The organism is Streptomyces sp. BR123 (assembly GCF_013401435.1).
In the GTDB taxonomy this organism is placed as follows: Bacteria; Actinomycetota; Actinomycetes; order Streptomycetales; family Streptomycetaceae; genus Streptomyces.
The window spans coordinates 1-56,112 of sequence record NZ_JACBGN010000011.1 but is presented as its reverse complement, the minus strand read 5'-3'; the positions used below and the strand labels follow the sequence as shown (position 1 = coordinate 56,112).

Below are 56,112 nucleotides of genomic sequence, written 5' to 3'. Positions count from 1 at the left end.
GTCCGTGCCCGTGCACGTGCAACGCGGACGTGCACGTGCAGTGAACGGAACACGTACGGCTTCACCCCTGGCTGCTCCGGAGCGGAACTCCGGCGCAGCGGCCTACCTGGTTCCCCCGCTCCTGCCGCGCGAGTTCGGTCGAGTGCTGTTTCCGGACGGCGGCAGGATTGGGCGGTCCATCCGGATCGGTCGCGAAGGTAATCCAGCGGGACCGCACGGAACAAGCCGCGAATTTCCTGACGGATTCACAGGGGCGGGAGTTCGGCGGAATTCCGGTCACCCTGCGTCCATTCCCCGCCGCCAACGACCGCTCCCCCGGCACCATTCGCCTTTGACGATCAGGCACTCAACGTCACCGTATGATCTGGCTCACGGGGCTGTGCCCGATCTCGCTTCCGGCACCGGCAAGTTGGCCCCAAGCAGAGCAATTCGGACACTCGATGACGATGCGGGGGATTCACCGTGACCCAGCAGATACCGCCCTCTTCACCCGGCATTCCACTCCGGGAGTCCGATCTGTCCGGTGTGCGCAACTTCCGCGACGTGGGCGGCCTGCCGACGGCGGACGGCCGGAGGGTCAAGGCGGGACGACTCTTCCGAAGCGGACATCTGGCGCATGCCACCGAAACCGATGCAGAGTTTCTCGTATCGCTCGGCCTGCACACCGTCTTCGACTTCCGCAACGCCGCCGACCAGGCCCTCGAAGGTCCCGACGTCGAACTCCCGGGGGTGCGCAACGTCAACATTCCGCTGTCCGATCCGGCCGACGGCAAGGAATTCTGGACCATGGTCCGCGACGGGAACGTGGACCGGCTCCGCGGAATCCTGGGCGACGGAAAGGGCTCCGCCCGGATGGTGGACTCGTACCGCTCGATGGTCCTGGACCGCACCGCCGAGCACAGCAGGGTCCTCCACGCCCTCGCCGAGGAGAGCCTCCCGGCACTCATGCACTGCGCCGCCGGCAAGGACCGGGCCGGCCTGTCGGTCGCCGTCACCCTCCTCGCGCTGGACGTGGAGCGCGATGCCATCCTCGCGGACTACCTGGAGTCCAACGCGCCGCACCGCCGCTACCGGGTCCGCCGCGGCAGCGATGCGCCCGAGGCCCGCTCTCCGGAGGTGATGGAGCTGCTCGCCCCGCTCTTCGACGCCCGCGCCGCCTACCTGACCGCGGCCTTCGACACCATCGACGAGCACTGGGGCGGTGTCGACCGCTACCTCGCCGAGGGCCTCGGACTGACCGCCGGGACCCTCGGCCGGCTGCGCGAACGGCTGCTCGACTAGGCCGCCGACAGCCGGGCGGTGCGGGCCGTCGACATCCCGCAGGCGGGCGGGGCGGGCCGTCAGCCGCCCGCGACGGCCTGCTTCACCAGCGTCCGCCCGAAGTCCCACAGGAGGCCGCCGCCCGCGTGCGCCTCGTCCATGACCGCCCGGAAGGCGCCGACGAACCGGTCGACGTCCGCCTCGTCCACGATCAGCGGCGGGATCAGCTTGATCACCTCCAGGTGGTCCCCGGAGACCTGCGTCAGGATCCGGTGCCGCTGCAGCAGCGGCACCACCACCATCTGCGCGAACAGCCCCTTGCGGGCCGCCTGCAGCACGGTCCACCGGCTGCGCAGCCGCAGCGAGGACGGCCGGCCGAACTCGATGCCGATCATCAGGCCCCGGCCGCGGACCTCGTGCAGCAGCTCGTACGCGTCCACCAGCGCGGCGAGGCGCCCGCGCAGCAGGTCGCCCATCGCGCGGGCGTTCGCGACGACCGACTCGTCCTCCATGACGGAGAGCACCGCCAGCCCGGCCGCCATCGCCTGGGCATTGGACCCGAAGCTGGCGGAGTGCACCAGGACCCGGTCCATGGACGAGTAGACCTTCTTGAAGATCCAGTCGCGGCCCAGGGTGGCACCGACCGGGACGTAGCCGCCCGACAGCGCCTTGGCCACGCAGACCAGGTCCGGCTCCACGCCCGGCTCGTGCTGGTACGCGTAGAAGTCACCGGTCCGTCCGAGGCCGGTCTGCACCTCGTCGGCGATCAGCAGCGCCTTGTGCCGGCGCAGCAGCTCCTGCGCCGCGGGCAGGAAACCCGGCGGGGCCGCGTGCACGCCCTTGCCCTGGATCGGCTCCACGACGAACCCGGCGACGTCTCCGCGCTTCAGCTCCCGCTCCAAGGCGGCCAGGTCGCCGAGCGCGATCCGGGTGTCGGGCAGCAGCGGCGCGAAGCCGTCCCGGAAGCCGGCCTCCCCGTTCACCGAGAGCGAGCCGGTGGTCAGCCCGTGGAAGGCGTGGTCGCAGTAGAGCATCCTGGGCCGCCCGGTGGCGTACCGGGCGAACTTCAGGGCGGTCTCCACGGCCTCGGTGCCGCTGTTGCCGAAGAAGACCCGGTCCAGGTGCGGGCTGTACGCCAGCAGCTTCTCGGCCAGCAGCCCGGGCAGCGGCTGGCAGTCGAAGCGGGTCAGGTCGGCGAGCCCTGCGTCGAGCACGTCGTGCAGGGCCCGGCGGACGACCGGGTGGTGCCGGCCCAGACCCATCACCCCGAACCCGGACAGCATGTCCAGGTAGTCATTGCCCTCGGCGTCCCAGAAGTGCGCGCCCTCGGCCCGCTCGTAGACCTTGTCGAAGCCGATGGTGTGCAGCATGCGGGGCAGTTGCGGGTTCAGGTGCCGGGTGTGCAGCTCGTACCGCTCCGCGCCGCGCTCGGCCAGCAGCGCCTTGAGGTCGAAGCCTGGGGACGCGGTGGTCATGCCGAGCCGCCCCGGTTGCCGCTGACCGTGTCCCGGGCCGCACGCAGGGACTCCTTGAGGGAGCCCATGGTGGCGAGGACGGCGGTGGGCTCGTAGCCGCAGTGCGCCATGCAGTTGGCGCAGCGCGGGTCCTTGCCGCGGCCGTACGCGCTCCAGTCGGTCTCCTCGACGAGTTCGCGGTACGTCGTCACGTACCCGTCGCTCATCAGGTAGCAGGGGCGCTGCCAGCCGAAGAGGGAGTAATTCGGAATGGCCCAGGCGGTGCACGGGAAATCGGCCTTGCCTTCCAGGAAGTCCAGGAAGAGCGGGGAGTGGTTGAGCCGCCAGCGGTTCCGGTTGCCGCCCGAGAACGCCTTCCGGAAGAGTTCCCGGGTCTGTTCGACACCGAGGAAGTGTTCCTGGTCGGGTGCCTTTTCGTAGGCATAGGCGGGCGAGATCATCATTTCGTCGACCTTCAGGTCGTCATTGAGGTAGTTGAGCACCTCGATGACGGTCTGCGGGGTGTCGGTGTTGAAGAAGGTGGAGTTCGTGGTCACCCGGAATCCGCGCTTCTTCGCCTCCCTGATGGCGGCGACCGCCTCGTCGAAGACGCCTTCCTTGGCGACGGATTCGTCATGGCGTTGGCGCAGTCCGTCGATGTGCACGGCGAAGGCGAAATAGGGCGAGGGGGTGAACTTCTCGATCTTCTTGCGCAGCAGCAGGGCGTTGGTGCACAGGAACACGTACTTCCGTCTCGCGACCAGCTGGCGCACGATCTCGTCGATCTGCGGGTGCATCAGGGGCTCACCGCCCGCGATGGACACCATGGGGGCGCCGGACTCCAGCACGGCGCCGACCGCCTGGGCCACCGGCATGCGCTGCTTGAGCACCCCGGCGGGGTGCTGGATCTTCCCGCAGCCCTCACAGGCCAGGTTGCAGGCGTAGAGCGGCTCCAGCTCGACGATCAGGGGGAACTTCTCGCGCTTGCGGAGCTTCTGTTCGAGCAGATAGGTCCCGACCCTGATGGACTGTCGCAGCGGCATGGCCATCTGGCTCACCTCCTGGGGAGCGGCAAAGAACGGTGCCAGTCATAGAACGCGGGCAGTACGGCACGCAGTACACGGAAGGCCGATATTCCACCGCGGACCGTGCCGATTCGGACGAGCTCGTGCTCCGGGGCGTCCACGACCACCCGGACGGCGGCAACCGGGCGGTGTGTGACGCCCGCGGCGGCGGTTCGGGCGGCGCCACGGGCGGCGGTCCACAGGGTGGCCGCCGACTCCATGTCGACGGCGATGGCTCCGGTGGCGCGCAGCCGGGCGCGCTCCTGGCCCCGTACGACCCGGTCGGAGCCGGTGAGCGCGCCGGTGTGCACGGTCCGGCCGGGGGCGGCCCGGGCCAGTGCCTCGGCGAGCAGGGACGTTCCCGCACAGGTGACGGTGCCGCGGGGGTCGCGGGTCTCCTCGGCGACCACCAGGTCGCCGGGGTGCATGCCGGGTACGAGTCCGGCGCAGAACCCGGTGGCGAGGACGGCGGCTCCCGCCAGGCCCGGTGCGGCAAGGGCCCGGGTGACGGCCCGCTCGGCGGCGCGCGGCCCCATGCCGGTGCGCAGGACCGTGCACCCGAAGGGGGCGCCGCGGTCGCCGCCGCTGCGCAGGGCCGCCTGCTCGATGCGCAGGGCGCAGGCGACCAGCAGCGGCCGGGGACCGGGGCCGCCGGGCCGGGCGGCGGCCATCAGGGCGTCCCGGGCGCGAAGGGTTCCCCGTGCAGGTAGCGGCCGAGCGCGGTGAGCGGGAACACCTGCCGGTACAGGTGGTAGTTGATGGAGAAGTCCCAGGGGAATCCGGTGCCCGTGAAGTGCGGCTCGTCCCAGGAGCCGTCCGCCAGCTGGGTGCCGGTCAGGTAGGAGATGCCCCGTTCGACGGCCTTCCCGTCGCGCTCCCCCGCCGCGAGGAGGGCCATCAGCGCCCATGCGGTCTGCGAGGCGGTGGAGTCGCCGCGTCCCGCCCAGGCGGCCGGGTCCCGGTAGGAGCGCTGGTCCTCGCCCCAGCCCCCGTCGTCGTTCTGTACGGATTCCAGCCAGGCCACGGCCCGCCGGACCGCCGGATGGGCGGGGGCGATGCCCGCCGCGACCAGCGCCGGCACCACCGACCCGGTCCCGTAGACGTAGTTGGTGCCCCAACGGCCGAACCAGCTTCCGTTCGGCTCCTGTTCGGCGAGGAGCCAGGCGATGCCGCGCCGGGTCCGCGGGTCGGCGGCCCGGCCCTCGGCGGCGAGCATCTCCACCACATGGGCGGTGACGTCGGCCGAGGGCGGGTCGACGACCTCGCCGAAGTCGCAGAACGGCAGCCGGTTGGGCAGGGTGCTGGTGTTGTCGGCGTCGAAGGCGCCCCAGGCTCCGTTCCTCGACTGCATACCGAGGGTCCAGGAGACGGCCCGGGCGATGGCGGCCTCGGCCCGGGCCGGGTCGGAGTGCCTGACCCGGCGCAGTGCGAGGACGACCTCCGCGGTGTCGTCGATATCGGGGTAGGTGTCGTTGTGGAACTCGAACGCCCAGCCGCCGGGGGCGAGTCCGGGCCTGCGCACGGCCCAGTCGCCGCGCCGGGTGATCTCCTCGTCCAGCATCCAGTCGGCCGCCTTGACCAGGGCCGGATGATCGGGCGGCAGCCCCGCGTCGGCCAGGGCGATGGCGGCGAGACAGGTGTCCCAGACCGGGGACTGGCAGGCCTCGACCATGCGGACGGGCCCGGTGTCGCCCGGCCGGCCGTCGGGGCCGGGGGCGGTGTCCTCGCGCCAGACGGCGAAGCGGTCCAGGGATTCCAGGCCGGCCCGCATCACGGGGTGCCCCAGGTCGTAGCCGAGCAGGTGGAGGGCGATCAGCGAGTACACGGCGGGCGGCTGGATCCCGCCCCAGCAGCCGTCGTTCTCCTGCCGCTCGATGATCCAGCGGGCGGCGGTGGCCACGGCCGCGGCGCGCAGCGGGCGGGGGGCGAACCGGCGGTAGACGTGCAGGACCTTGTCCATGCGCTGGAAGAGACCGTTCCAGGTGCCGAGCGGGGCGAGCCGGGCGGCGGGCACGGGGCGGCGGGCGTCGGTGTGCAGCTCGTCCAGGGCGAAGGGAGCGGGGCGGACGGGGCGGTGAGCGGAGACCACGGTCAGCGGGACGATGGTCTGGCGGGCCCAGCAGCCGAAGTCGTAGATGTTCAGCGGTACCCAGGGCGGCAGGAAGACCAGCTCCGGGGGGAGTTCGGGGAGGTGGTCCCAGCTCCACCAGCCGAAGAGGGCGAGCCAGATCCGGGTGAAGACCCGGGCCCGGGCGATCCCGCCGTGGGCGCGGATCCAGGCCGAGGCCCGGGTCATGTGCGGGGCGTCGGGGGCGTCCCCGGCCAGGCGCAGGGCGACGTACGCCTCGACGGTGGCGGAGAGTTCGGGGGGGCCGCCGTGGAAGGTGGCCCAGGTGCCGTCGGCGCGCTGTTCGCGGCGGATGTGCCGGGCCGCGGCCCGGGTGGTGGCCTCGTCGCGGACGCCGAGGAACTGGCGCAGCAGCAGGTCCTCGGCGTCCATGGTGACGTTGGTCTCCAGGTCGCCCTTCCACCAGCCGGCCGGGTCCTGCTGCCGGAGCAGGTGCCGTGTGGCACGCTCGACGGCCTCGCGGACCCCGGGCGGTGCCACGGCCGCGACCGCTCCCGCACCCGTGGTCGCACCCACGCCCTTGGCCACGCCCGTGGCTGCGGCTGCGGCTGCCGCGAGGGTCGCGGCACCGTCCGCCGGGGCGGTGGTCTCATCCGGATCGGCGCCGCGGGGGCCGGCGCCGTCGGTCGTCGCTGTCATGGCTTCCCCTTAACGTGCAGTGGCTTGTTGCTTCTGCTGTGCTGGGGTCTGCCGTCGGCCGGCGCTACGGGCTGGTGGCGCCGGCCGGCGACTCGCGCGTCATATCCGTCCCCGGGTGACGAAGGCGATGATCACCTCTTGCGTACGACGACGAAGTCGGCGAGGGCGACGAGCTGTTCGCGCACCCGCTGGGGCATGTCGATGTCGTCGAGGGCGCGGACGGCGATGGCGTGCTGGCGGCGCGCCTCCTCGGCGGTCCACTCCCGGCCGCCCGCCTCCTCGATGAGGGCGGCGCGGGCCGCGAACTCCTCCTCGGAGAAGTTCTCGAAGTCGTTGCTCTTGGCGTCGGCGGCGAGCAGCTTGCCGAGCTTCTCGGCGGCGGGGCCCCCCGCCGCGAGGGCGGCGACGACCGGCAGGGACTTCTTGCGCTGGCGCAGGTCGCTCCAGGTCTGCTTGCCGGTGGTCTCCGGGTCGCCCCAGATGCCGAGGAGGTCGTCGACGGCCTGGAAGGCGAGGCCGAGGTGGTAGCCGTACTCCTCCAGCTTGTCGGCCGTGCGGTCGTCCGCGCCCCCGAGGACGGCTCCGATGGAGATCGCGCAGGCGAGCAGGGCGCCGGTCTTGTTGCCCTCCATCTCCAGGCACTCCTCGACGCTGACGCGCTCGCGGTGCTCGTAGGAGATGTCCTGGGCCTGGCCGTCGATGAGCTTGCGGCTGGCGGTGGTGAGGCGGCGGGTGGCCCGGCCCGCCTCGACGGTGCCGAGTTCGAGGAGCACCTCGTTGGCGAGGGCGAAGAGCGCGTCGCCGACGAGGATGGCCTGGGCGGGGCCGTGGGCCTTCCACACCGTGTCGCGGTGGCGGCGCTGCTCGTCGCCGTCCATCAGGTCGTCGTGCAGCAGCGAGAAGTTGTGGACGAGCTCGACGGCGACGGCGCCGGGGATGCCCACCTCGGCGGGGGCCCCGGCGGCCTCGGCGGACAGCAGGGCGAGGGCGGGGCGGACGGCCTTGCCGCCGTCGCCGTCCGCGGGGTTGCCCTGGACGTCGATCCAGCCGAAGTGGTAGGCGGCGACGGTGTCCATGGGCGCGGCGAGCCGCTCCACCGCGGCGCGCAGTGCAGGAGTGGACAGGGTGCGGCCGCGCTCCAGGAGGGCGAGGGTGTCCGCGACCTCCGTCTGCGCCGCTTCCGCCGCTCTGTTACCGGCTTTGGTGTTCTCGACGGCCGGGTTCCCCGGGTTCACTGGCTCTCCTCTGTTCTCCGTGTGTGCTGCGCCGGTGGTGTTGGTGATCGTCATGCCGCCTCCTGCAACGGGTGGGCCCGGTGGCGGCCGAGCGCGGCGAGCGCGGCGTGTGCCGCGCTCAGGCCGCTCCGGACGGCACTCTCCATGGTCGCGGGCCAGCCGGTGGCGGTCCACGCACCGGCGAGATAGAGACCCGGCGTGTCGGTGCACGCCCCGTGGCGCAGCCGGCCGACGCCGGGGGTGGGGGCGAACGTGGCGGTGCGCTCCCGGGTGACGAAGAAGTCGCGTACCTTGGCGCCGCGCGCGGCGGGCAGCAGCCGCTCCAGTTCGGGCAGGTACTTGCGGCGCAGGACGGTCACGGGCTCGTCGATGTCGTTGTGGGCGACGGACTGGGACAGGGCCAGGTACTGGCCGCCGTCGGCCAGCCCGGAGGACTCGGTGCGGTCGAAGACCCACTGGACGGGGGTGCCGAGCGCGGCGAAGAAGGGGCGGCGCAGGACCTTGCGGTCGTAGACGACGTGGACGTTGAGGATCGGCGCGGTGCCGATGTCCAGGAGTTTGTCGGGGTCGGCGAGCGCGCCGGCCGGGAGCAGCCCGTGGGCCTCGCGCTGCGGGACGGCGAGCACGACGGTGTCGGCGTCGAGGGTTTCGGACTCGGTGGCGACCTGCCAGTTCCCGTCCTGTGCACGACTGACGGAGGTGACCCGGGTGCGCAGGGCGGTCCGTACGCCGGCGGCGTCGAGCGCCCTGCGGGCGAGGGCGTCGTGGAGGTCGCCGAGGGGGACCCGGGCCCAGCCGATGTCGGCGGCGCCGTTCTCGGAGAGCAGGCCGGTCTTGAAGACCATGGCGGCCAGTCCGAGGGAGGACTGTCCGGCGGTGGCGTTGAGCGTGGCGATGCCGACGAGGTCCCACAGGGCCTCGACGGTGCGCGGGCTCTGGCCGTGGCGGCCGAGCCAGGTCGCGAAGTCGAGCCCGTCGAGGGCCGGGTCGGCGGGGTCCAGGGCGCGCAGGGCGAGGGCGGCGCGTCCGACGGCGGCCCGCTCGGCGAGCGAGAGGTGCGGGTAGCGGGCCAGCGATCCGGCGAGGTGCAGGGGGACGGGCAGGGCGCTGCGGCGCAGCCGGCCCAGGCGCGGCCCGCGGGGGTGGCCGACGTCGAGCACGGGGACGTCGAGCCGGTCCTGCAGCGGTGCGAGGGCGGCTCCGTCGATGCGGTCGAGGAACCACCGGTAGGCGGTGCAGCAGCGCAGGTAGACGTGCTGGCCGTTGTCGACGGTGAGGTCGCCGCGCTTGAAGGAGAACGCGAGGCCGCCCAGCCGGGGGCGGCCCTCCAGGAGGGTGACGCGCACCCCCGCGTCGGCGAGTTCCAGGGCGGCGGTGACGCCGGCGAGGCCGCCTCCGACGACCACCGCGCGGTGTGCGGCTGCGGTCACGCGGTCCTCCTGGTGCGCCGGCGCGCAACGGTGCGTGCGTCGAGGCCGGACAGGCCGCGCACGGCGACGTACGCCTTCTCGTGCGGGGGCAGGGTGACCCGGCCCCGGAGCACCGCCTCGGGTTCGCGTTCGATGCGGTCGAGGAGGCGGCGGTAGATGCCGGCCATGGCCGCGACGCAGGCGCCGCTGCGCCGGTCGAGCATGGGCAGCAGCCGGTAGCCTTCGGCGAACAGGGCCCGGGCGCGCCGGACTTCGTGGTGGACGAGGCCGGCGAAGTCGGCTCCGGCGGGGAGCCTGCCGTCGGCGAAGCCCTCGTCGCAGCCGAACTTGGCGAGGTCCTCGGTGGGCAGGTAGGTGCGCCCGTTGCCGGCGTCCTCGCGGACGTCGCGCAGGATGTTGGTGAGCTGGAGGGCGAGGCCGAGGGTGTCGGCGTGGTCGCTCGCGCGCTCGGCGCCGGCCGCGCCGGCCGCGGTGCCGAACACGCCGAGGGAGAGCCGTCCGATGGCCCCGGCGACGCAGCGGCAGTAGGCCTCCAGCTCCTCCCAGGTCTCGTAGGTCTCGCCGCGGACGTCCATCAGCACGCCGTCGATGAGCTCGTCGAGGCCGCCGAGCGGGATGGGGAAGCGGCGCGCGGCGTGGGTGAGGGCGACGGCGACGGGGTCGGTGTCGTCCTCGTCGACCTGGCCGTCACGGACCCGGCCGAGCAGGGCCCGGGTCTCCTCCAGGCGGGCGAGCTTGGCGTCGGCGGGGAGCGTGCCGTCGCCGATGTCGTCGACGCGCCGGGAGAAGGCGTACAGGGCGGACATGGCCTGCCGCTTGTCGGTGGGCAGCAGCCGGATGCCGTACGCGAAGTTGCGGGCCTGCGCCCCGGTGATGGCCTCGCAGTAGCTGTAGGCCGCCAGGACCGGCGCGGACGGCGCGGTGGTGTGTGCGGAACCCTCCACGGTCGGGCTCACCCCTTTCTCGGCGCGGTGCGCAGGACGGCGGCCACCTCGCGGAGCAGGCCGCTCCGGGTGGGCCGCGGCGGGCCGGGCAGTACGTCGAAGCCGGCGCCGCAGACGGCGCGCAGGGCGGCGCGGCCGCCGCCGGTGAAGCCGGCGAGCAGCAGCCGGAGCCGGCCGTGGACGCTGCCCACGAGGGGGGTGCCCTCGTCCAGGAGGTCCCGGGCGCGGGCGGCCTCGAAGGCGATGAGGGAGCGGACGGATGCGCCGGCGGTGGGGGCCTTGAGGTCGGCTTCGGCCACGTGGAAGCGGCGCAGGTCCTCGGCGGGGAGGTAGATCCGGTCCCGCTGGAGGTCCTCGGCGACGTCCTGGATGTGTTCGACGATCTGCAGGGCGGTGCAGATGGCGTCGGAGCGGCGGATCCGCTCGGGGGTGGCGGTGCCGGTGAGGGCGAGGACGAGGCGGCCCACGGGGTTCGCGGAGAGCTCGCAGTAGGCGAGGAGGTCCCCGTACGTCTCGTAGCGGCTGACCTGCTGGTCCTGGCGGTTGGCGGCGATGAGGCCGAGGAACGGCTCGGGGGTGAGGCCGTGGGCGCGGACCACCGGCCGGAGGGCCTGGAGGAGGGGATGGCGCGGGCCGCCGCCGGCGGAGCCGAAGACACGCGCGAGGTCGGCTTCGAGGGCGTCGAGCAGGGCGGGCCGGTCGTCGGCGGCTTCGGGGCCGAGGCCGAGGAGGACGGCGTCGCGGCCGCCGGGTGCGAGGTCGCCGTCGCCGATGTCGTCGACGAGGCGGGCGTAGCCGTACACCGCCATCAGCCCCTCGCGCCAGGCGCGGGGCAGGAAGGCGGGGGCGACGGGGAAGTTCTCCGTCCGGGCCTTGCCGAGGGTGGCGCGCGCGTGGGCGTCGGGGGCCGGGGTCTGCCGGGGACGGATGCCGTGCGCCGGGGTCACCGCCCGCCGCCCGCGGCGCGGACGGCCGTAATGCCTGGGGGCCGGAGAATTCCCGTAGCCATTGCCGTCACATCTCCCGTTCTACACTGCCGACGCAATACATCCTATTTCGGACACGCCGCCGGACTTTCTCCAGGCTGTCCCAGGCCGTTCACCTGCGGTGAATCGTCCCCTCCTGCCGCGCTTCAGGACCGCCCCAGCTTACGCTGTACAACCTCGCGGAACCTTCCGGGGTATTCGCACCGCTACCGAATGTCGGCCCGAATTGCCCCGGACGCTCCCCGGAAGACACGCCGGGACACACCCGGGACGCCTGGGGAACATACCGAGGCCCCCGCCGCACGGGGCGGCGGGGGCCTGCGGTGCCGGCGGTCAGTGACCGGTCGCCTTCTCGTAGGCCGAGACGACCTCTTCGGTGGGTCCGTCCATCACCAGCTCGCCCTTTTCCAGCCACAGGACGCGGCTGCAGGTGTCGCGGATGGACTTGTTGTTGTGGCTCACCAGGAAGACGGTGCCCGCCTGCTGGCGCAGCTCGCGGATGCGGTCCTCGGAGCGCACCTGGAACTTGCGGTCACCGGTGGCCAGCGCCTCGTCGATCATCAGCACGTCGTGGTCCTTGGCGGCCGCGATGGAGAAGCGCAGGCGCGCGGCCATGCCGGAGGAGTACGTACGCATCGGCAGGGAGATGAAGTCGCCCTTCTCGTTGATGCCGGAGAAGTCGACGATGTCCTGGTAGCGCTCCTGGATCTGCTCGCGCGTCATGCCCATGGCCAGACCGCCGAGGACCACGTTGCGCTCGCCGGTGAGGTCGTTCATCAGCGCCGCGTTCACACCCAGCAGCGAGGGCTGCCCGTCGGTGTACACCTTGCCCGCCTCGCAGGGCAGCAGGCCCGCGATGGCACGCAGCAGGGTGGACTTGCCGGAGCCGTTGGAGCCGATCAGGCCGATGGCCTCGCCGCGGTAGGCGGTGAACGAGACACCGCGCACGGCGTGGACCCGCCGGACACCCGGCGCGTCGCCCTTGCCCCTGCGGAGTATCTTGCTCAGCGCCGCGGTGGCGCTGCCCTTGCCGGAGCTGCCGGTGTTGACGCGGTAGACGATGTGGACGTCGTCGGCGATGACGGTGGGGATGCGCCCCCGGTTGGTCTCAGCCACGGCCGTAACGCTCCTCAGCCTTCCAGAAGTACACGAATCCGCCGAGGCCGATCAGGACGGCCCAGCCGACGGCGAAGGCCCAGACGTGCGGCGGCAGGTTCTCGCGGCCGTAGCCGTCGATCAGGGCGAAGCGGATCAGGTCCATGTAGATCGCCGCCGGGTTCCACTGGAGCACGTCCGCGATCCACGCGGGCCTGTCCTTGAGCATCTCGTTGATCGAGAACATGACGCCGGAGGCGTACATCCAGGTACGCGTCAGGAACGGCATCAGCTGCGCGAGGTCCGGGGTCTTGGAACCCATGCGCGCGAAGATCAGGGCGAGGCCGGTGTTGAAGACGAACTGCAGCACCAGCACCGGCAGGACCAGCAGCCAGGACAGCCGCGGGTGGTTGCCGAACGCCACCACGGTGACGAACACCACGATCATCGAGTACAGCAGCTGCTGGAGCTGCTGCATCGAGAAGGAGATCGGCAGGGAGGCGCGCGGGAAGTGCAGGGCGCGGACCAGTCCGAGGTTGGACGGGATCGCGCGCACGCCGGCCATCAGCGAGCTCTGGGTGAAGGTGAAGACGAAGATGCCGATCACCAGGAAGGGGATGTAGATGTCCTTCCCCATCCCGCGGCCCGCGTCCATGATCAGGCCGAAGACCAGGTAGTAGACCAGCGCGTTGAGCAGCGGGGTCGCCACCTGCCAGATCTGGCCGAGCTTGGCCTGGCTGTACTGAGCGACCAGCTTGGCCCGGGAGAACGCCAGGATGAAGTGGCGCCGGTCCCACAGCTGCCGCACGTATCCGGCGAGGCTGGGCCGGGCGCCGCTGACGGACAGGCCGTACTTCCTGGCGAGCTCGGCGGGGCTCAGCCCCGCGTCTTCGGACGGCGGCTTGCTCGTGGCGAGGGCGCCATCCTGGGTTGTGTCACTCACAAGTTGAAACTTTCCGTCTTCAAGATGCGGCAGTAGGTGGCATCGGGCGTGGGACGCACGGACCGTGACCGCGCCATGTTCTCAGACGCCGACGCGTCAGATGACAGGCGGTCGCCCCAGCCGGGTCAGCCGCCAGACCGTGCGCCACCTCATGGGGCGCCGGGGACCGCAGGGGGTGGTCCATCCCTCCTTGAAACCGCCGAACCAGGCCTTGAGGGCCGGGACCGAGGGCCTGCGCAGGAGCGTCAGCAGCAGCCAGACGCCCACGTAGACCGGCACCAGCGGGGCGGGCAGGTTGCGGCGGGCGAGCCACACCCGGTTACGCGCCACCATACGGTGGTAGACCGCGTGCCGGGAGGGGGCGGTCTTCGGGTGCAGCAGCACCATGTCCGCACGGTAGTCGATCGACCACCCTGCGTCGAGGGCCCGCCAGGCCAGGTCGGTCTCCTCGTGCGCGTAGAAGAACTCCGCCGGCAGGGCTCCGACCTGCGCGAGCACCGAGGTGCGCACGGCGTTGGCGCCGCCCAGGAAGGTCGTCACGCGGGAGGAGCGCATCGGGTCCGAGGCGCGCAGCCGGGGCACGTGCCGGCGCTGGGTCTCACCGGACTCGGGGTCGGCGATCCGGAAGCTGATGATCCCGAGGCGGGGGTCCTCGGTGAAGGCCTGCCGGCACAGCTCGGCGGTGTCGGTGCGCTCCAGCAGCCCGTCGTCGTCGAGGAAGAGCAGGACGTCCACGTCGCCCCCGCCGGGGCCGAAGGCCTCGATGCCGACGTTGCGGCCGCCGGGGATGCCCAGGTTCTCGGGCAGGGTGACGGAGCGCACGCCCTCGGGGAGCCCGGTGACCTCGACGCCCTGGCCCACGACGACGACCTCGACGGGGTCGCCCTGCTGGCGGGCCACGGAGTCGATCAGCGCCTTCAGCTCGTCGGGGCGGTTGCCCATGGTGATGACCACCGCGCCGACGCGCAGCGGGGCGCTCACCGCAGCCTGCTGGAGGCGAGGACGGACACCAGGTGCAGCACCGTCTGGAGGAGGGCGATGCCGGCCAGGACGGCCACGCCGACCCGGGTGAGGAACAGGTCGCCCCGCATCTGGTCCGCGACGGCCAGCACCAGGACGAGCAGCGATGCCTCGATGCCGAGGATCAGCCGGTGGAACTTCAGCGCGGACGCCGCCCGGCGGGCGAGCGCCATGCCGGAGGAGCGGGGCTCGGCCGCGGCCTCCTTGACGGGGGCCATGCCGGCCTGGTGGCGGGCGACGCCGACCAGGTCGGTCTCGGCCTTGATCAGGATTGCGCCGAGCGCCGCGAGGGTGCCGAGGAAGGCCCACAGCCAGTCGATCCGGCCGCCGCCCCACAGGTCGGCGGCGCGCAGGCCGAGGCCGACGAGCACGGCCGCGTCGCACAGGTAGGCGCCGACCCGGTCCAGGTACACGCCCGAGAGCGAGTACTGCTTCTTCCAGCGGGCGAGCTCGCCGTCGACGCAGTCGAGCAGCAGGTAGAGCTGGACGAAGACGACGCCGAGGACGGCCCCCCAGATGCCGGGGACCAGCAGGGCCGGAGCGGCGAGCACGCCGCACAGGGTCATCAGGTAGGTCAGCTGATTGGGCGTGACCTTGGTGTTCGCCAGCAGGCGGGTGATGCGCAGGGAGATCTCGCGCATGTACAGGCGGCCGCCCCAGTGCTCACCGCTGCGCCGGTCCTTCACGCCCTCCGGGTGAACGACAGGCCGGAGTTCAGCTACGGATGGTCTTGGCATAGTCGGCGTACGCGTCCCTGATATCGGCGGCGGACAGGTTGAGGTGCTCCAGGATCGTGAAGCGTCCCGGGCGGGTCTGGGGGGCGTACTCCACGGCGGCGACGAACTCGTCCACGCTGAACCCGATCTCCGCGGGGAGCACGGGCATCCCGTGGCGGCGCAGCACCTCGACGAACAGCCCGGACTGCTCGGCCGCCCCCCGCAGGTGCATCGCGAAGGCGGCGCCGAGTCCCACCTGCTCGCCGTGGAGCGCGGAGCGCCCGGGGTGGAGCAGGTCGAAGGCGTGGCTGATCTCGTGGCAGGCGCCGGAGGCGGGCCGGGTGTCCCCGCTGATCGACATGGCGATGCCGGTGAGGACGAGGGCCTCGGCGAGTACGGTCAGGAACTCGTCGTCCCCGCAGCCGCCGGGGTGGCGCAGGACCGACTCTCCGGCGGTGCGGGCCATGGCGGCGGCCAGGCCGTCGACGTGCTCGCCGTTGATCCGGTGCGACAGCTCCCAGTCGGCGATCGAGGAGATGTTGGACAGGGCGTCGCCGATGCCCGCGCGGACGAACCGCACCGGGGCTTCCCGGATGACGTCGAGGTCGATGACCATCGCGATCGGCGTGGGCACTCCGTAGGAGCCGCGGCCGTTGTCGTTGTCGAGGGTCGCGACGGGCGAGCAGATCCCGTCGTGCGAGAGGTTGGTGGCGATCGCCACCATCGGCAGCCCGACCCGCGCCGCGGCGTACTTCGCCACGTCGATGATCTTGCCACCGCCCAGGCCCACCACGGCGTCGTAGCGGCGGCCCTTTATGTCGTCGGCGAGCTTGACCGCCGAGTCGATGGTGCCGTCCGTGACCGGGAACCAGTCGGCGTACGGCAGGACCGGCGCCAACCGGGCGCGCAGCGCCCGGCCGGAGCCGCCGCTGATCGCGATCGCCAGCTTGCCGGAGGCGGAGATCCGCTGGTCGGCGAGGATGCCGTCCAGCTTGTCCATCGCCCCGTTGCTGATGTCGACGACGACCGGGGAGGGAATGAGCCTCGTCAGTACTGGCATGCGATGGACCGGCCCTTGGCGAGGTCGTCGTGGTTGTCGATCTCGACCCACTTGACGTCGCCGATGGGGGCCACGTCGACGGTGAAGCCGCGGTTGACCAGCTCCTGGTAGCCGTCCTCGTAGTAGAGGTCGGGGTCGCGCTCGAAGGTCGCCTTGAGGGCGTCGGCCAGCTCCTCGGCCGCCTCGGGCTCGATCAGGGTGACGCCGATGTACTCGCCGGTCGCGGTGGCCGGGTCCATCAGCTTGGTGATCTTCCGGACGCCCTGGCCGTCGGCCGTGATGACCTTCATCTCCTCGTCGGCCAGCTGCTTGACCGTGTCGAGGGCGAGGATGATCTTCTGGCCGTTGCCGCGGGCGGCGAGCAGGGTCTGCTCGACGGAGACCGGGTGGACGGTGTCGCCGTTGGCGAGGATCACGCCCTGCTTCAGGACCTCGCGGGCGCACCACAGGGAGTAGGCGTTGTTCCACTCCTCGGCCTTGTCGTTGTCGATCAGCGTGATCTTCAGCCCGTACTCGGCCTCCAGCGCGGCCTGGCGCGCGTAGACGGCCTCCTTGCGGTAGCCGACGACGATCGCGACCTCGGTCAGGCCGACCGCGGCGAAGTTGCCGAGGGTCAGGTCGAGGACCGTCAGGCTTTCCTCGTCGCCTTCGGGGCCGACGGGCACGAGGGCCTTGGGCAGGGTGTCGGTGTAGGGACGCAGGCGGCGTCCGGCACCGGCAGCGAGGACAAGGCCGATCATGCTGGTTCTCCTTCGTCGTGTACGGCGGGTGCCCCGGAGGAGACCCAGAAGCGGATGCTCTCCACGAGCACCACGAGTGCCACGAACACGGCGAGGACCGTGAGCGCGACGGGGAGCGCGTCCCGGGCGAGGACCGCGGCCAGGACCACGGCCAGCAGGACCCGGCCGTCATGGCCGCCGATGGTCCACACCAGCCACCGCGGGGGCGCGCCGGAGCCTCCGCGGATGCGGTAGACCGTGTCGTAGTGATGGTAGGCGACCGCCGCGACCAGTCCGAATGCGGCCGGGAGGGCCCCGGGGACGTCCGCCTTGACGGCGAGCGCGAGGACGGTGGTGTACTCGGCGAACCGGAACAGCGGCGGAAGAAGCCAGTCCAGGGCTCCCTTGAGCGGGGTGGCGACGGCGCTGCCGCTGAACACGATGTACACCCCCGCGCAGATGACCACCATCCAGCTGCCCCACGGCAGGCTCCACGCGGCCCCGACCACCAGGGCGGCGCCGACCGCGGCGAAGAGCAGGCGGAGCGGCTGGCGGACGGCGGACCGGGCGACGAGCTCCGCCAGCGGGCCCGAGTCGGCCAGGTCGGCCAGCGCCCCGGCGGCCCGGTCGGTGCGCACGGCCTTGCGGGTCAGCGAGCGCAGGACGCGGCCGGCGGTGGTGTACAGCGCGCCGAAGGCGCAGCCGACGAGCAGGGCGTAGAACACGATCCGCGGTGTGGTGGCCGCGGTCAGGACCGCGATCATCGCCCAGCGCTCGCCGATCGGGAGGATGATCATGCGCCGGGCCCAGACCGTCCAGCCGACGCTGTCGAGCCGGTCGGAGAGGGCGGCGGTGGGGCTCGTGTTGGCCGTGGCGTCGTGGTTGGCCTCGTTGAAGGAGAAGTCCACGACGTGCCGGCAGGTCATGAGGATCATGGCGCCGAGGGCGAGGGCCCAGACGTCGTCCCCGGTCCGGGCGGCGCCGAGAGCGAGGCCCGCGTAGAAGGAGTACTCCTTCGCCCGGTCGAAGGTCGCGTCGAGCCACGCGCCCATGGTCGAGTACTGCAGGGAGTAGCGGGCGAGCTGCCCGTCGGTGCAGTCCAGGACGAAGGAGAGCAGCAGCAGCACGCCCGCGGTGACGTAGCCCCAGCGCTCGCCGGTGGCGGCGCAGCCGGCCGCGATGAGCGCGGTGACCAGCGAGGCGGTGGTGACCTGGTTCGGGGTCAGGCCGCGGCGCGCGCACCAGCGGGCGATGTAGCGCGAGTACGGGCTGATGAAGAAGGTGGTGAAGAACCCGTCGCGGGACTTCACGGCGGAGCGCAGCCGCACGGCCTCCTCGTCCACCGCGTCGACCGCGGCGGCGGCCGCCTCGCGCTCCGCCCCGGCGGCGGGGACGGCGGCGACCAGGCTGCCGAGCTCGGGCCGCTGGACGGCGGTCCCGCCGGCCTCGACGGCGGCGGCGAGCCGGTCGGCGTACGGGCCGCTGCCGTTCACCGGGAGCGCGACGGCCTCGTCCAGTGCCGCGCGGGCGGCGGGCTGGACGGTGAAGGCGCCGGTCACGGCACAGGCGTCGAAGCGGGGATCGGTCAGCGCGAGCCGCAGCGCGTGGACGTGCCCGACGAAGGCGCTGTCCACCACGGCCACCCGCTGGCCGGCCGGTACGCCGGCCAGCACCGCGGCGGCGTCCTCGGGCGCGGCGGCGGGGCGGACGTCGAAGCCGAGGGAGCGCAGATCGTCGTTAAGCGGTGATCCGGGGACCGGCAGGCCGGTGAGGATGACGGTCGACAGACGAACTCACTCCTTGCAGCGATCACGGCGGCGGCGCCGCAGGGGGCGGCGACACGTCGGCAGAGGCTATCGGATGGACGGAAGCCGGGGTTCACCACCCGTTTGCTCCCCGACGGGCCGGGAAACCCGGGGTCCGGGACCCGGTGGGGTCATCATCATCCGTGATCGCGCCGAGGTCCGACAAACCGTCCGGGTGTTAAAGTGGGGCGGCTCACGCAGAATGCGTGTGGCATGAGCGGCACGAGTGATCTGAGTGACAGGAGGTGGGTTGATGACCGTCGCAGCGGTCGCTGCCGAGCGCAGCGCACTCCGGTTCGTCCCCACCTTCCTCCGGGCTGCCGGCCGGGCCTGATCACCACGATCCGGCCCGTCGGCCGGTGCCCTCTCACCAAGGGTTCACAGTGACCGACCACACCGGTTCCGATTCTGGTTCCGTCTCCTCTTCCGACCTCACCTCAGCGTTCTTCGCCCTGCACCGCGGGCTGCCCCGGCAGGCCCCCGGCTCCGCCGCGACCACCCGACACCTGCTCTCCCTGTGCGGACCGCTGCCCGAGCGGCCGCGCGCCCTCGACCTCGGCTGCGGTCCCGGCCGCAGTGCCCTGCTGCTGGCCGCGGAGGCCGGCGCGCACGGCGCCCGGGTGACCGCCGTCGACCTGCACGAGGACTTCCTCGACGAGCTGGGCGCCGCAGCCGCGGACCGCGGGCTCGACGGCCGCGTCCACCCCGTCCGCGCCGACATGGGCGCGCTCCCCCACCCCGACGGGGCCTTCGACCTCGTCTGGGCGGAGGGCTCCGCGTACCTCATCGGTTTCGACACCGCCCTCGCCCGGTGGAAGCGGCTGCTCGCGCCGGGCGGCACCCTCGTGCTCACCGAGTGCGAGTGGACCGTCGACGAGCCGTCGGCCGGGGCCCGCGCCTTCTGGGACCGGCACGGCGGCCTGCGCTCCACCGCCCGCAACATCGCCGCCGCCCAGGCGGCCGGCTACCGCGTGCTGGGCGTCCACCGCCTGCCCGACTCCGACTGGGACGCGTACTACGGCCCGCTCGGCGCGCGGGCCGACGCGGTCGAGGCCGGGGCCGCCCCGGATCCGGCGACGGCCGCCGCGCTGGCCGGCGCCCGCGAGGAGATCGCCGTACGGGCCCGGCACGGCCACGAGTACGGGTACACCGGCTACGTCCTGCGCCCGGTGACCGCCGGGGACGGCGGTGCCTGGTGGGCCCGGCCGGAGACCGCCGCGGACCGGGCCGCCGTGCGGGCCGTCAACCTCGCCGCCTTCGGCAGGCCGCTCGAAGCGGATCTCGTGGACGCGCTGCGCACCGACCCTGCCTGGCTGCCGGGCCTGTCGTACGTGGTCGGGGCCCCCGACGGCCCGGTCGCCGCGCACGCCCTGCTGACCCGCTGCGAGGTCGAGGGGGTGCCGGCGCTCGCGCTCGCCCCGGTGGCCGCCGATCCTGCGGTCCGGCGCTCGGGCGCGGGCAGCTCCGTCGTACGGGCGCTGCTGGCGGCCGCGAAGGAGCAGGGGGAGGCACTGGTCCTCGTCCTCGGGCACCCGGCGTACTGTCCGCGGTTCGGCTTCGTGCCGGCCTCCCGGTTCGGGATCCGGGCGCCCTTCGAGGTCCCGGACGAGGCGCTGATGGCACTGGTGCTCGACGATTCCGTCCCCGTACCGCGGGGAACGATCACGTATCCGGCCCCCTTCGGGGTCTGATCCCGCAGGTGGTCCGCGTGCACACCGCACGCGGACCACCACCGCCCGGCGCCTGTCACGCGCCCGGGGGCAGACATGCGCGGATCGCCGAAGTGGGGACAAGACTCCCTTGTACGGCAGACTGAGGGCCAGAGTCCGAAGCGAAGGATGGGTATGCCGACCACACCAGCCACCGCCGCGAAGAGCGCGCCCCACGGCACCGGCACTCAAGAACCGATCATGCTCGAACTGGTCGACGAGTCCGGCAACACCATCGGCACGGCGGAGAAGCTCTCCGCCCACCAGGCGCCCGGTCTGCTGCACCGGGCCTTCTCCGTGTTCCTCTTCGACGAGCAGGGCCGCCTGCTGCTCCAGCAGCGGGCCCTCGGGAAGTACCACTCCCCCGGCGTCTGGTCGAACACCTGCTGCGGCCACCCGTACCCCGGCGAGTCGCCGTTCGCGGCGGCGGCCCGGCGGACCCACGAGGAGCTGGGCCTGTCGCCCTCGCTGCTCGCGGAGGCGGGGACGGTGCGCTACAACCACCCGGACCCGGAGTCGGGCCTGGTGGAGCAGGAGTACAACCACCTGTTCGTGGGACTTGCGCAGGCCGCGGTCCGGCCGGACCCGGCCGAGGTCGCCGACACCGCCTTCGTCACGTCCGAGGAGCTGGCCCAGCGGCATGCGGCCGTGCCGTTCTCGGCCTGGTTCATGACCGTGCTGGACGCGGCGCGGCCCGCGATCCGCGAGCTGACGGGCGACGCGGCCGGCTGGTAGGCCGCACGCCCGCCGGCACGCCGGTACGCGGTACCCCGGTACCCCGCAGGCCGCTGACCGGTACGCCGGTCAGCGCGCCGGACGCGGGAAGGGCCGGTACGGGCCGGGGCCCGGGGCGGTGATCGGCAGGGCTGCCCAGATGACCTTGCCGCCGGTCGAGGTGTGCTCGACATCGCACACCCCGCCGGCCTCCCGCGTCGTCTCGCGCACCAGGAGCAGGCCCCTGCCGCCGGTCTGGCCGAAATCGGCCTCCAGCGCCTTGGGCCGGTACGGGTGGTTGTCCTCGACCGCCACTCGCACCCAGGCCCGGCCGATCGCGACCTCCACCGCGACCTCCGGCGAGAGCAGGGCCGCGTGCCGGACCGAGTTCGTCACCAGCTCGGAGACGATCAGCAGCAGGGTGTACACCAGATCCCGGTCCGCGGGTACGCCCTGGCGGCCCAGGAGGTCGCGGACGGCCCGTCGGGCCTGCGGAACGGATTCTTCAACAGCGGGGACGGTGAACCGCCACACTCCTTCGTACGCGAGTGGGCCGGCCGGGGACTCCGGCTCACCCACCTCGGCCGGCGGGACACTCCCGCTGAGATCCATCTTCCGGCCCCGTCCTTCGCACTCGATCGTCGCCACGCGTCCAGGGTGGGGACCCGACCGGTCCGGACCGGACCGCTGACAACAAGTCGGCGCCTATAGGGCATCTTTTGACCGCAGGCTTATGCCAGTGTCAGCCGTCCGACTCTTCCTGATCTCCCGTGGGACGCTTTCCGGCCGCACCACGTGTCCCGCCCGCCGCGTCCCCCGACCCGGACTCCTCGTCCTGCCTGACCACGCCCAGAATGCGGCGCCCTCCCAGGCCCAGGGCCAGCAGACTCAGTCCGTCGAACAACAGGGCGACGGAGAAGAAGGTTCCGATCACGTAGAGGCTGTTGCCCGGCCAGTCCGCCAGGATCAGCAGCCCCAGCAGGATCCCGAACGCGCCCTGGACCAGCATCAGCCCGAACTGCGTACCGCGTACCACCAGCGCTCCGACCAGCCGGAACACCCCGGCGGTGAGGAACAGCAGCGCGGCGAACATCGTCAGCGCCTCGGCGCTCGCCTCGGGGCGGCGCAGGATCACGAAGCCGGCGGCGATGTTGATCGCGGCGACGATGACCGCGAGCCAGAAGGAGTCGGTCCTGCGGGATTGGACGGCATGGAGCAGCCCCACCGCCCCGCCGATCAGCAGCAGCCAGCCGAACAGGAACATCGAGGTGAGGGCGGCCACATTGGCGTACACGAGGCCCAGCAGGCCGGCCAGCACCAGGATCGCGCCGAGCACGGCCAGCCAGCCGAGGCTGCGGCGCAGCCGCCCGGCTTCCCCGGTCCCGGCACGGCCCGCCCGCTCCGGGCCGTGCGCGTGTGCCGATCCGCCTGCCCGGTCTGCTCCGCCGGCCCGGTTTGCCCGGTCTGATCTGTCTGCTCGGTCTGTCCGGTCTGCGCCCATGGGGGTCGCACCTTTCCGCAGCCCCCCGTAACGGACTCCCTTGATCATAGGATCGACGGCCCGGGATAGCATCCGGCGCATGGAAGCAGCCCAGGAAGCAGCAGGCGAAGCGGCCCTGCTGCACACCGTCGCCGACGGGGTCGCCACGGTCGTCATCGCGCATCCCGCCAAGCGCAACGCCATGACCGCCGGAATGTGGCGGGCCCTGCCCGGGCTGCTGGCGGGCTTCGCCGCCGACCCGGACGTACGGGTGCTCGTCCTGACCGGGGCCGGGCCCACCTTCTGCGCCGGCGCCGACATCTCCTCCCTCACCGGCGACGAGGACCCGCAGGCGCTGTCCGTCGCCGCCGAGGAGGCGCTGGCCGCCTTCCCCAAGCCGACGATCGCCGCCATCCGCGGATTCTGCGTCGGCGGGGGCAGCCAGCTGGCCGCTGCCTGCGACCTCCGCTTCGCGGAGGAAGGGGCCTCCTTCGGGGTGACCCCGGCACGCCTGGGCCTCGTCTACCCGGCCTCCTCCACGCGCCGGCTCGCCGGCCTCGTCGGTCCCTCCACCGCCAAGTACCTGCTCTTCTCCGCCGAGCTGATCGACGCGGAGCACGCCCTGCGCGCGGGCTTCCTCAACGAACTCCTGCCCGCCGGCCGGCTGGACGAGCGGATCGCGGATTTCGCCCGCATCCTGACGAGCCGGTCGCAGCTGACGCAGGCCGCCGCGAAGGAGTTCGCCGACGGGCGGACGGACCGGGACGGCCACTGGGCCGGGCAGCAGGCCGGAAGCGGCGACCCCGCCGAGGGGGTCGCCGCGTTCCTGGAGCGCCGTGTGCCGAAGTTCAGCTGGACTGCGTGAGCGGGTTGAACTCGCGCAGCCGCGCGACCAACCCGGCCGGGGCCTTCTCCGGGGAACCGGCGTCGTACGGCGGCTGAGGGTCGTACTCGATCATCAACTGCACGGTCTGGGCGAACTCGTCGCCCGCGATGCGTCCCAGCAGCGTCAACCCCATGTCGATGCCGGAGGACACCCCGGCAGCGGTCACGTACTTGCCGTCGAAGACCACGCGCTCGCCGGTGGGCTGCGCGCCGAAGGCGGGCAGCCGGTCGAGGTAGAGCCAGTGGCAGGCGGCGCGGCGGCCGTCGAGCAGGCCGGCCGCCGCCAGTATGAGCGAGCCGCTGCACACGGACGTGGTCCAGGTGGTGGTGGCGTCGACCGAGCGGAGCCAGTCGACGACCGCGGGGTTGTCCATCTCCGTCTCCGGGTGGGGCCCGCCCGGTACGACGACGATGTCGGGGCGGGTCACCTCGTCGAGGCCCTTCTCCGCGACGAGGGAGAGGCGGCCGCTGTCGCAGCGCACGGGGCCGGGGCGCTCCGCGACGAACACGGTCTCGCTGTCGGGGAGCTGGACGAGCGTTTCGTAGGGGCCGATGGCGTCGAGGGCGGTGAAGCCGTTGTAGAGCAGGACGGCTGTCTGCATGTCTCCTCCGGAGTTTGCGGTGGGTGTGGCCGGGTGGTGCGGGTGGTGCGGGTGGTGCCGCCTGTGCCGGCCGAGGCCGAGTGCGCAGTTCCCCACGCGCCTGGTGTGGGGGCGTGCCGATGCCCTGCCGGGTGCGGGCCTTCCCGGGTTGAGCGCGCAGTTCCCCGCGCCCCCGGCAGGGACGTTTGCCGGGGTTGAGCGCGCAGTTCCCCGCCCCTGGCGGGGCTCGGTCAGGGGTGGCCGAAGCGGCGGCGGTATTCGGCGGGGGGTTGGCCGAGGGTTTTGACGAAGGCGCGGCGGAGGGCCTCGGGGGTGCCGTAGCCGCAGGCCCGGGCGATCTGGGCGACCCCTTTCCCGCCGTCCTCCAGCAGTCGCCGGGCATGCTCCACGCGGACCCGCTCCACGTACCGCCCCGGCGTCACGCCGGTCTCTGCCTGGAAGGCCCGGGCGAAGTGCCGGGGCGAGAGCCGGGCGCGGGCGGCGAGCGCCGGCACGCTCAGGTCCTCGGACGGGTGCTCGGTGATCCAGTGCTGGACCTCGCGCAGCGGCTCCCGCTGTGCCGTCTGGGCGGCCAGCTGGGCGCTGAACTGTGCCTGGTTGCCCGGCCGGCGCAGGAAGACCACCAGCTGGCGGGCGATCTGCAGTGCGATGTCCCGACCGTGGTCCTCCTCCACCAGGGCGAGGGCCAGGTCGATCCCCGCCGTGACCCCGGCCGAGGTGGCGACCTGCCCGTCCCGCACGTAGATCGGGTCCGGTTCGACCGCCACCCGCGGGTAGTCGCGTGCCATCTGCTCGCACACGGACCAGTGCGTGGTGGCCCGCCGGCCGTCCAGCAGACCGGCCTCCGCGAGGAGCAGCCCGCCCGTGCACACGGACACCAGTCGCTGCGCTCCACCCCCGTGGGTGCGCAGCCAGTCGGTGAGCCGGGCGTCGAAGTCCCCCGAGTACCGGCCGCCGGGCACCAGCAGCGTGGTGCCCGGACCCGGCCGCTCGTCCGCCAGGTCCCCGTCCGGCAGCAGCACGAGCCCGCTGCCGGTCCGTACCGGGACCCCGCCCACGGAGGCGGTCCGGATCGTGTAGCCGACCTCCCCGGGGAAGTGGGCGACGCCGGCGAAGACCTCCACCGGACCGCTCACGTCCAGGCTCTGCAGCCCGTCGTAGAGGAGGACGAGCACGTTGTGCGACGTCATGACCCCATGGTGTGAGACCGCGGGGATGGCCGCAATGACGGACCTCCCACCTATCCGGCCACCCCTGCCGGCCGCCCCGGCAGCCGGCAGGGCGCGGATAGGATCGGGGGACCATGACTGCAACCCTCGTCGCCAAGAACCTCAGCGCCGCACACGGTGAGCGCACGCTCTTCGCCGGACTCGACCTCGTCGTCGCGCCCGGCGACGTCATCGGCCTCGTCGGCGTCAACGGCGCGGGGAAGTCGACCCTGCTGCGGCTGCTCGCCGGCCTGGACACCCCCGAGTCCGGCGAGCTGCGGCTGTCCCCGCCCACCGCCGCCGTGGGCCACCTCCCGCAGGAGCCCGAGCGCCGCGCCGGGGAGTCCGTACGCGAGTTCCTGACCCGGCGCACCGGTGTCGCCGCCGCCCAGGCGGAGCTGGACGCGGCGACGCAGGGCCTGGTGGACGGGGCGCCCGGCGCGGACGACGCGTACGCGACGGCGCTGGACCGGTGGCTGAACCTCGGCGGCGCGGACCTCGACGAGCGGGCCCGGGAGACCGCCGACGAACTCGGCCTCGCCGTGAGCCTGGACCTGCCGATGACCGCCCTGTCCGGCGGGCAGGCCGCCCGCGCGGGCCTGGCCTCGCTGCTGCTGTCCCGCTACGACGTGTTCCTGCTCGACGAGCCGACCAACGACCTCGACCTGGAGGGCCTGGAGCGGCTGGAGCGGTTCGTCACGGGCCTGCGCGCCGGCACGGTCGTCATCAGCCACGACCGCGAGTTCCTGACCCGGACCGTCACCAAGGTCCTCGAACTCGACCTGGCCCAGCAGCAGATCAACCTCTACGGCGGCGGCTACGACGCCTACCTGGAGGAGCGGGCCCGGGCGCGCACGCACGCACGCGAGGAGTACGACGAGTACGCCGACAAGCGCGCCGCACTGGAGGGCCGGGCCCTGATGCAGCGCAACTGGATGGACAAGGGCGTCCGCAACGCCCGCCGCAAGGCCACCGACAACGACAAGATCGGCCGGAAGCTGCGCGGCGAGGCGAGCGAGAAGCAGGCCGCCAAGGCCCGGCAGACGCAGCGCGCCATCGAGCGGCTGGACGTGGTCGAGGAGCCGCGCAAGGAATGGGAGCTGCGCATGGAGATCGCGGCGGCCCCGCGCTCCGGGTCGGTGGTCGCGACCCTGCGCGAGGCAGCCGTGCAGCGCGGCGACTTCTCCTTCGGCCCGGCCAGCCTCCAGCTCGACTGGGCGGACCGGGTGGCGATCACCGGCGCGAACGGCGCGGGCAAGTCGACGCTGCTGGCGGTGCTGCTGGGCCGGCTGGCCCCGGATTCCGGCGCGGCCTCGCTCGGCTCGGGCGTGCTGACCGGCGAGGTGGACCAGGCGCGCGGCCTGTTCCTCGGCGAGGAGTCGCTGCTGGAGGCGTTCTGCGCGGCGGTCCCGGACACCGAGCCGGCAGACGTGCGGACCCTGCTGGCCAAGTTCGGGCTGAAGGCGGCGCACGTGCTGCGCCCGGCGTCGACGCTGTCCCCCGGTGAGCGGACCCGGGCGGCCCTGGCGCTGCTCCAGGGCCGCGGGGTGAACCTGCTGGTGCTGGACGAGCCGACGAACCACCTGGACCTGCCGGCGATCGAGCAGTTGGAGGCGGCGCTGGAGGCGTACGAGGGCACGCTGCTGCTCGTCACGCACGACCGGCGGATGCTGGACGCGGTGCGCGTCACCCGTCGCCTGCAGGTCGTGGACGGCAGGGTCGTCGAACTCTGAGCGCTCCGCGGGCGGTGCCGCGATGGTCCGGCGGTCGTGCGGCCCGGTGGTGGCCGACCGCGCAGTTCCCGTGCACCCTTCGGGGCGCGGCGGCCGCCCGGCCCGCTGCCGGCTACCGGTCTGCGGGCGCGCGGCGGGTGCGGGCCATCCTGCGGGCCACGAAGCCGCGGGGGAGGTGCCTGGCGGCCAGCGCGTACGCCCGGTAGCGGCGGCCGGTGATGCTGACCGGCCGGCGCAGGGCGAGGTCCCGCAGGGCCCTGGCCACCACGGCCTCCGGTTCCAGCCAGACCGCCTCGCGCAGGGAGCTCACGTCCATGCCGGCGCGCGCCTGGAACTCGGTGCGGGTGAACCCGGGGAGCACGGCCAGCACCCGGACGCCGTACGGCTCCATGTCGACCCGCAGGGACTCGCTGAACGCGGTCACCCAGGCCTTGGCGGCCCCGTACGTGCCGGTCGGCAGCAGTCCGGCCACCGAGGACACGTTCAGCACGGCTCCCCGGCGGCGCTCGCGCAGCCCGGGGAGCACGGCGTGGGTGAGCCGCAGCGGGACCTTCACGAGCAGGTCGAGCATCCGCTCCTCGTCCTCGACGGGACCGTACGGAAAGGGGGCGGCGAGCCCGAACCCGGCGTTGTTGACGAGGATGTCGACGGGCCGGGCGGGGTCGGCGAGCCGCTCGGCCACGGCCGCGCAGCCGGCGTCGTCCAGCAGGTCGGCGGGCAGCACCTCGCACTTCGTGCCGAACTCGCGGCCGAGTTCGCGGGCGACGGCGTGCAGGCGGTCCTCGTCGCGGGCGACGAGGACGAGGTCGCAGCCCTTGGCGGCGAAGCCGCGGGCGAAGGCGGCACCGAGCCCGGCACTGGCTCCGGTGATCACTACGGTGGTCAAGACGGCGTCACTTCCTGCGGTCGTACGGGTGGTTCAGGGTGCGAAGTCGGCGGTGGCGGGCGAGCCGTAGGCCTGGGCCACGTCGACGAGGAAGCGCGCCTCGTCCTCCAGGCCGGCCTCACTGCCTGCGGAGTGCTGCATGACGGCCGGGAGCACCCAGTAGGCGGCCTGCCAGGCCTTCCCGGGCTCCCCGGCGAGCTTCGCGCCGCGTGCCTCCTTCAGGACGCAGGCCAGCGCGGCCGCCGTGCGCCGCGGCTCGGGGACCCCGCGGAGCGTGACGTGGCTGCGGGCGAGCTCCGGGATGCCGGGGGCGACGTACTCGCCGAGGATGAGGATGGCGTCGCGGGTCTCGATGACCTTGCGGTACACGAGCATGTTGCGCGGGACGGGCGGCCACAGGAGTTCCAGGAGCCGGCCCGCCCGCGGCCTGGTGAGCACGACGTGCGGGACGGCATGCACGAGGTCGTGCCACAGCGGCCACAGCCGCCAGGCGGTGGCGGTGTCGGCGGCGGTGCGGCGCAGCGCGAACACGGTCGGCACGAGGATGGCGGCGGCGCGCAGCAGCCCGTGCAGGTTCATCATCAGCGGCAGGGCGGGCATCGGCCAGGCGGTGCCGAACAGGGCCTTGAGGAGGTAGCAGAACCAGAAGACGCCGGCGAGGGCGGTGCCCAGGCCGAACAGGCGCAGCCCGAGCGCCAGTCCCCTGCTCTCGGTGCGGCGGCTGTAGCGCCAGCACAGCGCGACGCAGGTGGTGTTGGCGATCAGGTGCGCGGCAATGAGGATCAGCCAGTACGCGAGGGAGGGCACGGGGCCGCCCCGCGGCGGGATGGTGTGCGCGCCGTGCCCGGGCGCGGTCGCGTCGAGGACGACGAGGAGGGTCAGCCAGGCCGCCGTGCCCGCCCAGGCGGCGTGTTGCAGGATGCGGCCGCGGGTGGTGGACGCCACGAAAAAGACGACGGCGCCGGCGGACAGCACGCCGGTGAGGTTGCGGACGAGCCCGACGGCGTGGGCGCAGCCGGGGTCGCGCGTCGCGTACGCGACGACGTCGGGGAGGTTCAGCGTCATCGCGGCGGCGGCGGTGGCGACGGCGAGCCACAGTCCGCGCTGCTGCGGGGAGCGCAGGGCGGCGGGGGCGCGCAGCAGGACCGCGATCCACAGGCAGGCCGCGCTGGGCACGGCGAGCCAGTCGCCGAGCGCGGTGAGCTCAGTGGCCACGGCGGCGCCGCTCGTATCCCATGGCGGACTCCAGCCGGGCCAGGGTGCCGCGGAGTTCGGCGGCCGGCTGCGGGCAGGGGACGGTGGTGCGGATGCGGATCATGCTGGCGAGCATCTCCGCCTCCTGCTCCTGGCGGGTGGTGTAGTCGGCGCGGCCGAGGACGACCGGGGCCCGCCCGTCGTGCTCCTCGCCCTCCAGGGAGTGGTGGCCGAAGAGGATGTGGCCGAGCTCGTGGAGGACGATGTGCTCGCGGTGGAGCGGGGTGGTCTTCTCCTCGTAGAAGACGTAGTCGACGCGGGCGGTGCCCACCCACAGCCCGCAGACGCCGGTCTGTGCCGCCTCCTCGGGGAGCGGGTGGAGGCGGATGGGACGGCCCCGCTGCTCGGCTATCCGTCCGCACAGCCCTTCCAGCGAGAAGGGGTGCGGCAGATCCAAATGGCCGAGAATCTTCTCGCACCGTTTGCGGAGGCCGAGTTGAGAGTGGGACATGTGATCCCTCTTCGGACCCTTTCGCGGGCAGCGTCGGTAGGCATGGGCAGGCATGGGCATGGCGTCCTGTGCCGTCAAGGGGGGCCTCGGGGAGTGCGGTCCTGAGGGAAACGGAACGCCCGTCCGCCTGACGACGAACGGGCGTTCCACCATGCCTACAGATCACGTGCGGGAGTTCGCAAGACGCGTCCCCCCGCGGGGTTCCGTTTCGGCCACCTCCGCGCCACCTCCCGTACCGCTCGGCGACGCGTGCGGCCGCTAGCTAGCGCCGACGGCGGTCGTCGGAGCCGGGGCCCGCGAGCCCGGCCCGGCGCAGCGCGTCGGCCATGGCGCTGTTCGCGGGGGCCTGGGCGCCGCCGCCCTGGCCGCCCTGCCGCCGGCCCTCGCCGCCGCCGGACCGGCCACCGCCGCGCCGGCCGTCCTGGCCGCCGCGCTGCTGCGGGGGACGGTTGCCGCCGCGCCGGTCCTGGTGGTCCTCGCGCCGGCGGTCCTCGCGCTGGCGGGGCGTGCCCGCGGCGGAACCGGCCTCGTCGTCCAGCCGGAGGGTGAGCGAGATCCGCTTGCGCGGGATGTCCACGTCCAGGACCTTCACGCGGACGATGTCGCCCGGCTTGACCACGTCGCGGGGGTCCTTGACGAAGTTCTTCGACAGGGCCGAGACGTGCGCCAGACCGTCCTGGTGGACGCCGATGTCGATGAAGGCGCCGAAGGCGGCCACATTGGTGACGACGCCCTCCAGGACCATGCCGGGGGCCAGGTCGCCGATCTTCTCGACGCCCTCCTTGAAGGCGGCCGTGCGGAACGCCGGGCGCGGGTCGCGGCCCGGCTTCTCCAGCTCGCCGAGGATGTCGCTGACGGTCGGCAGGCCGAACGCCTCGGTGACGAACTGCTCGGGCTTCAGCGAGCGCAGTACCGACGTGTTGCCGATGAGGGCGGCCACCTCGCTGCCGGCGGTCTTCGCCATGGCCCGGACGACCGGGTACGCCTCGGGGTGCACGCTGGAGAAGTCCAGCGGGTCGTCGCCGCCGCGGATCCTCAGGAAGCCCGCGCACTGCTCGTACGCCTTCGGGCCGAGCCGGGGCACGTCCTTGAGGGCCTTGCGGCTGCGGAAGGGGCCGTTGGCGTCGCGATGGGCGACGATGTTCTCGGCGAGTCCGCCGCTGATGCCCGACACGCGGGCGAGCAGCGGCGCGGAGGCCGTGTTGACGTCCACGCCGACGCCGTTCACGCAGTCCTCCACGACCGCGTCGAGGGAGCGGGACAGCTTCACCTCGGACAGGTCGTGCTGGTACTGGCCGACACCGATCGACTTGGGGTCGATCTTGACGAGCTCGGCGAGGGGGTCCTGCAGGCGGCGGGCGATGGACACCGCGCCGCGCAGGGACACGTCCATGTCCGGGAGCTCCTGTGAGGCGAAGGCGGAGGCCGAATACACGGAGGCGCCCGCCTCGGAGACCATCACCTTGGTCAGCTTCAGCTCGGGGTGGCGGGAGATCAGCTCGCCCGCCAGGCGGTCGGTCTCGCGGGAGGCGGTGCCGTTGCCGATGGCGATCAGCTCGACCTCGTGCTGCTCGGCGAGGCGGGCGAGCTTGGCCAGGGCCTCGTCCCAGCGGTTCGCGGGAACGTGCGGGTGGATCACATCGGTGGCCACGACCTTGCCGGTGGCGTCCACGACGGCGACCTTCACGCCGGTGCGGAAGCCCGGGTCGAGGCCGAGGGTGGCCCGGGTGCCGGCGGGGGCCGCGAGGAGCAGGTCGCGCAGGTTGGCGGCGAAGACGCGGACTGCCTCGTCCTCGGCGGCGGAGCGCAGCCGCATCCGCAGATCGATGCCGAGGTGCACCTGGATCTTCGTACGCCAGGCCCAGCGGACCGTGTCGGCGAGCCACTTGTCGCCGGGGCGGCCCCGGTCGACCACACCGAAGCGGCGGGCGATCGTGCCCTCGTACGAGGACGGGCCGGGGACCGCTGCGGTGTCGCGGTCCTCCGGCTCCAGGACGAGGTCGAGGACGTCCTCCTTCTCGCCGCGCAGCATGGCCAGGACGCGGTGCGAGGGCAGCGCGGTGAACGGCTCGGCGAAGTCGAAGTAGTCGGCGAACTTCGCCCCCGACTCCTCCTTGCCCTCGCGGACCTTCGCGGCGAGCCGGCCGCGGCCCCACATGCGCTCGCGCAGCTCGCCGATCAGGTCGGCGTCCTCGGCGAACCGCTCGGTGAGGATGGCGCGGGCGCCCTCCAGGGCCGCGGCCGGGTCGGCGACGCCCCTGTCGGCGTCGACGAACGCGGCCGCGGCGGCGGCCGGTTCCACCGACGGGTCGGCGAGCAGGCCGTCGGCGAGCGGCTCCAGGCCCGCCTCGCGCGCGATCTGGGCCTTGGTCCGCCGCTTCGGCTTGAACGGCAGGTAGATGTCCTCCAGCCGGGCCTTGGTGTCGGCCGCGTGGATCCGGGCCTCCAGCTCGACGTCGAGCTTGCCCTGCTCCCGGACGGAGTCCAGGATCGCCGCCCGCCGGTCCTCCAGCTCCCGCAGGTAGCGCAGCCTCTCCTCGAGGGTGCGCAGCTGGGCGTCGTCGAGCATCTCGGTCGCTTCCTTGCGGTAGCGCGCGATGAACGGCACGGTGGAGCCGCCGTCGAGCAGCTCGACGGCGGCCTTGACCTGCCGTTCCCGTACGCCGAGTTCCTCGGCGATCCTGCCTTCGATGGACGTCGTCACGATCGGGTCCCGCCTGCCTTCGTTGTGCGTTGGACGGCTGCCCATTGTGGCAGGTGGCGGTGGCGGCGGCCGGGAGGCCCGCGTCAGGCGGCCTTGCCGAAGGCGTTGGAGGGGAAGGCTCCGGCGCTGACGGCCGTCGCGGCGAAACCACCGCCGAGTTCGGCGAGGCGGGCCAGGCCTTCGGCGCCCAGGTGCTCGTACGGGGCGGCGTCGAGGCGGTCGGTCTCGTCCTCCAGGTGCTCGCGGACGGCCGTGCCCTCGGCGGTGAGGTCGCCCTCGGCGTCGAGGAGGCCGCGGGCGCGCAGCCGGGCGGCGGCGGCGTCGATGTCCTCCTGCTCCCAGCCGCGGACCGCCTTGATCCACTTGGCGTTCATGCCGCGGCCGGTCGCGCTGTGGGTGACCAGGGCTTCGAGCGGGTCCAGGCCTGCGAGGAGCAGCGCGGCGACGTGGCCGTCGCCGCGGTGCTCGCGCAGCAGGGTGGTAGCGTGCCACAGCCGCAGGTGCGGTTCCTCGGGGACGGGGAGGTCGGCGTGGGCGGCGTAGAGGGGGCGGGCGTGCCGGGTGCAGGCCTCGGTGGCGCGCAGGGCCAGCTCCGCGGCCTCGGCCATCCCGGGGGAGGCGACGGTGTCGTCCCCGAGCAGGCGGCGCAGGGTGCGGTCGGCGGCGCGCAGGCGGGCGGCGAGGGCCTGCTCGGGGGTGATCGTGTCCCACACGGCGGGCAGGTGCCGGGCGAGGTGGTCGTAGCGGTAGTTGTAGAAGGTGGCGGCGACGGTGCCGGTGCCGACGGCGCCCATCGCGGCGGCCCGGGAGGACAGCGTGGCCCGGGTGTGGTCGTCGACGCCGAGGGCGGCGTACTCGGCGGTCAGGTCGGGCGAGAAGTAGATGGTCGCGTGGAGCGGGTTGATCGCGCCGTGCCAGGCGCGACGTGCGGCGTGCTCGGGAAGCGTCATGGAGGCAGGTTACCGACTGCTCGGTATGCCGGTCCGCCGGGCCCCCGGCAGGACCGATTCCGCCTCCCTGCGGCGTCGGACCGGCCGAAAGGAGTCGGCTGCGGCGCAGCGTGCCGGGGTGTGGCCGTACCGGCACTTGACCGCCCTGCGCGGGGCCGGGGCGTCGGCGTAGCCGCTGCGGCGGCGCTCCTGCCGGGCACGACGGCCCTCAGCGTTCCCGGGCCCGGCCACGACGTCCGCCCCGAACACCCGGACACGCTCCACTCCCTGCTGTCCGGATTCCTCCGCTCCGAGGAGCACTGACGCGGGTGACGCAGCCTGCCCGGGATCGTTTTCGGCCGTCTTGCGCGGCCGTCCGGTCCTGGTCGGGCGCGGCATCGGCGCAGATGCCGCTTCAGTGGCGCCGCTCGAACGCGGTCCTGCCCTCCGACGTGTGACGGCCGAATGGCGATCGTGTGACAGCAGGGGCCATGGACACGACGCGGGCGGCACGGCGTGAATACGGTCGGACAAAGCCATCCCCCTCACCACTTGGAGCTGCCCTCGTGCACCGCAAAGTGATCGCCCCGAGCGTGCTCGCCGCCTCCCTGCTGCTGGTGATCCCGGCATCGGCCGCGGGTTCCGCCGCGGGCGCCCCGGGTATCGGCGACCCCTACTACCCGGCCAGCGGCAACGGCGGGTACGACGTGTCCCACTACGACCTGCGCCTGAAGTACCAGCCGAAGACGGACCTCCTGGAGGGCACGGCCACCCTGCTGGCCACCGCCACCCAGGACCTGTCCCGCTTCAACCTCGACTTCGGGCTCAAGGTCAGCGAGGTCCGCGTCAACGGCGCCAAGGCCGGCTTCGCCGCCTCCGGTGCGCACGAGCTGGAGGTCACTCCCGCCCAGGCGCTGCCGAAGGGCCGCCAGGCAACCGTCGTCGTCAAGTACGCGGGCAAGCCCTCGGAGTTCAAGGTCGACGGCTGGTCCGCCTGGCAGCGCACCCCGGACGGCGGTGTCGCCGCGCAGGAGCCGGACGCGGCCGCCTGGTGGTTCCCGAGCAACGACCACCCGCTCGACAAGGCCACCTTCGACATCTCCGTGAACGTCCCCGACGGCACGCAGGCCATCAGCAACGGCGTCCTGCAGTCCCAGAGTTCACGGCTCGGCTGGACGCGCTACAACTGGCGCTCGAACAAGCCGCAGGCCACGTACCTGGCCACCCTCGCCGTCGGCAAGTTCGACATCACCACCGACAAGACCGCGAGCGGCCTGCCCGTCCTCAACGCCTACAGCAAGGACCTCGGCGACAACGCGGGCGCGGCGCGCGCCAGCGTGGAGCGGACCGCCGAGGTCACCGAATGGCTGGAGGGGGTCTTCGGCCCGTACCCCTTCAACGCGCTGGGCGGCTACGTGCCCAACGTGCCGTCCGGCTTCGCACTGGAGACCCAGACCCGCCCGTTCTACAGCCCCCGCCAGTTCGCGAACGGCGCCAACGTGTCGGTCGTGGTGCACGAGCTGGCCCACCAGTGGTACGGCGACAGCGTCTCCGTCGACGGCTGGAAGGACATCTGGATCAACGAGGGCTTCGCCCGCTACAGCCAGTGGCTGTGGTCGGAGAAGGAGGGCGAGGGCACCGCGCAGGAGCTGGCCGACTGGGCGTACGGACTGCGCGCCGCGGACGACCCGTTCTGGCAGGTCAAGCCGGGCGACCCGGGCCCGGACAACCAGTTCCACCTCGCCGTGTACGACCGCGGGGCGATCGCCCTGCAGGCGCTGCGCAACGAGATCGGCGACGAGAAGTTCTTCGCGATCCTCAAGGGCTGGCCGACGGAGCGGGCCTACGGCAACGCCAAGGTCGGCGACTTCGTCCGGTACGCGGAGAAGGTGTCCGGCAAGCCGCTCGCCCAGCTGTTCGAGACCTGGCTGTACACCCCGGGCAAGCCGGCGTTCGCCCCGCCGGCCGCCGCGTCGAAGGACTCCCGCTCGCTGCGATCGCCGTCCGCGGAGCCGGTGGAGCCGAAGTCGTGGAAGAAGATCGCCGCCACGGACGCGGTCCACGACCGCGACCACGGCAGCGGCAGCGGCAGCGGTCACGGCAGGGGCCACGGCCACTGACCCGTACGGACGAGCGCGCGCCGGCCTCCCTCAGCGGGCGCCGGCGCGCCACTCCGCGCGCGCCCGGTAGGCGAGGGGCAGGTACCGCACCCGCTCCGGCAGGAGCGGCACCAGCAGGCGTACGGCCGTGCTGAACCGCCGGAGCTTCCGCTCCTGGGCCGCGGTCCACTCCAGCCCGATGGCGGCCCGGGCGTCGGGCGGCATGTACCCGACGGTGACGAAGGCCCGCAAGCGCAGGAACGCCGCCCGCAGCACCGGCCAGAAGACCCGCAGCAGCAGCCGCACGGGCAGCGGGCCGCCCGTGGGGCGCGGCAGGGGCACGTCGGTGGCCACCAGCTCCCGGGCGACCTTGGTCGGCTCGATCTCCTCGGCCAGCATCCGCCGGTAGTACGGCCAGTACTCCTCGACGGTCCGGGGCATGTCCCGGTCCCGCAGGCCCAGGATCCGCCCCACCTGGAGCCACTCCCGGTACAGCTGCCGCTCCTGCGCCGGGGTGAAGCGGCGCAGCAGGTAGCGCCCGGCGTACAGGTAGATCGGGAACCCGGTGGCGTGCACCCACGCGTAGCAGGCGGGGTCGAGGGAGTGGTAGCGCCGGCCCCGGGTGTCCGTGCCCTGGATCTCCTTGTGCAGGCGGCGCACCCGGCGGCCCTCCTCGGCGGCCTGCTCCCCGCCGTACACCCACAGCTGGACGGAGCGCAGCGAGCGCTCGCCGCGCCCCCAGGGGTCGGTGCGGAAGACCGAGTGCTCGTCGACGCCGGCGCCGATGGCGGGGTGGGCGACCTGCATGGTGAAGGCGGCGGGCAGCATCAGCAGCGCCCGGATGTCCCCCGAGATGGTCCACAGCACCCCTCCGGGGGCCGGCGGCTCCGGGTCGGCCCGGCGGGCGCCGGCCGGGCGCGGGCCGGGGCCCGGTGCGGCGGGCTGCTGTGCGGTGGTCATGTGCGTCCCCCTGGTTCGGTGCTCCGTACGTCCAGTATGGCCCGCGCGGGGGCCATACCCCCAGGTCGGCGGCCCTGGGCGGCACAGCCGGCCGGCGGCGCCGGACCCGGTGGTGTGAGGGGCCGACGAGCGACGACATCCCGGCGGTTGTGGACCGGGGCGGCTACCCGGAGGCGGTGACGCCCTGGGACGAAGCGCCTTGGCGGGCCGCGGTGTTCGCGTGGGTGGAGCGTGAACCCGCCGCCCGCGGGCTGCGCGCGACGGGCCGTCGCGAGGCGCGTCCGCGACCGTGGTCGGCCTGGCACGCCTGACCGCCGACGAGACTGCGGCACCCGCGGGCACCGCCGCAGCCGGCGGCCGGATCCCCCGCCACCCCCTGCGGTTCAAGGCCGATCCGCCGGCCGGCGCCTTCGCGGCGGGGCCGGCCGAGGCCCTCGCCCGCCGGGTGCCCGGACACGTGCCCGCACCGCTCGCGGTACGCCGCCGGCTGCTGTCCGAGCCCGCACTGTAGGACAACCGCCAGAAAGTGTTGTCACGGGTGTTACCCAGAGGTAACTGCGGCTGCTTGGATTGCGGGCGTCGATCTCCCCCACAGCCATGCTGGAGAGTTCATGCCGCACTCCGAGCACACCCGTCGTCACCGCGCCGCCGCGGCTGCCGTCGCGGCGGTCGCCGCCGGCGCCCTGACCGTCGCCACCGCTCCCGCCGCCGGCGCGGCGGAGGGCGGCACGGCCCCCCGGCTCAGCGTCCTGACGTACAACGTGTTCCTGATGAGCAAGAACCTGTACCCCAACTGGGGCCAGGACCACCGGGCTTCGGCGATACCCCGGACCTCCTTCTACCAGGGCCACGACGTGGTCGTGCTCCAGGAGGCCTTCGACAACGGGGCCTCGGACGCGCTGAAGGCCAACTCGGCGGCGCAGTACCCGTACCAGACCCCGGTCGTCGGCCGCAGCAAGACCGGCTGGGACGCGACGGGCGGCGCCTACTCCTCCACCACCCCGGAGGACGGCGGAGTCACGATCCTCAGCAAGTGGCCGATCGTCCGCAAGGAGCAGTTCGTCTACAAGGACGCCTGCGGCGCCGACTGGTGGTCCAACAAGGGCTTCGCGTACGTCGTGCTGGACGTGGGCGGCGCGAAGGTGCACGTGGTCGGCACGCACGCGCAGTCCACCGACCCGGGCTGCGGCGCGGGTGAGGCGGCGCAGATGCGCGCCCGCCAGTTCCAGGCGATCGACGCCTTCCTGGACGGCAAGAACATCCCGGCGAACGAGCAGGTCATCGTCGCCGGCGACATGAACGTCGACTCGCGCACCCCGGAATACGCCTCCATGCTCGCGGGCGCCGACCTGGCGGACTCCGACACGCGCACGGGGCACCCGTACTCCTTCGACACGGGCCTGAACTCGATCGCGAACTACCGCTACCCCACGGACCCGCGCGAGGACCTGGACTACGTCCTGTACCGCAAGGGCAACGCCCGCCCGGCCGGCTGGGAGAACAACGTGGTCAAGGAGGAGTCCGCCCCGTGGACGGTCTCCAGCTGGGGCACGTCCTACACGTACACCAACCTCTCGGACCACTACCCGGTCATCGGCCGCTGACCCCGCACGACCGATCCCGCCGGTGGCGGGCCCGCCCCCTCTCCGCCCAACGGGCCGCGGGAGGGGGCGTCTTCGTGCGCTCAGGCCCCGTGTACCGGCACCATGCCGTCCACGGCGTCCAGGGCGGGCCCCCACGGGTACGGCTTCTTCTCGCCCGGCTGGTTCGGCACGAACCCGCCCTCGCCGTACAGCACCCGGACGCCGGCCGACCGGAGCGTTTCCAGCGACAGCGGGAACTGGGGGTGCTGCGCATATGCGGCATTCACGCACGGCATGACGGCCATCGGGACGCCCTTGCCGATGCCCTCCGCCACGACCCCGACGGCCCACGTATCGGTGATCCCCAGCGCCCACCGGTTGACGGTGTTCATGGTCGCCGGGGCGAACAGCACGGCGTCCGCGGGTGGCCACACGTCCGGCCCTCCGGGCCGCTTGTACCGCGTGCGCACCGGGTGCCCGGTCAGAGCGGCCAACCCCGGGAGGCTGTCCTCCAGCCAGTCCGCAGCCGTCGGGGTCAGGCCCAGGCAGACGTCCCAGCCGCGACGCTGCGCCTCTTCCACCACCCCCGCGATCTCGAAAACGGGCGGGGCAGCCGAGCAGAGCAGGTACAAGGTCCTCGTCGTCATGGCTCCCGAGCCTATGCAACCGCCCCCAACCCCCAAGGAGCCGGGAGCGACGACGCACCCAGCGCCGCGGGACGGGTACCGTCCTTGAGACGAGTCTTGGACGGAGACCAGCATGCCTCTACCCGACGATGGCCACACTGGTTCTCGGATCAGGGAGCAGCGTCGCTTACGACGTCTTTCGCAGCGCGAGTTGGCCGACCGAATTCCGTACAGCCTCAGCCTGCTGACCCAGGTCGAGTGCGGCGCTCGGTCCGCAACTCCCGGTTTCGTGGCGGCAGTGGCGCGAGCACTGGGGGTGGACACATCCAAGCTGACAGGGCCGCCGGCCATGGCACTGCTGCCCTCCGAGCGACTGCTCGGCCTTGTCGCCCCGATCCGGGAGGCGCTCGACCGGTTCGACCTCGGACCGAACCCGGACCTGACCGCTGTCCGGCCGGTGCCCAAGCTGATCGCCGAGGCGGACGCGCTGTGCCGGCAGGTACGTGCCGCGCACCTGCGTGCGGCGGCCGATGCGCTGCCAGGCCTGATCGTGGAACTGACCCACACGGTGTGGACCGCCCCGTCGACGCCGCTGTGGCGGGCCCTCGCCTCGGCGTACCGGACCGCCCACGATGTGGCGCTGAAGCTTGACCACCCTGACCTCGCCCGCGTCGCCCTGGACCGGATGGGATGGGCCGCGGGTCGGGCCTCGGACCCGTGCACCGAGGCGGTGCAGCGGTACAAGCGGGCGATCCTCTGGCGCTGTGCGACGAGCCTGCCGCTGATCTCGTCGGGGCACAGCCTGCTGGCCGAGGAGACGAGCCGTGAGGCCCTCGCCGTGGCCGGGCAGCTGCACCTCGGGGCGGCCACGGTGGCCGCGAAGAACGAGGACGCCACGGCTGTGGCAACGCATCTGGCCGCCGCCCGCGACCTGGCGGACCGCGTTGGCGGCGAAGCCAGGGAAGTGCACTGGCTGTCGTTCGGGCAGGTCAACATCGAGCTGCACGAGCTTGGTGCATCGATCGCGATGCGCCGCTTCGATGATGCTCTCGGTCAGGCCCGCGCGCTGAAACTGCCGGAGTCGATGTTGATGTCACGCCGGGCCCGCTATTTGGTGGATCGGGCGCTTGTCGAGATGGAGGCCGGCTCCGCCAAGACGTCACTGCGGTACTTGGCGGAGGCCAGGAAGTTGGCGCCCGAACAGACACGGCATCTGCCCGGCACCCGGACCACCATCCGCGGACTGGTGCACATGTCGCGGCGAGCCCCGGACAGCCTCGGGGGGATGGCCCGCTGGGTCGGCATGTAGCACTCACAATTCTGTGAGTGTTCATCCCTCGCCCGGCCGTCACGCTGGTGTCTCCACCTCCGCACGACGACAGGGAGCACCGGCATGGCCGTGCCGCAGGATCACGTGGACGCGACCGAACTGGTCGCCCGGGCGCTCGCCCCGTACGGGGAACGCCCCGGTCCGGAAGGTGTCGCGGCGCTCACCGATGGCCTGATCACCTGCGGGCAGAAGCTGCACGACGCCCTCTGCGAGATGCCTTCGCAGCAGCGCCCCGTCGGGGCGTTCGAGGCCCTCGCCGAATGGGAGTACTTCGCGGCGGTCGGCCCGCTGGGGTCCGGCCCCCACGCGAACTGGAACCACGCCCGGGGCTTGGCCAGGATCATCCGGCAGCTGATGCGCGCACTGGAGCACGCAGTCGAGGCAAGCGCTTCGTGACCCGGTGCGTTCTCGAAGGCCTGTACGTCGTGGTCCTGCTCGCGGCGTTCGGCCTGCTCGTCGCCGGTATCGCACATGCCTGAGACCCCGGCCCGCTCCTCGCCCGCGCGAGGCTGGGTCGGGCCCGCCTAGGCTGCGCGCATGACGATTCGCGCTGTCGTGTTCGATGTCGCTGAGTGTCTGGTCGACGAGACTCGTGAGTACGGCACCGCGGACTGGCTCGGCGTCCCCCGCCACACCTTCGCCGCGCCTTCGGTGCGGTCATCGCCCGAGGCCAGGACTACCGCGAGTCCTTCCAGGTCTTCCGACCCGGCTTCGACCTCACCGAGCAGCGCGAGGCCCGCGCTGCCGCGGGGAAGCCGGAGTGGTTCGGTGAGGGCGACCTCTACCCGGACGTCCGGCCCGCCCTCGCCCAACTCCGCGCCGACGGCCTGTGGCTCGGCATCGCCGGAAACCAGACCGTTCGCGCCGGCGGCCTGCTGCGCGAGCTGTTCACGAAGGACGTGGACCTGATCGGCACCTCGGACGACTGGGGCGCCGGCAAGCCCGACCCCGAGTTCTTCGAGCGGGTGGCCGCGGTCGTCCCGGCCGCCGCGTCGGAGATTCTCTATGTCGGTGACCGCGTCGACAACGACCTGCGCCCCGGTAAGCAGGCGGGTATGCACACCGCGCTGATCCGCCGGGGCCCCTGGGCCACGATCCAGTGGGACACCGCCGAGGCACGCGAGCTCCCGACGTTCCGCATCGAGAGCCTCGCCGATCTGTCCCCCCGGATGGCCGAGTTCAACGAGCAAGAGCACTGACCACGGCGTCCCAGCCGTAAAGCCGGCCATCGAGGTCGCGGACGTACTGCTCGTGCTCCCACGGCCCGAGGGCGCGCCGCACCTCGCGGACCCGCTCCAGCCTGGTTGCGTACCAGTGGGTTTCCAGCAGGAGGAGCGCGCTGAGCGCGTACCGGGCAGCGTCCTCGGGCCGCTCGGCAGCGACCTCGACGGCGGCCAGGTCACCAGGAGCTCGGTGAGGACCTGACGGATGGCGTCGCCGACTCCCCGGCGGCGTGCTAGTACCCACTCCGCGGTTGGTTCTGGAGCGGCGCAGGTCAACGCTGACCGCCTCATGACCGGCGGCGGCCCGACACCCGGCAGGCGTCTCGCTGTTCTGCCGGCAGTGCGTGTGGAGCTGCTTCATCTGTGCCACATGTCAGAATCCGGCCATGACGTGCGATGTGTGTGGACACGAGATGCGGCAGGCGCCGGTAACGGAACCGCGAATGGCGTGGGACTTGCCGGTGAAGGAGCGGTGGTTCTGCTCCTGGTGTTACGCGTGGACCGAGCTGGGACACGATCCCCGTGAGGTCTCACGGCCGCAGTACGAGCCCATGTACGGGCGCTGGGAGCGGGCAGAATCGCCGGAGTTGCCCGAGGACGTGGCCCATGCCTACGACACGGCCTATGCCTATACGGATTCCGGCGCGACCCTGTGCGGCATAGAACACGTCAGCCTCTCTGTCTCTCCGTACTTGTGGGTGCCGGATTGGAACAACGCCTGCGGCGCCTGCAAGAAGGCCGCGGCCGTCATCGACCAGCGCTGGCCGCTGAACATGCGCGGCGGGAAGCGTGTCAACCCGACGCCTCCCCCCGGTTCCAGCTGGCCCCCCTTCTAGGACTGCCGACGCGTGGAGCCGGTCGTCGAGGTCGCGTCGCGCGGTGGGGTGGCCCCCGGCCGTCGCGGGCCGGGGGCAGCCCGTGTCGGGTTACGGGGTTTCGTGCGGGGCCGCGTACAGGGTCTCGATCAGGTCCGCGTACTTTTCGCGGACCACACGGCGGCGGAGTTTGAGCGAGGGGGTCAGTTCTCCCGACTCCGGGCCCCATTCCGTGGTCAGCAGGCGGTAGCGCTTGATCTGTTCGGTGCGGTTGAGGCGGGCGTTGGCCGCCTCGACCGCGCGGGCGACCTCCTCGCGGACCGCCGGGTGGCTGGCGAGTTCCGCGAGGGAGTCGGCACCGATGCCGCGGGATGCGGCCCAGGCCGGGGCCAGCTCCGGGTCCAGGACCAGCAGGGCGACCAGGTAGGAGCGGCCGTCGCCGTGCACCATGGCCTGGCCGATCAGGGGGTGTTCCTTGACGGTGTTCTCGACCAGGGCGGGCGAGACGTTCTTGCCGGTCGAGGTGACGATGAGCTCCTTCTTGCGGTCCGTCAGCCACAGGAAGCCGTCCTCGTCGAGCCGGCCCACGTCCCCGGTCGGGAACCAGCCGTCGGCGTCGTGCGCCGGCTCCAGCGAGCCGTCGGGCCGCAGGTAGCCGCCGAAGACGGTCTCGCCGCGGGCGAGGATCTCCCCGTCCTCGGCCAGCCGCAGCTCCAGGCCGTCGATCGGGCGGCCGACGGAGCCGAGCCGGAAGGCGTCGGGGCTGTTGACGGTGCAGACGCCCGAGGTCTCGGTCAGGCCCCAGGCATCCATGATCGTGATCCCCCAGCCGGCCCAGAAGCGGACCACGTCGATCGGCATCGGCGCGGTGGCGCTGGCCGTCCACAGCAGGCGGTCCAGGCCGGCCAGGCCGAGCAGCGGGTCGAGGACCTGCTCCTTGGCCCGGGCGTACGAGGCTTCGAGCGCGGCCGGGACCGTCTCGCCGCGCTCGCGGTGCCCGGCCCGGGTGCGGGCGAGGTCGCCCGCCGCCTCGATGGCCTCCCGCTGCCCGGCCGGCAGCTGTGCGAGCACCGCCCGTACGGACGCGGCGAGCTTCTCCCACACCCGGGGCACGCCGAAGAACTGCACCGGCCGCAGTTCGCGGACGGCCGGCGCGACGGCGGCCGGGTCGGCGACCATCCGGACGTGCGCCGCCCGCAGCAGCGGCAGGTAGATCCCGAGGATGCGCTCGGCGATGTGCGCGAAGGGCAGGTAGCAGATGTGCTCGGCGTGTTCCGGGAGCTCGACGCGCCGGTCCAGGCGGACGGACTGGAGGAGGATGTTGCGGTGGGTCAGCCGGACGCCCTTGGGGTCGCGGGTGGTGCCCGAGGTGTAGACGACGGTCAGCGGGTCCTCGGGCCGGGTCTCCTGCCAGGCCTTGTCGAAGGCGTCGGCGCGGTGCAGCCGGGCCCCGCTCGCGTAGAGGGATGCGTACGTGCCGTGGCCGCCGCCGGCCGCGGCGTCGGCCACGATCAGCCGCTGCAGGGGGACGGTGGGGTCGGCGATCAGCGGCTCCCACCGGGCGAGCTCCCGGGCGCCCTCGACGAGGGCGAGGCGGGCCCGGCTGTGGCGGGCGATGTGGGCGATCTGGCCGGGCGCGGAGGTCCCGTACACGGTGACGGGGACGGCGCCGAGGTGGACGAGGGCGAGGTCGCTGAGCCAGTGCTCGGGCCGGTTCCCCATCATGATCAGGACGTGGTCGCCGCGCTCGACGCCGAGGGCGGCGTACCCGGCGGCGAGGACGGCGACCCGGCGCCGGACCTCGGCCCAGCCGAGGGTGGTCCAGCCGGAGGAGCCGGAGGAGCCGGGGCCGGTGGCCGTGCCGGTGCGCCACGAGAGGGCGGGGAGGTCGCCGTACTCGGCGGCGTTGCGTGCCAGCAGGGCGGGGAGGGTGAGCTCCTCGGGACGTCCGGGCAGTCGCAGTTTCGTGGTCATGGGCAGCTCCTGGCCGTTTCACATCGTTGGTGCGACAGCAATACTGTTGAACCGCGGTACCGGAACGGGACGTGCTGATCAGAGAGCGGGGCGAGAGACCACATGACCACCGGGGTACCCGAGCCCACGCTCACCGTCGACGAGCTCGCTTCCCGGGCGGGGGTCACCGTCCGCACCGTACGGTTCTACAGCACCCGCGGCCTTTTGCCCCCTCCCGTGATCGGACCACGTCGCGTGGGGCATTACGGTCCCGAACACCTGTCGCGGCTGGCGCTGATCGAGGAGCTCCAGCACCAGGGCATGACCCTGTCCGCCATCGAGCGCTACCTCGACGCCCTGCCCGACGACCTGAGCGCGCACGACCTGGCCATCCACCGGGCGCTGGTGGCGTCCTGGGCGCCGGACTCGGCCGAGGAGGTGTCCCGGGAGGAGCTGGAGAAGCGGGCCGGGCGGCCGCTGCCGGAGGAGGACCTGCGCCGCCTCGCCGCGATGGACGTGATTGCGGACAGCGGCGGGGGGTTCCGGGTGGACCTGTCGCTGCTGCGGCTCGGGGTGGCGCTGCTCGACGTGCCGATCTCCCACGCGACGATCCTGGCGGCGCGCCGGGTGATGCTGGAGCACGCCCGGGCGACGGCGCAGGAGTTGACCCGCCTCTTCCGCGACGAGGTGTGGGGGCCGTTCACCGAGGGCGAGGACGATCCGGAGCGGGTGGAGTCCATGAAGGCCCTGTCGGCGCACATGCAGCCGATGATGGTGCAGGCTCTGGTGACCGCGTTCCAGCGGTCGCTGCGGGAGGAACTGAAGGCGGCGTTCGCCACGGGCGATTGAGCCCGGCCCGCACGGAACACCCAACTCCGGTGCGTGGAGGGTAGGTTCGGCCGCATGGCAGTGATCCACAGAACCACGATGACCCCCACCAAGCTGGAGCTCCTCGCCGCCTGGCTCCCCGCGCAGCCCTGGTACACGGCCACGGGCGTCGCTCCGGAGCCGGTCAGGGCCGGCGGTTTCCGCCTCGACGACCCGGAGGGCGAGGTGGGCATCGACTTCATGGTCGTGGCCGACGCCTCCGCCGAGCCGCCGGTCGCCTACCACGTGCCGCTGACCTACCGGGGCGCCCCGCTCGACGGCGCCGGGGCGGGTCTGCTGGGCACCTCGGAGCACGGTGTGCTCGGCAAGCGCTGGATCTACGACGCCACGCACGACCCGGTGGCCGTGGAGCGGCTGCTGGCCCTGCTGCGGGGCGAGGCCGAACCGCAGGCGCAGAGCGTCTCCGACACCCCCGACCCGACGGTCGGCACGGAGAACCCGGCCGCCGCGCTGCCGGGCCCGGCCCCGGACGCCGCCCCGCGGACCGCCCACGGGCCGCAGGGCACCGAGATCCGGGTGGAGGGGCTGTCCGCCGCCCTGTCCGTGACGCGCGTCCTGCGGCCGGATGCGCCGGCCGACGGCGCGGCCGCGGTCGTCGCCGGCTGGACCCTGCCCGACGGGACGGAGCACCGCGGGGTGTTCGCCGCCCTGCCGCCCGGCACGGCCTGACACCGGCTGCACACCGGCCCGGTCCCGGCCGGAGAGCGCCCCGCGCCACGGCCGCTCCGGGGACCCGCGGTCCCGGGAGCGGCCGTACCCGGACGGCACCGGCCGGACCCGACGGAACGGGTCCGGACGAACCGGACCCGGCCCGCCGCACGCACCCGTCAGTCGGCGTACGTCTCCCCGCGCTCGGCCTTGGCGACCAGCGAGGCGGGCGGGGTGAACCGCTCGCCGTACTGGGCGGCCAGCTCCCGCGCGCGGGCCACGAAGCCCGGCAGCCCGCCCTCGTAGCCGTTGATGTACTGGATGACGCCGCCGGTCCAGGCCGGGAAGCCGATGCCCATGATGGAGCCGATGTTGGCGTCGGCGATCGAGGTCAGCACGCCCTCGTCGAGGCAGCGGACGGTGTCCAGCGCCTCGGAGAAGAGCATCCGCTCCTTCATGTCCTCGAAGGGGATCTCCGCGTCCGGCTTGGCGAAGTGCTCGCGCAGCCCCGGCCAGATCCGGACCCGCTTGCCCGCCTCGTCGTACTCGTAGAAGCCGGCGCCGCCGCTGCGCCCGGGGCGGTCGAAGTCGTCGACCATCCGGTCGATGACCACGTCCGCCGGGTGCGCGGTCCACGAGCGGCCCTCGGCCTCGACGGCCTTGCGGGTCTCGTTGCGGATCTTGCGCGGGAGGGTGAGGGTGAGCTCGTCCATCAGGGAGAGCACCTTGGCCGGGTAGCCGGCCTGGGCCGCGGCCTGCTCGATGGAGGCGGGCTCGATGCCCTCGCCGACCATCGCGACGCCCTCGTTGATGAACTGGCCGATGACCCGCGAGGTGAAGAAGCCGCGGGAGTCGTTGACCACGATCGGGGTCTTGTTGATCTGTCGGACGAGGTCGAAGGCTCGGGCGATGGCCTCGTCGCCGGTGCGCTCCCCCTTGATGATCTCCACGAGGGGCATCTTGTCGACGGGCGAGAAGAAGTGCAGCCCGATGAAGTCGCCGGGCCGGTCGACGCCCTCGGCCAGCCCGGTGATGGGCAGGGTGGAGGTGTTGGAGCACAGCAGCGCGTCGGGGGCGACGACGTCCTGGATCTCCTGGAACACCCGGTGCTTGAGGGCGGTGTCCTCGAAGACGGCCTCGATCACGGCGTCGCAGCCCGCCAGGTCGGCGCTGTCGGCGGTCGGGGTGATCCGGGCCAGCAGCGCGTCCCGCTTGGCCTCGGTGGTGCGGCCCTTGGCGAGGGCCTTGTCGAGGAGCTTCTCCGAGTACGCCTTGCCCTTCGCCGCGGCCTGCGCGGTGACGTCCTTGAGGACCACCTCGATGCCGGCGCGGGCGCAGGAGTAGGCGATGCCCGCGCCCATCATCCCGGCGCCGAGGACGGCGACCTTGCGGACGGGGCGGGGCTCGAAGCCCTGCGGGCGGCTGCGTCCGGCGTTGACGGCCTGGAGGTCGAAGAAGAACGCCTGGATCATGTTCTTGGCGGTCTGGCCGGTCACCAGCTCGGTGAAGTAGCGGGCCTCGATGGTCAGCGCGGTCTCGAAGTCCACCTGGGCGCCCTCGACGGCGCAGGCCATGATGTTGCGCGGGGCCGGGTACGGGGCCCCGTTCAGCTGCTTCTTGAGGTTCGCGGGGAACGCCGGGAGGTTGGCGGCGAACCGCGGGTTCGACGGCGTACCGCCGGGGATCTTGTAGCCGGGGACGTCCCAGGGCTGCTGCGACTCGGGGTGGGCGTCGATGAAGGCGCGCGCCTTGGTGAGCATCTCCTCGCGGGTGGCGGCCAGTTCGTGGACGAGCCCGTTGTCGAGGGCGCGCTGCGGGGTGTACTGGGTGCCCTGGAGCAGGACCTTCAGCAGGGCGTCGGTGATGCCCATGAGGCGGACGGTGCGGGTGACGCCGCCGCCGGCCGGGAGCAGGCCGAGGGTGACCTCGGGCAGGCCGATCTTCGAGCCGGGCGCGTCGAGGGCGATCCGGTGGTGGGAGGCGAGGCAGATCTCGTAACCGCCGCCGAGGGCGGCCCCGTTGATGGCGGCGACGACCGGCTTGCCGAGGGTCTCGATGCGGCGCAGCGACCGCTTGATCTCGCTGCCGGTGTCGAAGGCGAGCTGTGCGTCCTCGGGGCGCAGCCGGATCATGTCCTTGAGGTCGCCGCCGGCGAAGAAGGTCTTCTTGGCGGAGGTGTAGATGATGCCGCGGATGGAGTCCTTCTCGGCCTCGGCGCGGTCCGCGATGGCCGCGATGGAGTCCTTGAAGGCCTGGTTCATCGTGTTGGCGGACTGGTCGGGGTCGTCGAGGACGAGAGTGACGACGCCGGTCTCGTCCTGCTCCCAGCGGATCGTGGTGGACTCGCTCATGTTCGCTACTTCCGTGTCGGCAGTGTCGGGAGGGATCGGGGGTGCAGGACGGTTTCAGAGGCGCTCGACGACGGTCGCGATGCCCATGCCGCCGCCGACGCAGAGGGTGACGAGGCCGTAGCGCTTGTCCTGGCGCTCCAGTTCGTCGATGACGGTGCCGAGGATCATCGCGCCGGTGGCGCCGAGGGGGTGGCCGAGGGCGATGGCGCCGCCGTTGACGTTGACCTTGTCGAGGGAGACGCCCATGTCCTTGACGAAGCGCAGGACGACGCCGGCGAAGGCCTCGTTGATCTCGATGAGGTCGATGTCGTCGATGGTCAGGCCGGCCTTGGCGAGGGCCTTGCGGGTGGCCGGCGCGGGGCCGGTCAGCATGATGGTGGGCTCGGATCCGGAGACGGCCGCGGAGACGATCCGGGCGCGCGGGGTGAGGCCGGCGCGCTCGCCGGCCTCGCGGGAGCCGATCGCGACGAGCGAGGCGCCGTCGACGATGCCGGAGGAGTTGCCCGCGTGGTGGACGTGGTCGATCTTCTCGACCCAGTGGTACTTCTGCAGGGCGACGGCGTCGAAGCCGCCGAGTTCGCCGATGTCCGCGAAGGACGGCTTGAGCTTGGCGAGGGTGTCGGCTGTGGTGCCGGGGCGGATGAACTCGTCGTGGTCGAGGACGACGAGGCCGTTGCGGTCGGTGACCGGGACGAGGGACCGGGCGAAGCGGTCCTCCTTCACGGCGGTCGCGGCGCGCTCCTGGGAGAGGGCCGCGTACTCGTCGACGTCGCGGCGGGAGAAGCCCTCGATGGTGGCGATCAGGTCGGCGCCGATGCCCTGGGGGACGAAGTTGACGTCCCAGTTCGTCATCGGGTCGTTGAACCAGGCGCCGCCGTCCGAAGCCATCGGGACCCGGGACATCGACTCCACGCCGCCCGCGAGGACCAGGTCCTCCCAGCCGGAGCGCACCTTGGCGGCGGCCATGTTGACGGCCTCCAGGCCGGAGGCGCAGAAGCGGTTCTCCTGTACGCCGGCCACGGTGTCCGGCAGCCCCGCGGCGACGGCCGCGACACGGGCGATGTCGGAGCCCTGGTCGCCGACCGGGCCGACGACGCCGAGGACGATGTCGTCGATGGCGGCCGGGTCCAGGCCGGGGTTGCGGTCGCGCAGGGCGTGGATGAGGCCGACGACCAGGTCGATCGGCTTGGTGCCGTGCAGGGAGCCGCTGGCCTTGCCTCGGCCGCGCGGCGTGCGGATCGCGTCGTACACGTACGCTTCGGTGCTCACTGGTCAAGCCTTTCGAGGGAGGTTAGCCGAGGAGGGAACGACCGATGATCTCCTTCATGATCTCGGTCGTGCCGCCGTAGATGGTCTGGATGCGGCCGTCGGTGAACGCCCGCGCGACCCGGTATTCGGTCATGTAGCCGTATCCGCCGTGGAGTTGCAGGCAGCGGTCGGCGACCCGCTTCTGGAGCTCGGTCGCCCACCACTTCGCCATGGAGGCGTGGACGTGGTCGAGTTCGCCCGCGGAGTGGTCGGTGATGCAGCGGTCCACGAAGGCGCGGGTGACGGCGCACTCGGTGGCCATCTCCGCTATCTCGAAGCGGACGTGCTGGAGCTTGGACAGCGGCCGCCCGAACGCCTCGCGCTCCTTGACGTACTGCGTGGTGATCTCCAGCAGGTGCTCGGCACCGGCGATGGCGGCCATCGCGATGCCCATCCGCTCCTGCGCGAGGTGGTTCATCAGGTGGCCGAAGGCGCCGTTCAGCTCTCCGAGCAGGTTCTCCTTGGGGACGCGTACGTCGTTGAAGAACAGCTCGGCGGTGTCCTGCGCCTTCTGGCCGATCTTGTCGAGGTTGCGGCCGCGTTCGAAGCCCTCCGCGCCGCGCTCGACGACGAGCAGCGACAGGCCGTGCGCCCCGCCCTCCGGCGTGGTCCTGGCGACCACGATCACCAGGTCGGCGAGGATGCCGTTGGAGATGAAGGTCTTGGAGCCGCCCAGCACCCAGTGGTCGCCGCGGTCCTCGGCGGTGGTGCGGATGCCCTGGAGGTCGGAGCCGGCGCCCGGCTCGGTCATCGCGATCGCGGTGACCGTCTCGCCGGAGCAGAACCCGGGCAGCCAGCGGCGCTTCTGCTCCTCGGTGGCCAGGTTGGTCAGGTACGGGCCGATGATGTCGTTGTGCAGGCCGATCGCCAGGCCCGGGGTGCCGGCCCGGGTGAACTCCTCGGCGATCACGGCGGCGTAGCGGAAGTCGGTGTTCCCGCCGCCGCCGTACTCCTCCGGGACGGCCAGGCCCAGCAGCCCCTGCCGGCCCGCGGCCCGCCAGACCTCGCGGCTGACGATGCCGTCCTTCTCCCACTGCTCGTAGTGCGGCAGCACCTCCTTGGCGAGGAAGGTGCGGACGGTCTCGCGGAACGCCTCGTGGTCGGCGTCGAAGATGCGGCGTTGCATCGGATCCCCCTACTGGAGCCAGCTCTTGACGGTTTCGATCAGCCGCGCGGGCTCGGGTCCGACGGGCGTCACGTTGAGCATGGTGACCCCGGCCTCGCGGAAGGCCTCCACGCGCTCGCGTACGTAGCCCGCGGGCCCGCACAGCGTCATGAGCTCGCAGAACTCGTCCGGCACGGCGGCCGCGGCGTCGCGCTTGCGGCCGGCGAGGTAGAGCTCCTGGATCTTCCGGGCCTCCTCCTCGTAGCCGTAGGCGACGGCGAGGTCGTTGTAGAAGTTCTTGCCGACCGCGCCCATCCCGCCGACGTACAGCGCGATCTGCGGGCGCGCGAGGTCCCGTACGGCGGCCGCGTCCTCGCCGATGGCGAGCAGGCCGCCCGCGACGGTCTGCAGCGGGCCGAGCGCGGGGTCGCGGCGCGCGGCGCCCTCGGCGAGCGGGCCGCCCCACACGGCGTGGGCCTTCTCGGGGATGAACAGGGTGGGCAGCCAGCCGTCGGCGATCTCGGCGGTCATCCGGACGTTCGCCGGGCCGAGGGAGGCGATGTAGACGGGGATGGAGGGGCGGACGGGCCGGGTGAGGATCTTCAGCGGCTTGCCGTGCCGGCCGCCCTTCTCCGGCGGCAGCGGCATGTCGGTGATGCCGTGGTGGTCGATGGTCTCCCGGCGCCAGATCCGGCGGCACAGGTCGACGGTCTCGCGGGTCCGGCCGAGCGGCCGGTCGTACGGCTTCCCGTGCCAGCCCTCGACGACCTGCGGGCCGGAGGCTCCGAGGCCCAGCAGGGCGCGGCCGCCGGAGAGGGCGTCCAGCCCGGCTGCCGTCTGGGCGATGAGGGCGGGGGTGCGGGAGTAGACGTTGACGATGGCCGAGCCGATCTTCATGCGCTCGGTGCGGGCCGCGAGGTAGCCCATGATCGTCGGCGCGTCGAAGCCCCAGGCCTCGGCCACCCACACCGCGTCGAGTCCGGCCGGCTCCAGGGCGGCGGCCTCGTCGGCGGCCCGGCGCGGGTCGCCGGCGTAGTCGAGCATCATCGACAGCTCCATCAGGCGTCCCCGCCCTTTCCGGTCAGGGCCGGCACGTCCCATTCGCGGGCCACGGCTGCGGTGTCCGCCCCCGGCTGTGCGGGGCCGCCGGCCATCACGGCCGGGGTCGCGGAGAACCGGGGCGCGGGGGCGGGCTGGGTGATCCCGCCGAAGTCGGTGAAGGTCCCGCGGGCGGCGAGGTGCGGGTGGTGCGGGGCCTCGCGCAGCGACAGGACGGGGGCCACGCAGGCGTCCGTCCCCTCGAAGACCGCCGTCCACTCCTCGCGCGTACGGGACTTGAAGCGCGCGGCCACGGCCTCGCGGAGCTCGCCCCACCGGGCCGGGTCCTTGCGGGCGGACGACTGGTCGGCGAGGCCGAGCAGTTCGGTGAAGCGGTCGTAGAACTGCTGCTCCAGGGCGCCGACCGCCATGTGGCCGCCGTCGGCGGTCTCGTAGGTGCCGTAGAAGGGGCAGCCGCCGTCGAGGAGGTTGGCGCCGCGCCGGTCCTGCCAGCCGCCGGCCGCCATCATCCCGTGGATCATCGCGGTGAGGTGGGCGGTGCCGTCGACGATGGCCGCGTCCACGACCTGGCCGGTACCGTCCGGGGTCCGGGCGTGCCGGAGGGCGGCGAGAACGCCGATCACGAGGTAGAGCGAGCCGCCCGCGTAGTCCCCCAGGAGGTTCGCGGGGACGGCAGGGGGCCCGTCCGGTGTGCCGATCATGCCGAGGGCGCCGGTCACGGCGATGTAGGCGATGTCGTGCCCGGCCGCGTGCGCGAGGGGGCCGTCCTGGCCCCAGCCGGTCATCCGGCCGTACACGAGCCCCGGGTTGCGGGCGTGGCAGTCGGCCGGGCCGACGCCGAGCCGCTCGGCGACCCCGGGGCGCATGCCCTCGATGAGGACGTCGGCCCGCTCGACCAGGTCCAGGACCTGTGCGGGGCCCTGCGGGGACTTCAGGTCGACCAGCACGGAGCGCTTGTTGCGGTTGGTGAGGTCGTACGCGGGGTCGATCCCCAGGCCGGCGCCGCCGGGGCGGTCCACCCGTACGACATCGGCCCCGAGGTCGGCGAGGAGCATGGCGGCGAACGGGCCGGGGCCGATGCCCGCCAGCTCGACGACGCGCACGCCGGAGAGGGGGCCGCGGACGCCGTGCCCGTGGTCCTGGCCGTGGTCCTGGCCGTGGGCACGGCCCTGGCTGCGGTCCTTCCCGTCCCGGTGTTCGTCGTGCCCGTGCTCGTGCCCGGCACCTGTCACTGCCATCGAGCCCCCAGCGTCCTGGTCTGCGAGTGTGACACAACTGATGTAACACCAGTGATGCTAGGAATGCGCTCCACCCAGCACAAGAGCAAGCGCTTAGCCGTTTGCCGCGATCCGCGCGTCCAACTCCTTGGCCTGCCGCTTCAGCGCCACGGTCCGGTAGCTCTCCTCCACCCATTCGCACAGCACCTGGGCGGACGGCGCGCCCTGCGCCTCCAGCGGCACCGAGACCCAGCCGGACCGGCCCAGGCCGTAGCCGGTCGGCTGCGCCCCTGGGGCGGACATGGCGTGGCCGTGCAGCGCCTCGTCCTTCAGCTTGACGGAGAGGCCGAGCGGCTGCGGGCCGTCGGCGCTGCCCAGAAAGACGAAAATCTTCTTGTTGACCTTCACGACGCAGTCCTCGGGGCCCCACGGGAACTCCTCCACCGCCTCGGGAAGCCCCAGGGCGAACTCCCGCACCGCCTCCCACTTGCGCAGCGCAGCCTTCACGCGCACCTCCGTTCACCGCCGTTCGCACGCGCCCTTGCGGACGGGCCCGGGCTCACGCTAGCCCCGTCCACCGCCGCGGGCCGGGCAACCGGACCGTACTGCTCCGGCATTCGCCCTCCCGCCTGCGCAAACCCGGCCGCGGCTACATCTACCTGCCGCTGGCGGCGGGCGAGCCCGTATCACCGGCTTCGTGCTGAACTCCACGGTGACCAACACCGAGGACAACGGCTACCTCGCCGTCTCCCCGGACCCCAACACCCTCGACCAGTACATCGACGACACGGCCACCTGGCCGGCCGCCCCCACCTCCTCCACCCTCAACTGGACGGTGGGCAAGACGGTGCCGAACCTCGTCCAGGCCAGCACCGGCGCCAACGGCATCGTCGACTTCTGGAACCAGAGCGACGGCAACGCCGACCTCATCGTCGACGTCTTCGGCATGTACCAGGACAACTGACCGGGCAGCCGAACCGTCTCGTGCCGGGCGCAGGAGGATGTCCGCACCCGCAGGGGACGTCCGCACCCGGAGCCCCGCCGGCGGCCCTCCGGGCCACTGGCGGGGCGCCGGCCGGTACCCGCCCGCCGCACGCTAGCCTCGGCCACCAGTACGAGCCGGGAGGAGCCGTGATGGACGCAGAGGTTCGGCAGACCGAGCGAACGGGACCGGGACGTGACCGGGCCTACGACGTCGTACTCTTCGGCGCGACCGGGTTCGTGGGGGCGCTCACCGCCGAGTACCTCGCCCGGCACGCCCCCGCCGGCTGCCGCTGGGCCCTCGCCGGCCGCGACCCCGGCAAGCTGGAGCGGCTGCGCGAACGGCTCGCCGCCCTGTACCCCGGATGCGCCGACGTGCCGCTGCTCCGCGCGGACGCCTCCGACCCGGCCGCCGTACGGGAGCTGGCCGCCGCCACCCGGGTCCTCGCCACGACGGTCGGACCGTACGTCCTGTACGGCACGGAGCTGGTCGCCGCATGCGCCGAGGAGGGCACCGACTACGTGGACCTCACCGGCGAGCCGGAGTTCGTGGACCGCGTGTTCGTCGAGCACGACGCCCGCGCCCGCGAGACCGGGGCGCGCCTGGTCCACGCCTGCGGCTTCGACTGCATCCCCGCCGACCTCGGCACCTACTTCACCGTGCAGCAGCTGCCGGAGGGCGCCGCGCTGCAGGTCGACGCGTTCGTGCGGTCCAACGCCCTCTTCTCGGGCGGCACCCTGGCCTCCGCCCTCACCGCGATGGGCCGCGGACCGCAGGCCATGGCCGCGGCGCGCGCCCGGAGGCTGCACGAGCCCCGGCTGCCGGGGCGGCGCGTACGGGGGCCGCTGGGCGTACCGCGGTTCAGCCGGGAGACCGGCACCTGGGCGATGCCGCTGCCCTCCCTGGACCCGCGGGTCGTGACCCGGTCGGCGGCCGCGCTGGAGCGGTACGGGCCGGACTTCCGCTACCGGCACTACGCCTCGGTCAAGCACCTCCCGGTCGCCGTGGGCGGCGCGGTGGCGGTCGGCGCGACGGCGGCCCTGGCCCAGCTGCCGTCGGCCCGCCGCTGGATGTCGGGCCGGTGGGGGCCGGGCGAGGGCCCGGACGCCGAGCGGCGGGCACGCAGCTGGTTCTCGGTCCGCTTCGTGGGCGAGGGCGGCGGGCGCCGCGTGTTCACCGAGGTGTCGGGCGGCGACCCGGGCTACGACGAGACCGCCAAGATGCTGGCCGAGTCGGCGCTGTGCCTCGCGTACGACGCCCTGCCGCAGCACGCGGGCCAGCTCACCACGGCGGTGGCGATGGGTGACGCCCTCCTGGACCGGCTCCAGACGGCGGGGATCCGGTTCCGGGTGGCCGCGGTGAACTGAGGGGCTGAGGAGACCTCGGGGCTCAGGAGGCTTCGCGCAGGGCCCGGCGGCACAGGGAGTCGGCGTGCCGCGTGGTCTCCGGGATCCGGAACCGGGGGCTCAGCGCGAGGGCGTGGGCGCAGGCGTTGTCGAGCGAGATCCGGTGGCCGACGGAGACGTACACCGGCTTGATCGCGTCCTGGGTCCGCAAGGCCCGCCCCACAACGGCCCCGTCGGCGGCGAGCAGTGGGGCGGCGTCCCCGCGCCGGGCACCGGGCTCCTCGTAGGTGAAGGTGAAGGGGTTCTTCGCGACCCCCATGCTCGGCAGCCCGGTCACCACCCCGAGGTGGCACGCCAGACCGAAGCCGCGGGGATGGGCGAGCCCGTAGCCGTCGCAGACCACGAGATCCGGGGCGGCGGTCAGGGCGTCGAGGGCGGCCAGAACGGTCGGCAGCTCACGGAAGGCGAGGAGCCCGGGCACGTAGGGGAAGCTGACGTGCCCGACGGCCGTCCTCTCCTCGACGACGTCGAGGGTGGCGGCGTCGAGGACGACGGCCGCGGCGGCGACCAGGTCCCGCTCGTCGTCGTACGCCACGTCCACCCCGGCGACGAGCCCCCGCCCGGGCAACGGCCCGGGCTCGTCGAGTACGACCAGATTGCGCAGTTCATCCTGTATCGCCCGGGCCTCGGCCTCGTTGGCGGGGGTCTTCACAGTCGTCATGATGGTGCGAGAGTAACCTGACGATCATGTTCGTCATGGAGCTCACCTACACAGCGCCCATCGAAGCCGTCGAAGAGGAGCTGGACGCCCACATCGCCTGGCTCGACGGCCACTACGCCTCGGGCGTCTTCCTCGCCTCGGGCCGCAAGGTCCCGCGGGACGGCGGCATCATCCTGGCGGCGGGAGTCTCCCGCGCGGAAGTCGAGCGGATCGCGGAGGAGGACCCCTTCACGGTGGCCGGCGTCTGCGAATACCGCATCACGGAGTTCATCGCCACGAAGACGTCGACAGACCTCGCCCCGGTCCGCGAACACCTGGCGACGTAGGGCGGGCAACGACCGCCGGGCGGCAAGCGGCAAGCGGCAGCAGCAAGCAGCGGCAGCGCACTGCGTGACCGCGGCACGGCAGGCGGTGTCACGGTCGACCGGGGTCGCAGGGGTGTCCGGGGGCGTCCCGGCCGCCCATCGTCCTTCCGGTGCGGGCCGGCCTGTAAAGGGCGCTCCTCCTTCGTCGTCGCGTCGCTGCGCGATGGCCTTCGGCCACCCTTGACAGACCGACCCGCCCCGGAATGCCAAAGAGCTGCCGGGAAGCCCCCGAAGGATGGCCAGGGGGACAAGTCAACGGACGGGTCTCGTCGGAGAAGCAGGGCCCGGGCTCCGCCTCGCAGCGCCACCAAGCCCCCAGGACCACCAAGGCCGCCCGGCGCCGGGGCCCCGGGCGCCCAAGGACAGCCTCCGAAGCCGAAGCCAGAGCCCGCCCGGAAGCGATGAGGCCCCAACCTGCAGGAAAGGTCGACCAGAAGCCCATCGGGACACCCGAACCGCCCCAGATCGCTACGCGCTCCT

50 protein-coding genes, 1 pseudogene and 1 riboswitch (1 of these 52 only partly in view) are annotated in these 56,112 nt (G+C 72.8%); of the genes and pseudogenes, 17 read left to right on the top strand and 34 right to left on the bottom strand.

The annotated features are described in order from the left end of the window. A riboswitch (cyclic di-AMP (ydaO/yuaA leader) is annotated at positions 1-151 on the bottom strand; it reaches 58 nt to the left of the window's first position. A 311-nt stretch (positions 152-462) separates the two neighbouring features. After that, positions 463-1,281, top strand: coding sequence for a tyrosine-protein phosphatase (locus HYE82_RS03365; RefSeq protein WP_179172389.1), 819 nt, complete (start codon positions 463-465; stop codon positions 1,279-1,281). Between the two features lie 59 nt (positions 1,282-1,340). Here HYE82_RS03365 and HYE82_RS03360 read toward each other — a convergent pair whose 3' ends face one another. From HYE82_RS03360 to HYE82_RS03290, 15 genes are all read right to left on the bottom strand, one after another. After that, positions 1,341-2,735, bottom strand: coding sequence for an aspartate aminotransferase family protein (locus tag HYE82_RS03360; protein WP_179172388.1), 1,395 nt, complete (start codon positions 2,733-2,735; stop codon positions 1,341-1,343). Then, the gene (gene hpnH / locus HYE82_RS03355; RefSeq protein ID WP_179172387.1) at positions 2,732-3,763 is read right to left on the bottom strand and encodes an adenosyl-hopene transferase HpnH; all 1,032 of its coding nucleotides are present in this window, start codon (positions 3,761-3,763) and stop codon (positions 2,732-2,734) included. The genes HYE82_RS03360 and hpnH overlap by 4 nt, the downstream gene beginning before the upstream one ends. A gap of 5 nt (positions 3,764-3,768) precedes the next feature. Further along, complete coding sequence (locus tag HYE82_RS03350; RefSeq protein WP_179172386.1) at positions 3,769-4,449, bottom strand: 1-hydroxy-2-methyl-2-butenyl 4-diphosphate reductase; 681 nt, start codon at positions 4,447-4,449, stop codon at positions 3,769-3,771. Next, positions 4,449-6,545 carry a squalene--hopene cyclase gene (shc, locus tag HYE82_RS03345; RefSeq protein ID WP_218782204.1) on the bottom strand — a complete coding sequence of 699 codons (2,097 nt, stop codon included), beginning with the start codon at positions 6,543-6,545 and terminating at the stop codon, positions 4,449-4,451. Before shc ends, HYE82_RS03350 begins: the two co-directional genes overlap by 1 nt. Positions 6,546-6,676: 131 nt before the next feature. Then, positions 6,677-7,834 carry a polyprenyl synthetase family protein gene (locus HYE82_RS03340; protein ID WP_256986892.1) on the bottom strand — a complete coding sequence of 386 codons (1,158 nt, stop codon included), beginning with the start codon at positions 7,832-7,834 and terminating at the stop codon, positions 6,677-6,679. Next, entirely contained in the window at positions 7,831-9,210 is a 1,380-nt protein-coding gene (gene hpnE / locus HYE82_RS03335) for a hydroxysqualene dehydroxylase HpnE (RefSeq protein ID WP_179172385.1), read from the bottom strand. The genes HYE82_RS03340 and hpnE overlap by 4 nt, the downstream gene beginning before the upstream one ends. Continuing rightward, on the bottom strand, positions 9,207-10,166 hold the full coding sequence (gene hpnD, locus HYE82_RS03330; protein WP_179172384.1) for a presqualene diphosphate synthase HpnD: 960 nt from the start codon (positions 10,164-10,166) through the stop codon (positions 9,207-9,209). The genes hpnE and hpnD overlap by 4 nt, the downstream gene beginning before the upstream one ends. After that, a complete protein-coding gene (hpnC, locus tag HYE82_RS03325; RefSeq protein ID WP_309144184.1) occupies positions 10,163-11,083 on the bottom strand; it encodes a squalene synthase HpnC in 921 nt (306 codons plus the stop codon). Before hpnC ends, hpnD begins: the two co-directional genes overlap by 4 nt. Before the next feature lie 390 nt (positions 11,084-11,473). Next, a complete protein-coding gene (locus HYE82_RS03320; RefSeq protein WP_179172382.1) occupies positions 11,474-12,256 on the bottom strand; it encodes an ABC transporter ATP-binding protein in 783 nt (260 codons plus the stop codon). Further along, positions 12,249-13,178, bottom strand: coding sequence for an ABC transporter permease (locus HYE82_RS03315; protein WP_179172381.1), 930 nt, complete (start codon positions 13,176-13,178; stop codon positions 12,249-12,251). The genes HYE82_RS03320 and HYE82_RS03315 overlap by 8 nt, the downstream gene beginning before the upstream one ends. A gap of 96 nt (positions 13,179-13,274) precedes the next feature. Beyond that, positions 13,275-14,159 carry a glycosyltransferase family 2 protein gene (locus HYE82_RS03310; protein WP_179172380.1) on the bottom strand — a complete coding sequence of 295 codons (885 nt, stop codon included), beginning with the start codon at positions 14,157-14,159 and terminating at the stop codon, positions 13,275-13,277. Next, the gene (locus tag HYE82_RS03305) at positions 14,156-14,935 is read right to left on the bottom strand and encodes a CDP-alcohol phosphatidyltransferase family protein (protein WP_179172379.1); all 780 of its coding nucleotides are present in this window, start codon (positions 14,933-14,935) and stop codon (positions 14,156-14,158) included. Before HYE82_RS03305 ends, HYE82_RS03310 begins: the two co-directional genes overlap by 4 nt. After that, complete coding sequence (locus HYE82_RS03300) at positions 14,913-15,974, bottom strand: iron-containing alcohol dehydrogenase family protein (RefSeq protein ID WP_179172378.1); 1,062 nt, start codon at positions 15,972-15,974, stop codon at positions 14,913-14,915. Before HYE82_RS03300 ends, HYE82_RS03305 begins: the two co-directional genes overlap by 23 nt. Continuing rightward, positions 15,962-16,714, bottom strand: a complete 753-nt coding sequence (locus HYE82_RS03295) for a sugar phosphate nucleotidyltransferase (RefSeq protein ID WP_179172377.1) — start codon at positions 16,712-16,714, stop codon at positions 15,962-15,964. Before HYE82_RS03295 ends, HYE82_RS03300 begins: the two co-directional genes overlap by 13 nt. Further along, a complete protein-coding gene (locus tag HYE82_RS03290) occupies positions 16,711-18,480 on the bottom strand; it encodes a DUF5941 domain-containing protein (protein WP_179172392.1) in 1,770 nt (589 codons plus the stop codon). Before HYE82_RS03290 ends, HYE82_RS03295 begins: the two co-directional genes overlap by 4 nt. A 401-nt stretch (positions 18,481-18,881) precedes the next feature. Here HYE82_RS03290 and HYE82_RS03285 point away from each other — a divergent pair, with 401 nt between their 5' ends. Next, positions 18,882-20,189, top strand: a complete 1,308-nt coding sequence (locus tag HYE82_RS03285; protein ID WP_179172376.1) for a bifunctional class I SAM-dependent methyltransferase/N-acetyltransferase — start codon at positions 18,882-18,884, stop codon at positions 20,187-20,189. Positions 20,190-20,342: 153 nt separating this feature from the next. After that, a complete protein-coding gene (gene idi, locus HYE82_RS03280) occupies positions 20,343-20,942 on the top strand; it encodes an isopentenyl-diphosphate Delta-isomerase (RefSeq protein WP_179172375.1) in 600 nt (199 codons plus the stop codon). A gap of 69 nt (positions 20,943-21,011) precedes the next feature. Here idi and HYE82_RS03275 read toward each other — a convergent pair whose 3' ends face one another. Together HYE82_RS03275 and HYE82_RS03270 are read right to left on the bottom strand one after the other, a co-directional pair. Next, the gene (locus tag HYE82_RS03275) at positions 21,012-21,533 is read right to left on the bottom strand and encodes an ATP-binding protein (protein ID WP_179172391.1); all 522 of its coding nucleotides are present in this window, start codon (positions 21,531-21,533) and stop codon (positions 21,012-21,014) included. 130 nt (positions 21,534-21,663) lie between these two features. Continuing rightward, positions 21,664-22,422, bottom strand: a complete 759-nt coding sequence (locus HYE82_RS03270) for an HdeD family acid-resistance protein (RefSeq protein ID WP_179172374.1) — start codon at positions 22,420-22,422, stop codon at positions 21,664-21,666. Between the two features lie 79 nt (positions 22,423-22,501). On the opposite strand from HYE82_RS03270, the gene HYE82_RS03265 reads away from it, so the two are divergent. Beyond that, positions 22,502-23,266 carry an enoyl-CoA hydratase/isomerase family protein gene (locus HYE82_RS03265; RefSeq protein WP_179172373.1) on the top strand — a complete coding sequence of 255 codons (765 nt, stop codon included), beginning with the start codon at positions 22,502-22,504 and terminating at the stop codon, positions 23,264-23,266. Here the strand turns inward: HYE82_RS03265 and HYE82_RS03260 are convergent. Further along, positions 23,250-23,888 (bottom strand): DJ-1/PfpI family protein, encoded by a 639-nt coding sequence (locus tag HYE82_RS03260; protein ID WP_179172372.1) that lies wholly within the window; start codon positions 23,886-23,888, stop codon positions 23,250-23,252. The two genes, HYE82_RS03265 and HYE82_RS03260, sit on opposite strands and share 17 nt — an antisense overlap. A gap of 230 nt (positions 23,889-24,118) precedes the next feature. After that, positions 24,119-25,078, bottom strand: a complete 960-nt coding sequence (locus HYE82_RS03255; RefSeq protein ID WP_179172371.1) for a GlxA family transcriptional regulator — start codon at positions 25,076-25,078, stop codon at positions 24,119-24,121. A gap of 113 nt (positions 25,079-25,191) precedes the next feature. Here HYE82_RS03255 and HYE82_RS03250 point away from each other — a divergent pair, with 113 nt between their 5' ends. Next, positions 25,192-26,829 carry an ABC-F family ATP-binding cassette domain-containing protein gene (locus HYE82_RS03250; RefSeq protein ID WP_179172370.1) on the top strand — a complete coding sequence of 546 codons (1,638 nt, stop codon included), beginning with the start codon at positions 25,192-25,194 and terminating at the stop codon, positions 26,827-26,829. Between the two features lie 112 nt (positions 26,830-26,941). Here the strand turns inward: HYE82_RS03250 and HYE82_RS03245 are convergent, their stop codons facing one another. The 5 genes from HYE82_RS03245 to HYE82_RS03225 all read right to left on the bottom strand — a co-directional run bounded on the left by HYE82_RS03245 (position 26,942) and on the right by HYE82_RS03225 (position 33,074). Continuing rightward, positions 26,942-27,715, bottom strand: a complete 774-nt coding sequence (locus HYE82_RS03245) for an SDR family oxidoreductase (RefSeq protein WP_179172369.1) — start codon at positions 27,713-27,715, stop codon at positions 26,942-26,944. Positions 27,716-27,748: 33 nt separating this feature from the next. Beyond that, positions 27,749-28,930 (bottom strand): MAB_1171c family putative transporter, encoded by a 1,182-nt coding sequence (locus tag HYE82_RS03240; protein WP_179172368.1) that lies wholly within the window; start codon positions 28,928-28,930, stop codon positions 27,749-27,751. Continuing rightward, positions 28,920-29,420 (bottom strand): ImmA/IrrE family metallo-endopeptidase, encoded by a 501-nt coding sequence (locus HYE82_RS03235; protein WP_179172367.1) that lies wholly within the window; start codon positions 29,418-29,420, stop codon positions 28,920-28,922. Before HYE82_RS03235 ends, HYE82_RS03240 begins: the two co-directional genes overlap by 11 nt. Before the next feature lie 262 nt (positions 29,421-29,682). Next, positions 29,683-32,124: a Tex family protein gene (locus tag HYE82_RS03230; protein WP_309144183.1), complete on the bottom strand. Its 2,442-nt coding sequence runs from the start codon at positions 32,122-32,124 to the stop codon at positions 29,683-29,685. Positions 32,125-32,207: 83 nt separating this feature from the next. Beyond that, positions 32,208-33,074 (bottom strand): hypothetical protein, encoded by an 867-nt coding sequence (locus HYE82_RS03225; protein WP_179172365.1) that lies wholly within the window; start codon positions 33,072-33,074, stop codon positions 32,208-32,210. 545 nt (positions 33,075-33,619) lie between these two features. Between HYE82_RS03225 and HYE82_RS03220 the strand changes: the two genes are divergently transcribed. Then, on the top strand, positions 33,620-35,173 hold the full coding sequence (locus HYE82_RS03220) for a M1 family metallopeptidase (protein ID WP_179172364.1): 1,554 nt from the start codon (positions 33,620-33,622) through the stop codon (positions 35,171-35,173). 30 nt (positions 35,174-35,203) lie between these two features. Here HYE82_RS03220 and HYE82_RS03215 read toward each other — a convergent pair whose 3' ends face one another. Then, positions 35,204-36,112 carry an oxygenase MpaB family protein gene (locus HYE82_RS03215; protein ID WP_179172363.1) on the bottom strand — a complete coding sequence of 303 codons (909 nt, stop codon included), beginning with the start codon at positions 36,110-36,112 and terminating at the stop codon, positions 35,204-35,206. A 289-nt stretch (positions 36,113-36,401) separates the two neighbouring features. On the opposite strand from HYE82_RS03215, the gene HYE82_RS03210 reads away from it, so the two are divergent. Further along, positions 36,402-36,623: a hypothetical protein gene (locus HYE82_RS03210; RefSeq protein ID WP_179172362.1), complete on the top strand. Its 222-nt coding sequence runs from the start codon at positions 36,402-36,404 to the stop codon at positions 36,621-36,623. A 100-nt stretch (positions 36,624-36,723) separates the two neighbouring features. Beyond that, positions 36,724-37,716 (top strand): sphingomyelin phosphodiesterase, encoded by a 993-nt coding sequence (sph, locus tag HYE82_RS03205; protein ID WP_179172361.1) that lies wholly within the window; start codon positions 36,724-36,726, stop codon positions 37,714-37,716. Positions 37,717-37,796: 80 nt separating this feature from the next. On the opposite strand, the gene HYE82_RS03200 is transcribed toward sph, so the two are convergent. After that, the gene (locus HYE82_RS03200; RefSeq protein WP_179172360.1) at positions 37,797-38,342 is read right to left on the bottom strand and encodes a flavoprotein; all 546 of its coding nucleotides are present in this window, start codon (positions 38,340-38,342) and stop codon (positions 37,797-37,799) included. 112 nt (positions 38,343-38,454) lie between these two features. Here HYE82_RS03200 and HYE82_RS03195 point away from each other — a divergent pair, with 112 nt between their 5' ends. The 4 genes and pseudogenes from HYE82_RS03195 to HYE82_RS03180 all read left to right on the top strand — a co-directional run bounded on the left by HYE82_RS03195 (position 38,455) and on the right by HYE82_RS03180 (position 41,710). After that, positions 38,455-39,630 carry a helix-turn-helix transcriptional regulator gene (locus HYE82_RS03195; protein ID WP_179172359.1) on the top strand — a complete coding sequence of 392 codons (1,176 nt, stop codon included), beginning with the start codon at positions 38,455-38,457 and terminating at the stop codon, positions 39,628-39,630. A gap of 84 nt (positions 39,631-39,714) precedes the next feature. Continuing rightward, positions 39,715-40,047 carry a DUF6415 family natural product biosynthesis protein gene (locus HYE82_RS03190; protein ID WP_179172358.1) on the top strand — a complete coding sequence of 111 codons (333 nt, stop codon included), beginning with the start codon at positions 39,715-39,717 and terminating at the stop codon, positions 40,045-40,047. A 141-nt stretch (positions 40,048-40,188) separates the two neighbouring features. After that, a pseudogene (locus HYE82_RS03185) lies at positions 40,189-40,850 on the top strand (HAD family hydrolase). Positions 40,851-41,317: 467 nt separating this feature from the next. Continuing rightward, a complete protein-coding gene (locus tag HYE82_RS03180) occupies positions 41,318-41,710 on the top strand; it encodes a hypothetical protein (protein ID WP_256986891.1) in 393 nt (130 codons plus the stop codon). Positions 41,711-41,800: 90 nt separating this feature from the next. Here the strand turns inward: HYE82_RS03180 and HYE82_RS03175 are convergent, their stop codons facing one another. Next, on the bottom strand, positions 41,801-43,663 hold the full coding sequence (locus HYE82_RS03175) for a long-chain fatty acid--CoA ligase (RefSeq protein ID WP_179172356.1): 1,863 nt from the start codon (positions 43,661-43,663) through the stop codon (positions 41,801-41,803). A 102-nt stretch (positions 43,664-43,765) separates the two neighbouring features. Between HYE82_RS03175 and HYE82_RS03170 the strand changes: the two genes are divergently transcribed. Both HYE82_RS03170 and HYE82_RS03165 read left to right on the top strand, forming a co-directional pair. Beyond that, the gene (locus HYE82_RS03170; protein ID WP_179172355.1) at positions 43,766-44,491 is read left to right on the top strand and encodes a MerR family transcriptional regulator; all 726 of its coding nucleotides are present in this window, start codon (positions 43,766-43,768) and stop codon (positions 44,489-44,491) included. Positions 44,492-44,545: 54 nt separating this feature from the next. Beyond that, a complete protein-coding gene (locus HYE82_RS03165) occupies positions 44,546-45,199 on the top strand; it encodes a 1,4-alpha-glucan branching protein (protein WP_179172354.1) in 654 nt (217 codons plus the stop codon). A gap of 158 nt (positions 45,200-45,357) precedes the next feature. Here HYE82_RS03165 and HYE82_RS03160 read toward each other — a convergent pair whose 3' ends face one another. From HYE82_RS03160 to HYE82_RS03135, 6 genes are all read right to left on the bottom strand, one after another. Next, a complete protein-coding gene (locus tag HYE82_RS03160; RefSeq protein WP_179172353.1) occupies positions 45,358-47,529 on the bottom strand; it encodes a 3-hydroxyacyl-CoA dehydrogenase NAD-binding domain-containing protein in 2,172 nt (723 codons plus the stop codon). A 54-nt stretch (positions 47,530-47,583) separates the two neighbouring features. Beyond that, positions 47,584-48,798: an acetyl-CoA C-acetyltransferase gene (locus HYE82_RS03155; protein ID WP_179172352.1), complete on the bottom strand. Its 1,215-nt coding sequence runs from the start codon at positions 48,796-48,798 to the stop codon at positions 47,584-47,586. A 22-nt stretch (positions 48,799-48,820) separates the two neighbouring features. Next, positions 48,821-49,963, bottom strand: a complete 1,143-nt coding sequence (locus HYE82_RS03150) for an acyl-CoA dehydrogenase family protein (RefSeq protein WP_179172351.1) — start codon at positions 49,961-49,963, stop codon at positions 48,821-48,823. A gap of 9 nt (positions 49,964-49,972) precedes the next feature. Then, positions 49,973-51,001 carry an LLM class F420-dependent oxidoreductase gene (locus HYE82_RS03145; protein ID WP_179172350.1) on the bottom strand — a complete coding sequence of 343 codons (1,029 nt, stop codon included), beginning with the start codon at positions 50,999-51,001 and terminating at the stop codon, positions 49,973-49,975. Continuing rightward, entirely contained in the window at positions 51,001-52,239 is a 1,239-nt protein-coding gene (locus HYE82_RS03140) for a CaiB/BaiF CoA-transferase family protein (RefSeq protein WP_179172349.1), read from the bottom strand. Before HYE82_RS03140 ends, HYE82_RS03145 begins: the two co-directional genes overlap by 1 nt. Before the next feature lie 93 nt (positions 52,240-52,332). Further along, positions 52,333-52,731: an MmcQ/YjbR family DNA-binding protein gene (locus HYE82_RS03135; RefSeq protein ID WP_179172348.1), complete on the bottom strand. Its 399-nt coding sequence runs from the start codon at positions 52,729-52,731 to the stop codon at positions 52,333-52,335. Positions 52,732-52,915: 184 nt separating this feature from the next. Between HYE82_RS03135 and HYE82_RS03130 the strand changes: the two genes are divergently transcribed. Together HYE82_RS03130 and HYE82_RS03125 are read left to right on the top strand one after the other, a co-directional pair. Continuing rightward, the gene (locus tag HYE82_RS03130; protein ID WP_179172347.1) at positions 52,916-53,182 is read left to right on the top strand and encodes a hypothetical protein; all 267 of its coding nucleotides are present in this window, start codon (positions 52,916-52,918) and stop codon (positions 53,180-53,182) included. Positions 53,183-53,352: 170 nt separating this feature from the next. Further along, the gene (locus tag HYE82_RS03125; RefSeq protein ID WP_179172346.1) at positions 53,353-54,567 is read left to right on the top strand and encodes a trans-acting enoyl reductase family protein; all 1,215 of its coding nucleotides are present in this window, start codon (positions 53,353-53,355) and stop codon (positions 54,565-54,567) included. Between the two features lie 22 nt (positions 54,568-54,589). Here HYE82_RS03125 and HYE82_RS03120 read toward each other — a convergent pair whose 3' ends face one another. Further along, positions 54,590-55,267 carry an endonuclease V gene (locus HYE82_RS03120; RefSeq protein WP_179172345.1) on the bottom strand — a complete coding sequence of 226 codons (678 nt, stop codon included), beginning with the start codon at positions 55,265-55,267 and terminating at the stop codon, positions 54,590-54,592. 26 nt (positions 55,268-55,293) lie between these two features. On the opposite strand from HYE82_RS03120, the gene HYE82_RS03115 reads away from it, so the two are divergent. After that, complete coding sequence (locus HYE82_RS03115; protein ID WP_179172344.1) at positions 55,294-55,593, top strand: YciI family protein; 300 nt, start codon at positions 55,294-55,296, stop codon at positions 55,591-55,593. Positions 55,594-56,112 lie beyond the last annotated feature (519 nt).

Bases quoted from the DNA above. Each gene is read 5' to 3' on its own strand.
- HYE82_RS03270 (WP_179172374.1), bottom strand. From the start codon at position 22,422: ATGGGCGCAGACCGGACAGACCGAGCAGACAGATCAGACCGGGCAAAC.
- HYE82_RS03215 (WP_179172363.1), bottom strand. From the start codon at position 36,112: ATGACCACCGCACAGCAGCCCGCCGCACCGGGCCCCGGCCCGCGCCCG.
- HYE82_RS03340 (WP_256986892.1), bottom strand. From the start codon at position 7,834: ATGACGATCACCAACACCACCGGCGCAGCACACACGGAGAACAGAGGA.
- HYE82_RS03120 (WP_179172345.1), bottom strand. From the start codon at position 55,267: ATGACGACTGTGAAGACCCCCGCCAACGAGGCCGAGGCCCGGGCGATA.
- HYE82_RS03180 (WP_256986891.1), top strand. From the start codon at position 41,318: ATGGCGTGGGACTTGCCGGTGAAGGAGCGGTGGTTCTGCTCCTGGTGT.
- HYE82_RS03350 (WP_179172386.1), bottom strand. From the start codon at position 4,449: ATGGCCGCCGCCCGGCCCGGCGGCCCCGGTCCCCGGCCGCTGCTGGTC.
- idi (WP_179172375.1), top strand. From the start codon at position 20,343: ATGCCGACCACACCAGCCACCGCCGCGAAGAGCGCGCCCCACGGCACC.
- HYE82_RS03140 (WP_179172349.1), bottom strand. From the start codon at position 52,239: ATGGCAGTGACAGGTGCCGGGCACGAGCACGGGCACGACGAACACCGG.
- HYE82_RS03360 (WP_179172388.1), bottom strand. From the start codon at position 2,735: ATGACCACCGCGTCCCCAGGCTTCGACCTCAAGGCGCTGCTGGCCGAG.
- HYE82_RS03235 (WP_179172367.1), bottom strand. From the start codon at position 29,420: ATGTCCCACTCTCAACTCGGCCTCCGCAAACGGTGCGAGAAGATTCTC.
- HYE82_RS03255 (WP_179172371.1), bottom strand. From the start codon at position 25,078: ATGACGTCGCACAACGTGCTCGTCCTCCTCTACGACGGGCTGCAGAGC.
- HYE82_RS03260 (WP_179172372.1), bottom strand. From the start codon at position 23,888: ATGCAGACAGCCGTCCTGCTCTACAACGGCTTCACCGCCCTCGACGCC.
- hpnH (WP_179172387.1), bottom strand. From the start codon at position 3,763: ATGGCCATGCCGCTGCGACAGTCCATCAGGGTCGGGACCTATCTGCTC.
- shc (WP_218782204.1), bottom strand. From the start codon at position 6,545: ATGACAGCGACGACCGACGGCGCCGGCCCCCGCGGCGCCGATCCGGAT.
- HYE82_RS03150 (WP_179172351.1), bottom strand. From the start codon at position 49,963: ATGCAACGCCGCATCTTCGACGCCGACCACGAGGCGTTCCGCGAGACC.
- HYE82_RS03175 (WP_179172356.1), bottom strand. From the start codon at position 43,663: ATGACCACGAAACTGCGACTGCCCGGACGTCCCGAGGAGCTCACCCTC.
- HYE82_RS03170 (WP_179172355.1), top strand. From the start codon at position 43,766: ATGACCACCGGGGTACCCGAGCCCACGCTCACCGTCGACGAGCTCGCT.
- HYE82_RS03160 (WP_179172353.1), bottom strand. From the start codon at position 47,529: ATGAGCGAGTCCACCACGATCCGCTGGGAGCAGGACGAGACCGGCGTC.
- HYE82_RS03165 (WP_179172354.1), top strand. From the start codon at position 44,546: ATGGCAGTGATCCACAGAACCACGATGACCCCCACCAAGCTGGAGCTC.
- HYE82_RS03300 (WP_179172378.1), bottom strand. From the start codon at position 15,974: ATGCCAGTACTGACGAGGCTCATTCCCTCCCCGGTCGTCGTCGACATC.
- HYE82_RS03275 (WP_179172391.1), bottom strand. From the start codon at position 21,533: ATGGATCTCAGCGGGAGTGTCCCGCCGGCCGAGGTGGGTGAGCCGGAG.
- HYE82_RS03190 (WP_179172358.1), top strand. From the start codon at position 39,715: ATGGCCGTGCCGCAGGATCACGTGGACGCGACCGAACTGGTCGCCCGG.
- HYE82_RS03115 (WP_179172344.1), top strand. From the start codon at position 55,294: ATGTTCGTCATGGAGCTCACCTACACAGCGCCCATCGAAGCCGTCGAA.
- HYE82_RS03305 (WP_179172379.1), bottom strand. From the start codon at position 14,935: ATGCCAAGACCATCCGTAGCTGAACTCCGGCCTGTCGTTCACCCGGAG.
- HYE82_RS03225 (WP_179172365.1), bottom strand. From the start codon at position 33,074: ATGACGCTTCCCGAGCACGCCGCACGTCGCGCCTGGCACGGCGCGATC.
- sph (WP_179172361.1), top strand. From the start codon at position 36,724: ATGCCGCACTCCGAGCACACCCGTCGTCACCGCGCCGCCGCGGCTGCC.
- HYE82_RS03145 (WP_179172350.1), bottom strand. From the start codon at position 51,001: ATGGAGCTGTCGATGATGCTCGACTACGCCGGCGACCCGCGCCGGGCC.
- HYE82_RS03265 (WP_179172373.1), top strand. From the start codon at position 22,502: ATGGAAGCAGCCCAGGAAGCAGCAGGCGAAGCGGCCCTGCTGCACACC.
- HYE82_RS03125 (WP_179172346.1), top strand. From the start codon at position 53,353: ATGGACGCAGAGGTTCGGCAGACCGAGCGAACGGGACCGGGACGTGAC.
- HYE82_RS03295 (WP_179172377.1), bottom strand. From the start codon at position 16,714: ATGATCGGCCTTGTCCTCGCTGCCGGTGCCGGACGCCGCCTGCGTCCC.
- HYE82_RS03250 (WP_179172370.1), top strand. From the start codon at position 25,192: ATGACTGCAACCCTCGTCGCCAAGAACCTCAGCGCCGCACACGGTGAG.
- HYE82_RS03200 (WP_179172360.1), bottom strand. From the start codon at position 38,342: ATGACGACGAGGACCTTGTACCTGCTCTGCTCGGCTGCCCCGCCCGTT.
- HYE82_RS03195 (WP_179172359.1), top strand. From the start codon at position 38,455: ATGCCTCTACCCGACGATGGCCACACTGGTTCTCGGATCAGGGAGCAG.